Origin of the sequence: Bacillus sp. G402 (genome assembly GCF_051172515.1) — a bacterium.
In the GTDB taxonomy this organism is placed as follows: domain Bacteria; phylum Bacillota; class Bacilli; order Bacillales; family Bacillaceae; genus Bacillus; species Bacillus altitudinis.
On record NZ_JBPIZC010000002.1, the window covers coordinates 861,960 to 919,630 of the forward strand.

The 57,671-nt window shown below is 39.5% G+C and carries 51 protein-coding genes and 1 riboswitch (2 of these 52 cut by a window edge); of the genes, 22 read left to right on the forward strand and 29 right to left on the reverse strand.

Annotated features, from left to right (window positions below):
- From ACSBQP_RS13005 to ACSBQP_RS13025, 5 genes are all read right to left on the reverse strand, one after another.
- Positions 1-45, reverse strand: partial view of a MurR/RpiR family transcriptional regulator gene (locus tag ACSBQP_RS13005; protein WP_224564671.1) — the beginning only. It extends 789 nt beyond the left edge of the window; the window shows 45 of its 834 coding nt (coding positions 1-45); the start codon lies at positions 43-45; the stop codon falls past the left edge of the window.
- A 116-nt stretch (positions 46-161) separates the two neighbouring features.
- Complete coding sequence (locus ACSBQP_RS13010) at positions 162-1,097, reverse strand: nucleoside hydrolase (RefSeq protein WP_435028471.1); 936 nt, start codon at positions 1,095-1,097, stop codon at positions 162-164.
- 99 nt (positions 1,098-1,196) lie between these two features.
- Positions 1,197-1,682, reverse strand: a complete 486-nt coding sequence (locus ACSBQP_RS13015) for a DUF1433 domain-containing protein (RefSeq protein ID WP_331833264.1) — start codon at positions 1,680-1,682, stop codon at positions 1,197-1,199.
- Between the two features lie 78 nt (positions 1,683-1,760).
- Positions 1,761-2,243, reverse strand: a complete 483-nt coding sequence (locus ACSBQP_RS13020) for a DUF1433 domain-containing protein (protein WP_435028472.1) — start codon at positions 2,241-2,243, stop codon at positions 1,761-1,763.
- 86 nt (positions 2,244-2,329) lie between these two features.
- Positions 2,330-2,830: a DUF1433 domain-containing protein gene (locus ACSBQP_RS13025; protein WP_058213427.1), complete on the reverse strand. Its 501-nt coding sequence runs from the start codon at positions 2,828-2,830 to the stop codon at positions 2,330-2,332.
- A gap of 115 nt (positions 2,831-2,945) precedes the next feature.
- Here ACSBQP_RS13025 and ACSBQP_RS13030 point away from each other — a divergent pair, with 115 nt between their 5' ends.
- From ACSBQP_RS13030 to ACSBQP_RS13040, 3 genes are all read left to right on the forward strand, one after another.
- On the forward strand, positions 2,946-4,430 hold the full coding sequence (locus ACSBQP_RS13030) for a lipase family protein (protein WP_331833261.1): 1,485 nt from the start codon (positions 2,946-2,948) through the stop codon (positions 4,428-4,430).
- A 12-nt stretch (positions 4,431-4,442) separates the two neighbouring features.
- Positions 4,443-4,853 (forward strand): hypothetical protein, encoded by a 411-nt coding sequence (locus ACSBQP_RS13035; RefSeq protein WP_024720438.1) that lies wholly within the window; start codon positions 4,443-4,445, stop codon positions 4,851-4,853.
- Positions 4,854-4,935: 82 nt separating this feature from the next.
- Complete coding sequence (locus ACSBQP_RS13040; protein ID WP_435028473.1) at positions 4,936-6,612, forward strand: hypothetical protein; 1,677 nt, start codon at positions 4,936-4,938, stop codon at positions 6,610-6,612.
- 37 nt (positions 6,613-6,649) lie between these two features.
- Here the strand turns inward: ACSBQP_RS13040 and ACSBQP_RS13045 are convergent, their stop codons facing one another.
- Positions 6,650-7,681, reverse strand: a complete 1,032-nt coding sequence (locus tag ACSBQP_RS13045; RefSeq protein ID WP_148779877.1) for an acyltransferase family protein — start codon at positions 7,679-7,681, stop codon at positions 6,650-6,652.
- Positions 7,682-7,749: 68 nt separating this feature from the next.
- Positions 7,750-8,643, reverse strand: coding sequence for a LysR family transcriptional regulator (locus tag ACSBQP_RS13050; protein ID WP_148779878.1), 894 nt, complete (start codon positions 8,641-8,643; stop codon positions 7,750-7,752).
- A gap of 172 nt (positions 8,644-8,815) precedes the next feature.
- Here ACSBQP_RS13050 and ACSBQP_RS13055 point away from each other — a divergent pair, with 172 nt between their 5' ends.
- From ACSBQP_RS13055 to ACSBQP_RS13085, 7 genes are all read left to right on the forward strand, one after another.
- A complete protein-coding gene (locus ACSBQP_RS13055; RefSeq protein WP_060781579.1) occupies positions 8,816-9,811 on the forward strand; it encodes a LacI family DNA-binding transcriptional regulator in 996 nt (331 codons plus the stop codon).
- 172 nt (positions 9,812-9,983) lie between these two features.
- A complete protein-coding gene (locus ACSBQP_RS13060) occupies positions 9,984-11,249 on the forward strand; it encodes an extracellular solute-binding protein (protein ID WP_435028475.1) in 1,266 nt (421 codons plus the stop codon).
- A 145-nt stretch (positions 11,250-11,394) separates the two neighbouring features.
- A complete protein-coding gene (locus ACSBQP_RS13065) occupies positions 11,395-12,633 on the forward strand; it encodes a carbohydrate ABC transporter permease (protein ID WP_007497272.1) in 1,239 nt (412 codons plus the stop codon).
- Position 12,634: 1 nt separating this feature from the next.
- Positions 12,635-13,477 carry a sugar ABC transporter permease gene (locus ACSBQP_RS13070; RefSeq protein ID WP_007497274.1) on the forward strand — a complete coding sequence of 281 codons (843 nt, stop codon included), beginning with the start codon at positions 12,635-12,637 and terminating at the stop codon, positions 13,475-13,477.
- Positions 13,478-13,488: 11 nt separating this feature from the next.
- On the forward strand, positions 13,489-14,697 hold the full coding sequence (locus ACSBQP_RS13075; RefSeq protein WP_025208263.1) for a glycoside hydrolase family 53 protein: 1,209 nt from the start codon (positions 13,489-13,491) through the stop codon (positions 14,695-14,697).
- Positions 14,698-14,720: 23 nt separating this feature from the next.
- Positions 14,721-16,787, forward strand: coding sequence for a beta-galactosidase (locus ACSBQP_RS13080; RefSeq protein ID WP_435028476.1), 2,067 nt, complete (start codon positions 14,721-14,723; stop codon positions 16,785-16,787).
- Positions 16,788-17,081: 294 nt separating this feature from the next.
- A complete protein-coding gene (locus tag ACSBQP_RS13085; protein WP_035390026.1) occupies positions 17,082-18,410 on the forward strand; it encodes a CitMHS family transporter in 1,329 nt (442 codons plus the stop codon).
- A 43-nt stretch (positions 18,411-18,453) separates the two neighbouring features.
- Here ACSBQP_RS13085 and ACSBQP_RS13090 read toward each other — a convergent pair whose 3' ends face one another.
- The 8 genes from ACSBQP_RS13090 to ACSBQP_RS13125 all read right to left on the reverse strand — a co-directional run bounded on the left by ACSBQP_RS13090 (position 18,454) and on the right by ACSBQP_RS13125 (position 28,566).
- Complete coding sequence (locus tag ACSBQP_RS13090) at positions 18,454-18,882, reverse strand: DUF4064 domain-containing protein (protein ID WP_007497283.1); 429 nt, start codon at positions 18,880-18,882, stop codon at positions 18,454-18,456.
- Positions 18,883-18,908: 26 nt separating this feature from the next.
- Positions 18,909-19,859 (reverse strand): ABC transporter permease subunit, encoded by a 951-nt coding sequence (locus tag ACSBQP_RS13095; RefSeq protein WP_035390029.1) that lies wholly within the window; start codon positions 19,857-19,859, stop codon positions 18,909-18,911.
- Positions 19,856-20,785: an ABC transporter ATP-binding protein gene (locus ACSBQP_RS13100; protein ID WP_081038934.1), complete on the reverse strand. Its 930-nt coding sequence runs from the start codon at positions 20,783-20,785 to the stop codon at positions 19,856-19,858. The genes ACSBQP_RS13095 and ACSBQP_RS13100 overlap by 4 nt, the downstream gene beginning before the upstream one ends.
- 328 nt (positions 20,786-21,113) lie before the next feature.
- Positions 21,114-21,452, reverse strand: a complete 339-nt coding sequence (locus ACSBQP_RS13105; RefSeq protein ID WP_017359922.1) for a zinc ribbon domain-containing protein YjdM — start codon at positions 21,450-21,452, stop codon at positions 21,114-21,116.
- A gap of 66 nt (positions 21,453-21,518) precedes the next feature.
- Entirely contained in the window at positions 21,519-24,629 is a 3,111-nt protein-coding gene (locus ACSBQP_RS13110) for a CDP-glycerol glycerophosphotransferase family protein (RefSeq protein ID WP_435028477.1), read from the reverse strand.
- A gap of 266 nt (positions 24,630-24,895) precedes the next feature.
- Positions 24,896-26,035 carry a glycerate kinase gene (locus ACSBQP_RS13115; protein ID WP_217816547.1) on the reverse strand — a complete coding sequence of 380 codons (1,140 nt, stop codon included), beginning with the start codon at positions 26,033-26,035 and terminating at the stop codon, positions 24,896-24,898.
- Positions 26,036-26,064: 29 nt separating this feature from the next.
- The gene (locus tag ACSBQP_RS13120; RefSeq protein ID WP_217816546.1) at positions 26,065-27,336 is read right to left on the reverse strand and encodes a GntP family permease; all 1,272 of its coding nucleotides are present in this window, start codon (positions 27,334-27,336) and stop codon (positions 26,065-26,067) included.
- A 117-nt stretch (positions 27,337-27,453) separates the two neighbouring features.
- A complete protein-coding gene (locus ACSBQP_RS13125; RefSeq protein WP_217816545.1) occupies positions 27,454-28,566 on the reverse strand; it encodes a CdaR family transcriptional regulator in 1,113 nt (370 codons plus the stop codon).
- Between the two features lie 160 nt (positions 28,567-28,726).
- Between ACSBQP_RS13125 and ACSBQP_RS13130 the strand changes: the two genes are divergently transcribed.
- From ACSBQP_RS13130 to ACSBQP_RS13150, 5 genes are all read left to right on the forward strand, one after another.
- The gene (locus tag ACSBQP_RS13130; protein WP_217816559.1) at positions 28,727-29,377 is read left to right on the forward strand and encodes a TetR/AcrR family transcriptional regulator; all 651 of its coding nucleotides are present in this window, start codon (positions 28,727-28,729) and stop codon (positions 29,375-29,377) included.
- Between the two features lie 69 nt (positions 29,378-29,446).
- Complete coding sequence (locus ACSBQP_RS13135) at positions 29,447-30,700, forward strand: MFS transporter (protein ID WP_217816544.1); 1,254 nt, start codon at positions 29,447-29,449, stop codon at positions 30,698-30,700.
- Positions 30,697-33,024 (forward strand): FtsX-like permease family protein, encoded by a 2,328-nt coding sequence (locus ACSBQP_RS13140; RefSeq protein WP_435028478.1) that lies wholly within the window; start codon positions 30,697-30,699, stop codon positions 33,022-33,024. The genes ACSBQP_RS13135 and ACSBQP_RS13140 overlap by 4 nt, the downstream gene beginning before the upstream one ends.
- Before the next feature lie 13 nt (positions 33,025-33,037).
- Entirely contained in the window at positions 33,038-33,799 is a 762-nt protein-coding gene (locus ACSBQP_RS13145; protein WP_025208278.1) for an ABC transporter ATP-binding protein, read from the forward strand.
- A gap of 658 nt (positions 33,800-34,457) precedes the next feature.
- A complete protein-coding gene (locus tag ACSBQP_RS13150) occupies positions 34,458-35,636 on the forward strand; it encodes a tetratricopeptide repeat protein (protein ID WP_056703965.1) in 1,179 nt (392 codons plus the stop codon).
- 92 nt (positions 35,637-35,728) lie between these two features.
- Here the strand turns inward: ACSBQP_RS13150 and ACSBQP_RS13155 are convergent, their stop codons facing one another.
- The 5 genes from ACSBQP_RS13155 to ACSBQP_RS13175 form a co-directional block, all read right to left on the reverse strand.
- On the reverse strand, positions 35,729-36,577 hold the full coding sequence (locus ACSBQP_RS13155; RefSeq protein WP_048001212.1) for a PRD domain-containing protein: 849 nt from the start codon (positions 36,575-36,577) through the stop codon (positions 35,729-35,731).
- 31 nt (positions 36,578-36,608) lie between these two features.
- Positions 36,609-38,075, reverse strand: coding sequence for a glycoside hydrolase family 1 protein (locus ACSBQP_RS13160; RefSeq protein WP_025208280.1), 1,467 nt, complete (start codon positions 38,073-38,075; stop codon positions 36,609-36,611).
- 4 nt (positions 38,076-38,079) lie between these two features.
- Complete coding sequence (locus ACSBQP_RS13165; RefSeq protein WP_435028479.1) at positions 38,080-39,939, reverse strand: beta-glucoside-specific PTS transporter subunit IIABC; 1,860 nt, start codon at positions 39,937-39,939, stop codon at positions 38,080-38,082.
- A 344-nt stretch (positions 39,940-40,283) separates the two neighbouring features.
- Complete coding sequence (locus ACSBQP_RS13170; RefSeq protein WP_046344836.1) at positions 40,284-41,162, reverse strand: hypothetical protein; 879 nt, start codon at positions 41,160-41,162, stop codon at positions 40,284-40,286.
- A 111-nt stretch (positions 41,163-41,273) separates the two neighbouring features.
- Positions 41,274-42,167 (reverse strand): hypothetical protein, encoded by an 894-nt coding sequence (locus ACSBQP_RS13175; protein WP_435028480.1) that lies wholly within the window; start codon positions 42,165-42,167, stop codon positions 41,274-41,276.
- 182 nt (positions 42,168-42,349) lie between these two features.
- Between ACSBQP_RS13175 and ACSBQP_RS13180 the strand changes: the two genes are divergently transcribed.
- Both ACSBQP_RS13180 and ACSBQP_RS13185 read left to right on the forward strand, forming a co-directional pair.
- Complete coding sequence (locus ACSBQP_RS13180; RefSeq protein WP_035703942.1) at positions 42,350-42,901, forward strand: PadR family transcriptional regulator; 552 nt, start codon at positions 42,350-42,352, stop codon at positions 42,899-42,901.
- Positions 42,902-42,905: 4 nt separating this feature from the next.
- Positions 42,906-43,394 carry a DUF4188 domain-containing protein gene (locus tag ACSBQP_RS13185; protein ID WP_241511651.1) on the forward strand — a complete coding sequence of 163 codons (489 nt, stop codon included), beginning with the start codon at positions 42,906-42,908 and terminating at the stop codon, positions 43,392-43,394.
- Between the two features lie 10 nt (positions 43,395-43,404).
- On the opposite strand, the gene ACSBQP_RS13190 is transcribed toward ACSBQP_RS13185, so the two are convergent.
- Positions 43,405-44,028, reverse strand: coding sequence for an NUDIX hydrolase (locus ACSBQP_RS13190; RefSeq protein WP_048001214.1), 624 nt, complete (start codon positions 44,026-44,028; stop codon positions 43,405-43,407).
- Positions 44,029-44,198: 170 nt separating this feature from the next.
- On the opposite strand from ACSBQP_RS13190, the gene ACSBQP_RS13195 reads away from it, so the two are divergent.
- Together ACSBQP_RS13195 and ACSBQP_RS13200 are read left to right on the forward strand one after the other, a co-directional pair.
- On the forward strand, positions 44,199-44,405 hold the full coding sequence (locus tag ACSBQP_RS13195) for a helix-turn-helix transcriptional regulator (RefSeq protein ID WP_008347396.1): 207 nt from the start codon (positions 44,199-44,201) through the stop codon (positions 44,403-44,405).
- Positions 44,402-45,082 (forward strand): DUF3169 family protein, encoded by a 681-nt coding sequence (locus tag ACSBQP_RS13200; protein ID WP_148779889.1) that lies wholly within the window; start codon positions 44,402-44,404, stop codon positions 45,080-45,082. The genes ACSBQP_RS13195 and ACSBQP_RS13200 overlap by 4 nt, the downstream gene beginning before the upstream one ends.
- A 47-nt stretch (positions 45,083-45,129) precedes the next feature.
- Here the strand turns inward: ACSBQP_RS13200 and ACSBQP_RS13205 are convergent, their stop codons facing one another.
- Positions 45,130-46,476: an amino acid permease gene (locus ACSBQP_RS13205; protein WP_435028481.1), complete on the reverse strand. Its 1,347-nt coding sequence runs from the start codon at positions 46,474-46,476 to the stop codon at positions 45,130-45,132.
- A gap of 162 nt (positions 46,477-46,638) precedes the next feature.
- Positions 46,639-46,718, reverse strand: a riboswitch (glycine riboswitch).
- Positions 46,719-46,994: 276 nt separating this feature from the next.
- On the opposite strand from ACSBQP_RS13205, the gene ACSBQP_RS13210 reads away from it, so the two are divergent.
- The 3 genes from ACSBQP_RS13210 (at position 46,995) to ACSBQP_RS13220 (ending at position 50,761) form a co-directional block, all read left to right on the forward strand.
- Positions 46,995-48,011 carry a LacI family DNA-binding transcriptional regulator gene (locus ACSBQP_RS13210; protein ID WP_435028482.1) on the forward strand — a complete coding sequence of 339 codons (1,017 nt, stop codon included), beginning with the start codon at positions 46,995-46,997 and terminating at the stop codon, positions 48,009-48,011.
- A gap of 647 nt (positions 48,012-48,658) precedes the next feature.
- Positions 48,659-49,840, forward strand: a complete 1,182-nt coding sequence (locus tag ACSBQP_RS13215; protein ID WP_017359938.1) for an MFS transporter — start codon at positions 48,659-48,661, stop codon at positions 49,838-49,840.
- A gap of 18 nt (positions 49,841-49,858) precedes the next feature.
- The gene (locus tag ACSBQP_RS13220) at positions 49,859-50,761 is read left to right on the forward strand and encodes a shikimate 5-dehydrogenase (RefSeq protein ID WP_008344408.1); all 903 of its coding nucleotides are present in this window, start codon (positions 49,859-49,861) and stop codon (positions 50,759-50,761) included.
- 47 nt (positions 50,762-50,808) lie between these two features.
- Here the strand turns inward: ACSBQP_RS13220 and ACSBQP_RS13225 are convergent, their stop codons facing one another.
- From ACSBQP_RS13225 to ACSBQP_RS13255, 7 genes are all read right to left on the reverse strand, one after another.
- Entirely contained in the window at positions 50,809-52,002 is a 1,194-nt protein-coding gene (locus ACSBQP_RS13225) for an MFS transporter (RefSeq protein ID WP_249476663.1), read from the reverse strand.
- A gap of 315 nt (positions 52,003-52,317) precedes the next feature.
- Positions 52,318-52,428 (reverse strand): YxiF family protein, encoded by a 111-nt coding sequence (locus ACSBQP_RS13230; RefSeq protein ID WP_435028483.1) that lies wholly within the window; start codon positions 52,426-52,428, stop codon positions 52,318-52,320.
- A 370-nt stretch (positions 52,429-52,798) separates the two neighbouring features.
- The gene (locus tag ACSBQP_RS13235; protein ID WP_435028484.1) at positions 52,799-53,464 is read right to left on the reverse strand and encodes a hypothetical protein; all 666 of its coding nucleotides are present in this window, start codon (positions 53,462-53,464) and stop codon (positions 52,799-52,801) included.
- Positions 53,465-53,485: 21 nt separating this feature from the next.
- Positions 53,486-54,025: a DUF2247 family protein gene (locus ACSBQP_RS13240; protein WP_045033621.1), complete on the reverse strand. Its 540-nt coding sequence runs from the start codon at positions 54,023-54,025 to the stop codon at positions 53,486-53,488.
- Between the two features lie 330 nt (positions 54,026-54,355).
- Positions 54,356-54,685, reverse strand: a complete 330-nt coding sequence (locus ACSBQP_RS13245; RefSeq protein ID WP_072368311.1) for a hypothetical protein — start codon at positions 54,683-54,685, stop codon at positions 54,356-54,358.
- 10 nt (positions 54,686-54,695) lie between these two features.
- The gene (locus ACSBQP_RS13250; protein ID WP_435028485.1) at positions 54,696-56,375 is read right to left on the reverse strand and encodes a T7SS effector LXG polymorphic toxin; all 1,680 of its coding nucleotides are present in this window, start codon (positions 56,373-56,375) and stop codon (positions 54,696-54,698) included.
- 240 nt (positions 56,376-56,615) lie between these two features.
- Positions 56,616-57,671, reverse strand: the 3' portion of a protein-coding gene (locus ACSBQP_RS13255) for a TerD family protein (protein WP_081114786.1). It continues 180 nt past the right edge of the window; the window shows 1,056 of its 1,236 coding nt (coding positions 181-1,236); its start codon lies beyond the right edge, outside the window; it ends in the stop codon at positions 56,616-56,618.

Consider the following 57,671-nt stretch of genomic DNA (forward strand, 5'->3'; position numbering starts at 1 on the left):
CAGTTTTGGCGGCAATCCTCTGCTTGCTGCCCTTATCTTATCCATACTACTTAAACTGACAGAAGCCAATTGACTTCACTCCTTCCTCATTCATGTGAGCGCATACATTTCCTCATGTTCCCATCTTATAAAAAAGAAGCCTGTTTGCACAGACTTCTTTTTTAAGAATTCAAGACTTTGATCATTAAATCAAAAAACCCTTCAGCATCTACATCCATACACACTCGAAGATTGCGATCTTTTCCCCATTGGTGCTGAAAATCACATATCATTTGACCATCGCAGAACTCACTCTTCGTCTCCACTTCTACATGAAAAGCCTGTGTATTCACAAGTTGTTTATCAATTGCAAGACTTACAGCAAGCGGATCATGCATGGCACATGCCCACACCCCATTCCGCTCAAAATAGCGCTGGCGGTAAATGCTTGTGCTCTCTCTGATATAACTGGCTAACGTTTCATTTTGAATGGCATTAATTCTCTCATCCGTTAACAAGACCTGTCTTGTGACATCCAGCCCTACTTGAGTCAATGAAGGGAAACCAGCCTCCAGCACCAATTTCGCCGCTTCTGGATCTGCATATGTATTAAATTCCGCAACCGGTGTGACATTTCCCTGTCCCTTCACGACACCCCCCATAAAAATGACTTCTTTCACATGATGGATCAGCTCAGGGCATTTTTTTACCGCAAGGGCTAAATTCGTTAACGGCCCTGTCAACACGAGCGTAACCTGCTTCGAATACTTCAGCACTTGGTCAATGATAAAATCAGGCGCAAAACCTTCATCTGCGGTCTTCTTAGGCCGGGCGTCCTTTAAAGCGCCGCCAATTCCATCCTCCCCATGCACCCGATGTTCATAATGAGGAGCTCTCAAAAGAGGCGTTACTGCACCTTTGATGACAGGGATCTCCTCTGCCTCAACCAGCTCAAGCACTTTACACGTATTCAACGTAGCCGCTTCAACAGACACATTCCCGCACACCGTTGTGATCCCCAACATATCAAACCGCTTACTTTTCACTGCAAGCAAAATACCAATCGCATCATCAATTCCAGTGTCTACATCCAAGATCAATTTCTTTTTATTTGCCATGTTTGAAAACTCTCCCTTGTTTGTAAGTGTTGTTAGGGGAATGATAGCATATTACTTTGGTCATCGTTTTTTAAAGAACATACGGCTAACGGATATTTTTCACTCTTTTTCTCCAATGTCTCTCAGATACTGTTCAAGTTCCTCCTTAGTAAAACTTTTAAGGTAATTTTCTTTCACTTCCGGCTCATCTTTATATTCTTCCCAATCTATAAAGCGGTCTGATAAATCAGGGTCATAACTCATTGAACCTATTTTTTTAGCTCTATATTGTAAAGAAGCTGAGAAACCGTACTTTTCCGGTTCATCATTTATATATCCTCTAATTACAATGTAGCCCATCGGATCAATAGTTACTCTTTTCTTAAACGTTATGGTCTTAATAAAGTGATGGATGTCTTCTTTGCGTAAACATTCTTCTATTTTAGGCTTCATTTTTTCTGCAAGCTCTTCTGCTTTTTCTTGATCGCTCTTTTCTTTTACCACATCATTTGGTTTACTTTGCTTATTGTGCTGAGTGATTAACGAAGTCACTGAGACAATGATGATAACGACCAAAACAGATACAAGTTTTAAAGTATTTTTCATACAACGCAACACTCCTTACAATCAATACTTCTCAATTAATGATAATAAAAAAATAAAACAGGTGAGTAGACACCTGCTTCACTCTTTTTCTCCAATGTCCTTTAGATATTGCTCTCGTTCTTTTTCAGAGAGTCGTTTAAGATAGTTTTCCTTTAATTCTGGTTCATCTTTAAATTTATCCCAATTTTTAAAACGATATGACAACTCAGGATCATAACTCATTGAACCTATTTTTTTAGCTCTATATTGTAAAGAAGCTGAAAATCCGTACTTCTCCGGTTCATTATTTATATAGCCATCGATTATAATATCCCCCATAGGATTGATGGTCACTTCTTTTTCAAACGTTATGGTTTTGATAAAGTGATGAATATCTCTTTTGTGTAAGTGCTCTTCAACCTTAGGTTTCATCTTCTTTGCAAAATCTTCTGCTTTTTCCTGATCACTTTTCTCTTCCACTACTTCATCTGACAGACTCTTATTAATGTACTCTACAATAAAAACAGTTACTGAAATGATGACGGCCACAATTATAATAGAAAACTTCATTGTATTTCTCATAAAAAGCAAAACTCCTTAATGGATTTTTAATCCATCGACTAATGAAATTGACAAAATAAAAAACAGGTAGGTGATTACCTGCTTTATTATTTTTCTCCAATATCTTTAAGATACTGTTCACGTTCTTTTTCGGAGAGTCTTTTAAGATAGTTTTCCTTTAGTTCAGGTTCATCTTTGAATTTATCCCAGTCTTTAAATCGATAAGATAATTCAGGAGAAAAAGTCATGGTACCTACTTCCTTAGATCGATATTCTAATGATGCAGAGAAGTCATACTTTTCTGGGTTACCATTAATATATCCTCTAATTATTATATAACCCATTGGATTAACATTTACTCCCTTATCGAACGTAATGGTTTTAATAAAGTTGTGAATATCTATTTTATGTAAACGTTCCTCTACTTTCGGTTTCATTTCTTCTGCGAATTCTTTTGCTTGTTTTAAATCGTTCTTCTCTTTCACGATTGTTTCACCTTCTGATTCATTCAATTTTTTTTCTTTATCTTTTTGAAAAACAAGTGATAATACTAGAATAAAAACGATAGTAATCAAAACAATCAGTACAACCTTAAATGTATTTTTCACAAAAATTATCCCACCTTTTAAATATTCAATCGATAGGTTTTTATACCTTTTTTTATAGATATTTATCATACAATATCTTATAATATACATGATAATTATTACAGGAGTGTAAATGTTGACCAAAAATTATGCAATTAATCAACTTAGCGATAAAGAATATAATGAAATATCATCAGCATCTTATGATATCTTCAACTATGAAAATTCTAAAGATATACACTTGAAAAATGGTAAAATAATGTATGTTGTTGACCACCAAGAAACAAAAAAAGGTCTTAACTCACTAACCCTTGTATCAGAAGAAGATTTTGAGCGCTCCGATGGAGGAAAAGACCTCACCAAAATCAAAAACGCCGTCATCGCCTACCGCGGGTCAGAACCGATTGGCGCAGGCCAATATAAAGATACCATTAAAAAACATGGAAAAAAAGAGTCAGATGATCTTCTTTCTACCATTTTGACAATGCTGCCTCCTTTTAGCCAGTCAGAGACGTCAAAGAAAGTGACGACGAAGATGACGACAGGGACAACGACCTATACAAATGAGATTGTACAAGATTGGTTGATTTCAGATACGAAGTATTTGATTAAAAATATCCCTTTTGAACACGGCGCAGAGAATCAAATGGTGCAAGCGGACCGGTATGCGAAAGAGATCCATAAGAAAATGCCGAATGCGAAGATGTATGTGACAGGGCATTCACTTGGCGGGTCAAATGCTTCTTATGTTCTTGTCAAAAATGATTTTATTAAAGGCGGGGTCACCTTTGAGAATCCGAATATTTACCCAAATCTATCGGATGGTCTGCAAGCCAAAGCATTAAAAGGTGATTACCGCAATAGATTAACAGAATATATCAATCTCAATGACGGGCTATCTCTCTTAAATCGTCATACGACAGAAATCGGTCGTGTGAAAGTGATGTATGATGCCGCTTTACCTGAAGGCGTCGATTACACTGAGGACTCCTCAAAAGCCGTCCAATTTATGAAAAATCTCCTCAATCGGGCAATGAGTGTGAATCCTTCACTTGATGCGAATTTATTTCTTGAAGCCCTCGCCGGCAGCCATGGCTTAGACCGGTATTCCTTTTCGTCAGATGGCTCCGTTCAAACCATTGATGATATGTTGAGAAAAAACCCTTCTCTCACTGCCGCCATGTTACATCAATTGAGCCAATCAAATGTTCACCCGCAAAGTGTGGTAGCGATTTTAATCAAGTCGCATGTTCTTATGAACACAGGTCGTGCATTCTCCACATATGCCGAGCACCATATGCAGCAAATCATTCGTAAAATTGAGAAACTCGATGACAAAGTGGATCAATCGGTGGAACGCGTTCGTTCAAGATACAAACAAATTGTCGGTTTTGGTTCGTATGACCAGCTGACGGCTTCAGATGTGGATGCTGTCATTCGCCACTTAAAAACAGAGGGTCTTGAAAATGAGTTCTATTCGGTCAAAAAGTATGATGCAGCGATTGATCATGCGATGGATATGAAAAGGTGGATGGACTCAATATCAGATGATATGAGCCAGCTAGGAAAACAATACCACGATGCAGATACAACCCTTGCCAAGAATATGGGGATTTCTTAAGGAGTACGACAAATGGAATTTTCAAAGAAACAACCAACAGACGCAGATCGTTTTTTGCAGAGAGTCACAGATACGCATACATCTAGCTCCATCTTCTCTCAAGCAAACTTTAACACGGAAGACATGACACCAGCAGAGCTAGCTGCTTTGAAGGCAAAGATCAAAGAAGAACAGAAAACAGCGCTGATTAGAGCCATCCGGCATCAACTTCAAAATGAATTTGCAGAGGATCGCCAAGAAGCCAAAAAAATAGTAGATCTGATTGATGACCTTCTGATTAACGTGTACAAACATCAAAGGAACATCCAAACCCATATGTCAGGTGAAGCCATTGACGCCTTAATCGAAAAAATCGAAAAAAGACTCACATTTTTTGAGCTGAAAGAAGATGTTCAATCCGCCATCGACTCGATCGGCATTTAAATGAACCTTCTATCCGGTGAATCTTTTCCCTGTCTCACTCGTATATACTAAAAGAGTGATTGATTTGAAAGGAGATCTGTTTGTGGGATATATGTTGTTATTTTCGGTTGTGATCGGTCTTGTCTTGACCCTTTTGCTCACACCACTCAGGTTGATCGTTAGAAAGAAAGGGACCGAACAACAGGTGCCCCTTATGTGGATTGCAGGACTTGCCCTGCTGTTCATCATCGGGATTTTCGGCTTCTACTACATCACCAATTTAGACCGCAACCCATCATCACTGTGGCTCATTGGACTTGTTGTGACAGCAGCAGGTACCTTTTTATCAGTGGGATTGGAGCGGAAGATCAAGGGCGTTTTATTTCTCATATTATTGTTGCTCGGTGTTTATATGGCAACCGCTTTTCTATTCAATGCAAATGAGAAATTCGACGTGTCTAAGATGGATCAAAAAGTCGAAATCAAAGCGTTTGATGAGACAGAAACACCTGCGAGTGTACCACCGCAATTTGCTCGCAATAAGATGAAGAAATCGTTCGGACAGGTGCCAAACACGAGCTACTACGAGCTGGGCAGCTTGCAAATTCAGAAGGTCAATGGTGAGTATGTGTATATCGCACCCGTCGAGTTCTCCGATTTCTTTAAATGGATTCGTTCTGGTAGCACACCAGGTTACTTTACATTAAGTGCGACCGACTCATCTGCCAATCCAAAGTTTGTGAAAACCGAGATGGTCTATACGCCTTCTTCCTATTTCAATAAGGAAATTGAGCGGCATATCCGTCTTCAGTATCCAGATTTGATTTTCTATGGAGATACGCAGCTCGAGATCAATGATGATGGCAAGCCTTATTACATCCAAACATTTGGAGATTTCATCTCTGCACGAAACGGGTTTAAAGCTTCAGGTGTGGTTGTTGTGGATGCCAAAACGGGTGAAACGAAGAAATATTCCTTAGACAAAGTACCAGCCTTTATTGATGGCGCTGTTTCGCCAGAGGCCGTCAGTCTGCAAAATAGTTACTTCGGCAACTATGTTCATGGTTTCTGGAACAGTATGTTTGGAAAATCAGATGTGAAACTGCCTTCAGACGAGGGAACGGAAGCCAATGTAAGTCCAGTGTTTGATTCAAAAGGGGATATGTATTACTTCACAGATTTCACCAGTCCAAAAGAGGGCGTTGATTCCATGCTCGGGTATGCACTGACAAATGCCCGAACAGGAAAAGCTACGTATTATACGGGTAATCTTGAAGAATCCTACATGGATTCACAGGGAGCTTTGCAAATTATTGAGAAACGATTTATCGAGAAGAAATGGAAGGGCCGCATGCCGATTCTTTATAATTTCTACGGGGAAGCCAGCTGGCTTACACCTGTTCTCGATTCAAACGGGTTCCTGCAAAACTACTTTATTGTTTCGGCAGCCAATCCTGAGATCGCCGCATACGCTTCTACACCAAATGAAGCACTAAGAGCCTATAAAACAGCTCTTCAAAAAGGCGGTGGTACCGTCAATAGTTCATCAAAGCAAGAAAAGAAAGAGTCAACAGGTAAAGTGAAAAGGGTGTATAAGGAAAAGACCGGTGATTATACAACCGTCACCTTCTTACTAGACGATGGGAAAAACTACACCATGTCATCTGAAAAAGAGCCTCTTATTATTTATTTAAAAGAAGGCGATCAAGTCACCATGAAGTACACAGATACAGGTGAGATTTTCCTACCAGTTGACCTGCTTAAGATCAAAGAACTATAAACAGAATCGCTTATTAAAATAATCCGGTGCTAACACTCTAGCCCGGATTTTTATTATCTGCTTTTAATAAACTTTTAAATTTCAATCGCATTATGAAGTGAAAAGGCCAACCTAAAGGTTTGAAAGATAAAAATATTACCATCGGTATAGAAAAAAGAATATATAACTTTAGCCAATGTTGTTGAGAGATGGACACTAACCACTCGGTGAAATGAAAATGATGTAATATATATATGAAAGGCATATGTAGAATATATATTTGTAAGGTTCTCTGCCCAATTATAGTGAAAATTGTTTTCGACTTAGAGACAATAAACAAGCACGCTGTTGATAATATAACGGCTAAAAGATAAAAAACCATACGGTAAAAACCACCGTATATAGGTTGTTTTAAAACTTCATAAGAATTGCGTCCGGTTAAGAAACCCCTAAATTGATATATATATTCAATATTAAAAAACACAAATAAAAAAGAGATTATTAAAACCATCAGAGATAAAATTCTCAGCTTTTGCGAAGAAAGAAAAGTTACGAATTTATTCTGGTCTATGTAATAACCCAGTAGGAAAAACGGGAAAAATACAATAACTCTTGATAAAACTAAATAATCACCAACAAATGAGTCATATCCAATTAAAATTCCTGATAACACTGATAATAATACTAAAAATAAAGGTTTAATTTGTTTTAACACATAGGTTAAAATAATCCAAATAGACATAGCAAGTAAATACCATGGGGCATCAATCTCGTTGAATGTATTAAATCTTGTTTCTTCAACGGAAAATACATATTTAAAAAGAGCATACATGATCACTTCAAATAATAAATATAGCAAAAAATACGATATTACTTTTTCAACTTTAAATCTGCCACCATTAATAGTCGTTTTAATGAAATAACCTGATAAAAATATAAATAGCGGCATATGAAATATATAAATAAAAAAATATATAAATTTCATATTTGTAGAAGTATACACATAAAAATCTGCCAGATGACCTATTACTACTAAAGTAATAAGTAGTGCCTTTACATTATCTAGTTTATAATCTCTATTACGTATCAATTAACTAATCTCCTATATACTATAATTTCAATGATCCTTGCTTACTTTCAACATCTCCATCTAAAATGTTAGTTCACTCGCGTGTTCTCCTCCTTCAACAACTCAACAAGCAATTCCTTATTCTTATTCCCACCTGTCATCGGGGATTCGACATAGGAAAATGTCCGTTTAAAGTCCATTCCCCTCACAGAAATGACAGCCAATTCTCCGCCAATGCTGCCCCGCTGGAGCACATATTTAGATAAAACAGACAGCCCCATTCCATGAATGACAGCTTCTTTAATCGCTTGATTACTGCTAAATGTCACAAAGGTCCGCGCTTTCAGTCCATTTGATTTCAGGACGTGCTGTAAGTATTCTCCTGTCCCAGATCCCTCTTCTCTTGTGATCCATGTTTCATTTTGCAATTGATCAATGGTGACATCCTTTTTCTTTGCAAACGGATGGTCTAATGGGGCAACGATATACAGTTCATCCTCTAGGAACGTTTCTACAGAGAGTTCTTTGTCATTGGTTTGTCCTTCGATCAGTCCGATGTCGACATGGAACAACCGAACATGTCTAGCGATCGCCTCTGTATTATCAATGACTACCTCAATATCAACATGCGGATAGAGCTGATGAAATTGTGCCAAAATTTGCGGCAGCACATACTCCCCAATGGTAAAACTCGCTCCAATCGTGAGCTTCCCTCGTGCCAGATGATGATGCTCATAAATATCCTGCTTCGCCTGTTCATATAAACGAATGATTTGTTTTGATCGATGGTACAGCATATCCCCTGTTGGCGTCACCGTTAATTGCTTTGGCGAACGATTGAGCAGAACCGTCTGAAATTCCTGCTCCAAGTTCTTAATGTGAAGACTGACACTCGGTTGAGAAATCCGTAGCTTCTGAGCTGCTTTAGTAAAGTTTTTCTCTTCCACAACTGTCACAAATGTCTTCAGTGCATCATAATACATCTGTCCCTCTCCTATCAGAAATCTTAATCCTACATCTTCAATACATATATCTTACTAATTCCTTTCGAGATCGTAAAGAACAGTCTAAACGCAATCAATTTAATAAAAATATTTACTAATTTTTTTAAAGACTCTATACTGAAAGGAGATATTTTCTATAGGAGGTGCTGACTTGGCAGCTAAAATAAAGGACATTGCGGAAAAAGCCGGATTATCCATCGCTACCGTGTCTCGCGTATTGAACCAAGATCCCAACCTATCTGTTACAGATCAAACACGTGAGAGAGTATACGCGGCAGCAGAAGCTTTGTCCTATCAAAAAAAGACATTCAAACATTCACTAAAAAAAATTGCCTTTCTCTATTGGATGACCGAAAAAGAAGAGCTTGAAGATATTTATTTTAAATCCATTCGTCTAGGCATCGAGGAACTCACCAATACCCGAAGCTTAAATGTTACCGCTTACAACCCATCTGATGGTCTTCATTCTATTGATCCTTCTACAGAAGGCATCATCGCCATCGGTCGATTTAAAAAAACTGAGCTGGATCAATTATATGCGATCACAAAACATATCGTCTTTATTGATACATCACCAGATGAAGACCGCTTTGATTCTGTAAAACCAAACCTGAAACGAATTGTAGAAAAGATTATTGATTCTTTTATCGAAAAACAGCACACATCCATCGGATTTATTGGCGGGACAGATCTTGATCTCAATACAAATAGACGTATTCCAGATATTCGTGAAACGACCTTCCGCCAGTACATGACAGCACACAACAAACTGGATGAACAATTGGTCTATATCGGTCACCACTTCTCTGTAGATGAAGGCTATTCATTGATGATGAAGGCGATCGACGAGCTCGGTGATCACCTGCCAACCGCTTTTTGTGTCGCAAGTGATCCTCTTGCGATAGGCTGTTTACAAGCATTAAATGAACGCGGTTTTTCTTTACCAAATCGAGTGAGTGTCTTTAGTATCAACGATATTCACGTCTCTCAATATGTGTCACCACCGCTCACAACTTATCACATCCATACCTCTTTACTTTGCGAAACAGCTGTCGATTTACTTTTAGAAAGACTTGTTGATGGCAGAACATTACCAAAAACCGTGCTGATTGCCTCAGAACCTGTCTTTCGGAAAAGCACGATATAAACAGCTGGAAGGCCTGCCGTATATGGTGGGCTTCTTTTCTCTTTATTTCAGTAAAAAATTTTACTTAATAAATTTAATAAAATGTGTTTACTTTTTTTACTCAAGTTGATATTCTCACATTAAGAAAGCGTTTTCTTATCATCTGTGAAAAAAGAACGAGAGGGGATTACGAATGAAAAAGGGAAAATGGGCGACATTATCGGCAGTCGTTGGTACTGCTGTGCTTCTGCTGTCAGCATGCGGACCAGGAGATGACAATTCAAGCGGTACACAGCCGGCATCTACAGGTACAAAGACCTTGCTAGTGTGGGAGGATGTCAAAAAGTCTGATGGGATTCAAGACGCTGTCAAAGAATTTGAAAAACAAAACGACGTGAAAGTCAAAGTAGTCGAAAAAGCATATGCCGACCAAATTGAAGCGCTTCGTCTTGATGGCGCAGCCGGCACTGGTCCAGATGTCATCACCATGCCTCACGACCAAATTGGATCAGCTGTCACAGAGGGATTGTTACAAGAAATCAAACCAGATCAAAAAGTAATCAATTCCTTCACAGACGAATCGATTCAATCACAAACGATAGATGGTAAGCTGTATGGCCTGCCAAAATCCGTTGAAACCACTGTGCTTTTCTATAACAAAGACCTTGTGAAAAAGGCACCAACGACACTCGATGGCTGGTATGACCTTTCGAAAAAGCTGACAAAGGACGGGAAATACGGTTTTGTTGCGAAGTGGGATGAAATTTATTACGCACAAAGTGTATTAGGCGGTTCAGGCGGCTATATTTTCAAACAGAAAAACGATGGGTCTTATGACGTCAATGATATTGGTCTTAATAACGATGGTGCCATTGAAGGCGGAAAATACATTCAGACATTCTTTAGCGAAGGACTTTTCCCGAAAGGCATCATTGGTGAGCAAGGAATCAATGTCCTCAATTCCTTATTCACTGAGAAAAAGGCAGCGGCTGTGATTTCTGGTCCATGGTCATTTGGTCCTTATAAAGAAGCGGGTATCGACTATGGCGTGACGGAACTGCCAACACTCCCTAACGGAAAACATATGAGCTCGTTCTTAGGTGTAAAGAGCTACAACGTCTCCTCTTATTCTAAAAATAAAGAACTTGCCGAGAAATTTGTTGAGTTTATCACGAACGAAAAAAATTCGAAAAAGCGCTTTGAAGTCACAGAGGAAATTCCACCAGTGAAAAAGCTGATGAAAGACCCAGTCATTACTGAAAACGCTAATGCGGATGCTGTTTCAAAGCAAACGAAATATGCCACGCTGACACCGAACAATCCAGAGATGGCAGAGGTGTGGAAACCGATTGACAGCGCATTAGGGCTGATTGCGACTGGCCGTACCGATGTGAAAAAGGCATTTGATGATGCGGTTAAACAAATCGACTCGCAAATTAAAGCGAATCACTCCAAATAAACATCAAGCGCAGGTAGCTGTTCATCTATCATGCTGCCTGCACTTGATCTAATTTCATATGAAGTAGGTGTTAAACGTGACGGGTAACCTTGAACTAGACCGCACACACATAGTGGAATCAAAGACACACCGGAGACGGGCGCTAATGTTCTCTCTTATACCCGGGATGGGGCAAATATACAACAAACAGTATGGCAAAGGGGCACTCTTTTTCCTGTTTGGCGTTTCTTTTCTAGTAGTGTTTTATGATTTATTCAATATTGGCTTCTGGGGGCTGTTCACACTTGGTACGATGCTGCCTCGTGACAACTCTGTTTTCCTTTTAGCAAAAGGAATTATTGCACTTTTAACAGCTGGATTTGGCATCGGTTTTTATGTACTCATGATACGAGATGCATTTATGAACGGAAAGAAACGTGATCAAGGGGTTCCGCTTCATTCCATCCGTGCTCAATACCATCAGCTCATCGACCAAGGCTTTCCTTACTTAATGAGCACTCCTGCTTTCTTTTTACTTCTATTCTCTGTTGTCTTTCCTATTATGTTCAGCTTTGCGCTGGCCTTTACAAACTATGATTTATACCACTCGCCTCCTGCCAATCTCATTGATTGGGTAGGCATCAAAAACTTTCAAAATATCTTTTCAATCGATATTTGGAGAGACACATTCATTGATGTACTAGGCTGGACGGTCGTATGGACGTTGGCTGCATCGACCCTTCAATGTGCTGTCGGCATTTTCCTAGCGGTTCTGCTCAATCAAAAAGATTTAAAAGGAAAACGGTTTTTCAGAACGATTTTGATTCTGCCGTGGGCTGTTCCAGGATTTGTGACCATTTTGGTGTTTGCAGGATTGTTTAACGACACGTTTGGTGCGATCAACAATACCCTTTTTGCATCGATTGGAATTGATCCAAAACCATGGTTGACTGATCCATTTTGGAGCAAAATCGCTCTTATTGCGATGCAGACTTGGCTTGGTTTTCCTTTTGTGTTCATTATGACAACCGGCGTTTTACAGGCCATTCCTGAAGATTTATACGAGGCTGCAACCATTGATGGGGCAAATTTCTTTCAGAAATTCCGTTCCATTACATTACCGCTTGTCCTCTATTCAATTGCACCTATATTAATCACGCAATATACGTTTAACTTTAACAACTTTAATATCATCTATTTATTTAATGGCGGGGGGCCACCTGTTGCTGGATCTACAGCGGGGGGCACAGACATCTTGGTGTCTTGGATTTACAAACTGACGATGCAGTCTTCTCAATATGCACTCGCTGCCGCTGTTACAATCTTACTGTCAATCTTCGTCATTGCCATTGCACTTTGGCAGTTTAAGAGAACGAATTCATTTAAAGAGGAGGACATGATGTGATATGGGATCAAAACAAAATAAGCTCATTCGCCTGAGTATCACTTATTTCATCCTTTTCATTGCCTCCGTTTGTATTCTATATCCACTCCTTTGGACGATCGGCGCTTCCTTTAATCCTGGGAACAGCCTGATGAGCACAAGCATGTTTCCGAAGAACCCAACGTTCAGCCACTTTACAGAACTCTTCTTCGGTCAGGGAGCACTTTATGCAAAATGGTATTGGAACTCAATGAAAATCAGTATTGCGACTATGCTCTTAACGTTGATCCTTGTCAGCTTTACAGGTTATGCCTTTTCCAGGTTCCGATTCAAAGGACGCAAGAATGGACTGATGCTCTTTTTGCTGCTGCAAATGATTCCTCAATTTTCAGCGCTGATTGCCATTTTTGTATTGGCACAAATGCTTGGACTCATTAACAGCCACCTCGCATTGATTTTGATTTATGCAGGCGGACAAATTCCGATGAATACGTATTTAATGAAAGGTTATCTTGATGCGATTCCAAAGGATCTCGATGAATCAGCCAGAATGGATGGCGCAGGGCATTTCAGGATTTTCATCCAAATTATTATGCCGCTTGCCAAGCCGATTTTAGCCGTTGTTGCCATCAACTCATTTACAGGACCGCTCGGTGATTTCATCATCTCCAGTGTCATTGTCCGTTCACCCGAAATGTATACGCTCCCAATTGGTCTATACAATCTTGTATCAGACAAAATGGGTGCCAGCTACACGACCTTTGCAGCCGGGGCTTTACTCATTGCGATTCCAGTTGCTTTATTGTTTCTTGTTTTACAAAAACAATTTGTATCCGGCCTCACACAAGGCGGGACAAAAGGATAAGGGGAGATTTGATGAAGAAATGGTTACTCGTCACTGTTGTCGTTTTCTTTCTGATGGGGTTAGGTATTCTGCCTGAAGCAAAGGCTGATACGATTTCGGTGAAACCGATCAATGGATTGCAAGGTGATTTCATCAAAGGAGCCGATATCTCCATGCTCGCAGAAGTGGAGCGAAGCGGCGGCAAATACTACAACCAAAACTGGCAGCAGGTTGATCCGCTCAAGCTATTAAAAGAGAAAGGTGTCAACTATGTGCGCATCAGACTCTGGAACCATCCATACGACAACCAAGGCCGTGCCTATAACGGGGGGACAAACGATTTAAATACCGCCATTGCTCTATCGAAACGTGCAAAAGCACAAAACATGAAAGTGCTGCTTGATTTTCACTACAGTGATTTCTGGACCGATCCCGGTAAACAGTTCAAACCGAAAGCTTGGACCAATCTCTCCCAAAGCGATTTAGAAAAAGCGGTTGGCACTTACACAAACGATGTGCTCAAAGCGATGAAAGCACAAAACGCCCTGCCAAATATGGTACAGGTCGGGAATGAATTGAATTCAGGTATGCTTTGGCCCAACGGAAAGAGCTGGGGTGAAGGCGGCGGTGAATTTGACCGGCTCGCTGCTTTGCTAAAAGCGGGAACAAATGCTGTCCGCTCTGTCGATTCAAACATCAAAGTCATGCTTCATCTTGCACATGGAGGGGACAATGGTGCATCTCGCTGGTGGTTTGATGAAATCACCAAACGAGGCGTTTCGTTCGATACAATCGGTTTATCCTACTACCCGTATTGGGACGGCGGATTTAGCGGTCTTACTAACAATATGAATGATATTAGCGCCCGCTATAACAAAGATGTCATCGTGGTAGAAACCGCCTACGGCTTTACAACAGCAAATGGTGACAACCTCGATAACTCATTTAACCAAGATTCAGTCAATACGGCCGGTTATCCAGCATCACCACAAGGGCAGGCATCTTTTATACGAGATCTATCAGAAAAAATTTCACAAGTAAAAAACAATCGCGGGAAAGGGTTCTTTTATTGGGAGCCGCTTTGGATTCCAGCAAAAGGTGCTCCGTGGTCTAGTCAATACGGGCTCGCTTATATTCAAACAACCGGGACAGTCGGGAATGCTTGGGAAAATCAGGCCATGTTCGATTTCAACGGAAAAGCCCTGCCTTCTCTTGATGTATTTAAACAAATGACACCGTAATTAAACAGATAGGACGTGACAAAATGGGAAAGCGTTACCCACTCGTCCACCCAAATGTGAAAGGCTTTTTGCATGGTGGCGACTATAATCCTGATCAATGGCTCCATATGCCGGAGATCATTGACGAAGATTTTCGATTAATGAAGCTTGCACACTGTCAAACATTCTCTATCAATATTTTCGCTTGGAGCAAGCTCGAGCCAAAAGAAGGGGAATATGATTTTGCCTGGCTGGATGATATCATGGACCGCTTGGCAGCGCAGGGAGCTCACGCCATTCTCGCCACGCCAAGCGGAGCAAGACCTGCTTGGCTCTCGCAAACATATCCAGAAGTCTTACGCGTTGAAGCAAACCGCCAGCGCAACTTACACGGACTTCGCCATAATCATTGCTTCACCTCACCGGTTTATCGAGAAAAAACGAATACACTCAATCGTTTGCTCGCTGAACGCTACAAGGATCATCCAGCGCTGATCATGTGGCACATTTCAAATGAATACGGCGGTGAATGTCATTGTGATCTTTGCCAAGAAGCATTTAGAGACTATTTGAAAGACAAATACAACCATGACCTTGAAGCTTTGAATCAAGCATGGTGGACGGGATTTTGGAGCCACACCTTTACCGATTGGTCGCAAATCGAGTCACCAGCACCTCACGGGGAGCATATGATTCACGGCATGAACCTAGATTGGAAGCGTTTTGTCACAGCGCAAACGATCAATTTTTATCAAAATGAGATTGAACCGCTGAGAGAATTAACACCTCATGTGCCAGTAACCACCAATTTTATGGGCGACTATCCGCATATGCGTCCATTCCTTGGACTGGATTATCATCAATTTGCAAAAGAAGTCGACGTGATCTCATGGGATAGCTATCCAGCATGGCATAGCGGCAGAGAAACCACTGCAGAATTAGCGTCAAACGTCGCCTTCGTTCACGATTTGTATCGTTCATTAAAGGGCGGTCAGCCGTTTCTTGTGATGGAAAGCACACCAAGCCTCGTGAACTGGCATGAAGTGAATAAGGTGAAGCATAAAGGAATGGCACACCTCTCTGCCATGCAGGCGATTGCCCACGGGTCCGACTCCGTCCTTTATTTCCAGTGGAGACAAGGTCGAGGCGCCTCTGAAAAATTCCACGGCGCTGTTGTGGATCATTCAGGACATGAACACACGCGTGTGTTTCAAGAAGTCGCTGATTTAGGAAAACAGCTGGAGCAGCTTCAGCCGATTGCGGGTACATCCGTTCAACCAGAAGTCGCCATCATATATGATTGGGAAAACCATTGGGCAATTGATGATGCGCAAGGCTTAAATAATACCAACAAACGCTATGTAGAGGCTTGCCAAACTCATTATCGAAGCTTCTGGAAAAAGGGCATCCCTGTTGATATTGTCGGGATGGAAAAGGATTTCTCATCCTATCGAGTGCTTGTTGGACCAATGCTCTACATGATCAAACCAGGCGTGGCAGAAAAGATCGAAGCATTTGTCAAAGAGGGCGGCATTTTTGTGGCAACATACTGGAGCGGCATGGTCGATGAAAACGACCTCTGTTTCCTTGGTGGTTTCCCCGGTCCTCTCCGCCATGTACTTGGTGTTTGGGCAGAGGAAATCAACACATTGATGCCAGATGAACACGTTTTAATGACCACAGGAAATGGACGCACTTATCATGTCGGGCAATATTGCGAGTCCATTCATCCTGAAACAGCCTCTGTGTTAGGGCATTTTGAGAATGGCTGCTATGAAGGACAGCCCGCCCTTACTGTCCGTCCATTTGGCAAAGGGAAAGCATACTATATGGCTTCTGAAAATGAGCAGGCGTTTTATGATGATTTTTACGAAGACCTTATCACAGGAATAGGCATACAACCGATCCTATCCTCTTCGATTCCAGAGGGCGTCAGTGTCCAGAAACGAACAGATGGATCGCAGGACTTTGTGTTTATGATGAATTTTACAGAACAGCAACAGAACATTTCACTAGATTCAACGGAAAGCTATGAAAATATGCTGACTGGACAGCATACATCTCAACAGTTACAACTGAATCCTTACGAATACGTTATTTTGAAAAAATAGCGTGAAAGAAGCGTCCATCCAAAGGGCGCTTTTTACTTTTAAGTGAATCTAAATACCTATAAAATCTCTTCCGGTAGTAGATTACCAATAGAATCATTATTTTTTATCTAAATTTTTTGACATATTGAACACCGCGCCACGATTGGATTCACCATCCTTTTTTACCATTGTATAGGTATGAAAGCGGTTGCCTAATACTCATATTTTTGATACTCTTTTTTTCAATGCAGATGTGGGACTGCATTGGTATAAAAACAAACAAATGTAAACGGTTTATTGTAGGGGGAGGGGCTTATGTTAACGTTTGTTGGATTGTTGATTATTTTAACGATTGTTGTTTTGCTGATTTGGGGGAAAGCGAGTCCAATTGTCGCCATGGTCATGGTGCCTTTAATAGGGGCGCTCATCGCGGGATTTGGTATCAATGACATTCAAACTTTCTTTGAACAAGGGATTATCAAAGTATTGCCAGTGGCGACCATGTTTATCTTCGCCATTTTATTTTTTGGCATTTTACAAGATACAGGGTTCTTTGAACCTGTAATTAAAGCATTAATCAAGCTGACAAAAGGAAATGTTGTCACAGTTGCGATGGGAACTGCCTTGATTGGGGTCATCGCACACTTAGACGGAGCAGGCGCTACCACCTTTTTATTAACTGTACCTGCACTGCTTCCGCTTTATAAAAAATTACATATGAGTCCTTATTTATTGCTTTTGTTAATCGGGACAAGTGCTGGATTAACCAATATGATTCCATGGGCTGGCCCCACAGGACGGGCAGCAAGTGTTCTAAATATGGACCCATCTGAACTGTGGGTACCGCTTATTCCCATTCAGCTGATCGGGGTCGTGCTCGTATTAGGAATGGCATTCATTTTAGGAAAAAGAGAAGAAAAACGAATTCGGGTGAAAATCGCCGCAAATGAAGTAGCCGCTGTCCAATTAGAAGGCGCCGATTGGGATCGTGCCATTCAATCGATCAGCGAAACAGGCGATGCGTCTTTAAAGCGTTATCACTTAATGTGGGTCAACCTCATTCTATTTTTAGCTGTTGTTGTCCTTCTTGTGCTGAACGTGATTCCTGCTAGCTATATGTTTATGATTGGTCTTTCACTAGCACTTCTGATTAACTTTCCAAATGTGAATTTACAAATGGAGCGAATAAAGGCACATGCCCCAAGTGCACTAATGATGGCAGCTGTAATTTTCTCCGCAGGTTCTTTTTTAGGAATTCTTGAAGGAACGGGCATGCTGAAGGCGATTGCAGTGGACAGTATTCACATTTTGCCAGCTTTCTTACTGCCATTTTTACATATCATTGTAGGGATATTTGGGGTTCCGCTTGATATGCTGACAAGTACGGATGCTTATTATTATGCACTTCTGCCGATTGTCGAATCGATTACATCAGAGGTTGGTGTGTCAGGGACATCTGCGGCATACGCCATGATGATTGGAAATATCATCGGCACCTTTGTCAGCCCCCTTGCACCTGCTGTATGGCTCGCCATCGGTCTTGCAGGGGTCGATATGGGGAAACATATCCGCTACTCCTTCTTTTGGATGTGGGGGTTCAGTATCGTTTTACTCATCATCGCCAAACTGATTGGCATCATATAAAAAGAAAGACATGCGCAAACCAGCGCATGTCTTTTTCTTTGAATTATGAAGGATATTCACTTGTGTGAATGTCTGTTTTCGGTTTTCTAATTAGTGACATCAATCCAACGATTAGCAACAAGATCATCGGAACGAAAGCAAGACCAACAGTTCCAATTAAAAGAGTCACAGCCGAAACCAAGAAAAGAATACCAGAAAGCACGGCACGGCGGTCTGTTTTCAAAACAATCACACCAACAAGGGCTAAGACAGCCGCAATTGCGGAAACAACCATAAACTGAACGCCAAAGGCATGAACCGATGCCTCAAGTGTTTCAACTGGCAAGGCGCTGCCTTCCTCTTGTAAAATTTCATTCATTTCTTCATAAAATGCTGGGTCCACAGAGAGCATCAATGCCCCAAAACCAACACCAATTACGTTGAGGACAATACTGATAATCCCCATAATTTTTTCACCTTTACGCTTAATCATTGATAGAAACCTCCTAAAAAGTTAAATTAACCTGTTTTTACTTCTCGCTTTTGGAAGACGATTAAAGCAACCGCCAAGAAGATAGCCCAATAAATGACTAGGACCGTTAGTGAGAAACCTAGGGACATGTCTTCGATAAAAGTAGGTGTTTCTGCGAAATACTGTGCAGGATCGTTGGCAAACAATAAATATTTCGCCCAATCAAAGAAGAACATCAAAATGCTTGTGATGGATGCTCCCACAACATAGGCTAATACACTAATCGCTATGGAAATGGCCTCACTTCTAAACACCGTTGAGATGGCAAAAGAAAGTGTCCCTAATACAACAAACATAGCACAATGCGCCAAATAATAAGAGACCATATTTGCAAACTGAGACCGTTCAATGACTTCACCATTTTGATAAGCCAAATACACATAATCATTGTTTAGTCCAAAGAATATCGCACCTAAGATAAAGGATAAGATAAATAGGACAGCGATCAAGAAAAGTGAATATAGTTGAACGGTAAAGTATTTAGACAAAAGAACCTTCAACCTGGATGGTGGACGAATCAATAATAATTTAATTGTACCATGCTTATATTCAGCCGAGACAATTGTGGCTGCAATAATAATCACAAATACACCGACCAGCTGAAGCAAATTAGCATTTGTTTCCACATAAGTCCATGCATTTTTACCGAATTGATCGGCTGGAGGTAAATCATGTTTGATTCGATACTCATTGATCGCTATTTCGGTTTCAAGGGATCTCTTATAAAAGCTTATATTATCCTCTTTCAATTCTTGCTTCTTTGCTTTATTGATTTCTTGCAACTCAGTTTTCCAATCACCGGATGCTTGATCTCCGTCATTTGTCTTAACAGCAAAAATCAACGTCGCAATCATACCTAAAACAAGAAGCCCCACCATAATCCAAGTACCCACACGATAACTGATTTTCATCCACTCGTTTTGAATGAGGCGAATCATACGTCTGCCTCCTTTTTACCTGTTAAGCTTAAGAACTTATCTTCTAAGGTTTGTTTTTCTATTTTGATTTCGTACAAATGAATAGAAGCCTCGCTCAAATGACGAATCAATTGTGGCATTTTCTCTTCTAGGATGGAGAAGAATAAGTACTGCTCCTCTTCTCTAACTGTGATGCCTTCCTCAAATGCTTTAATGAGCTTTTGAGTTTCTTCTAGCTCACTTGATGCTACTTTCATACGATAGTTGACCAAATCATCCTGCTTCGTTTCTGCACGCTGATCCTCAATCGCAATCAGCTTTCCTTTTTGGATAATGGCGAAACGATCACACATCAATTCCATTTCTGACATGAGGTGACTTGAAACAATGACAGCAAGCCCTTCTTCCTTTGCCAGCCTTCTCAAGTAATCTCGTATCATACGAATTCCCTCTGGATCTAGTCCATTGGTCGGCTCATCTAAGATTAGCAGTTTCGGTTTATGTATCAATGCCTGAGCAATCCCCAAACGCTGCTTCATTCCTAATGAAAACGTACGGACACGCTTATGTTTCACATGCTGCAAACTAACTAGTTCTAGCAGTTCATCAATTCGACCTTCATCCACTTTTCCATTCATTCTGGCAAAATGAACAAGGTTTTGTCTCGCCGTTAAATGATTATACATTTCTGGATTTTCAATAATTGCACCGACATCTTGGATGGCATGCTGATATGAGGTTTGAATACTATGACCATTAATCAGAATGTCACCAGATGTAATGGGAGAAAGACCGACCATCATGCGAATGGTTGTCGTTTTTCCTGCGCCATTCGGCCCTAAGAAGCCAAAGACTTCGCCCGCTTGGACAGAGAAACTCAAGTCTTGAACAATCTTTTTCCCGCGAATATGCCTAGATACATTTTGCAGTTCTAAAACGTTCGTCACGTTACCTCTCCTTCTTTGTCTAAGTATCATCTATCATCTATTTCCTGATAAACACCATGATCCGTCAAAAATAGAAGAACACTTCCATATGGTACAGCAATGCCCAAAAGTTGTGAAGGGGATTAGGCAAAATTTAGAGAGTCATCTGCCTTTTTTAAGGTAGGGTTAAGAAAAGCGTGAATTTTTATAAGAAAAGAGGCTTGATTTTTTAAAAAAAGAATCATTTTCAACAGGTACATATGTATGAAATGATGTTTAAGATTATACCTTTCACCTATAAATATCGAAATAAAAAAGAGGCTGATGATCGACAGCCTCTTTTCATATATTATACTTTCTTCACAAACTCCGATTTTAACTTCATCGCGCCAAAGCTAGGAATTTTACAATCAATGTTATGATCGCCTTCGACTAAACGAATCCCTTTGACCTTCGTCCCTATTTTTAAAACCGAAGAAGAACCTTTGACTTTTAAATCTTTAATCACAGTGACCGTGTCACCATCACTTAATAGATTTCCATTCGCATCTTTGACAACAAGCTGCTCCTCTGCCGCTTGTTCTTGTTCTAGCGACCATTCATGCGCACATTCTGGACAAATAAGCATGCTGCCATCCTCGTATGTATAGGTTGAACTGCACGATGGACAATTCGGTAGATTAGACATTTGTGTTTCCTCCAAAGAATAAAGTGGTCGGAAAGACATCTCACAGATATCCTTCCGATTTATTAATTAGACTTTAAATACATTAGATATATTTTTGAGTATTTTTTTATTTCTTGCCATTCTATTTCTTATTCTCTTTTGTATTTTTTCAAGATATTTCTTTTCTAACCTATGCAGAAATTTAATACTTTTTGAAGACCTTGCGACCGACATTTTCATATTTTTTGTCTCCAAATCAATCGGTTTCCCGATTAATTTGGGCATGACCTTTTTTAACGTAATCTCAGGCGCATATTCAACTTCTGGTTCATATAATCTCACTGAATCCTTCAGAGGAGCAAATACATTCAAGATGTATGGATCTGTAGGGTGTACTCGGAAAAAATCAACCGCATAATCATATAAACTTCTCTCAATATTGTCCTCATCTGTAAGCGGTAGAGCATAGAAATGGTTAATAAATTCTACAGTATAATCTTTAACGGCATCATGAAGTTTCTTTTCGTAACTTCTTGATTTGATTACCGGCTTAATTATACCATCTTTTTCAAAATAGCTCGTGATGCTTTGATATGGTATATTGGCAAATAATGACTCAACAAATATTAGTGATGTCATTTTAGAAGTGTAATTATAACGCACTGAAGTCCCTGTTGTTGGATAAATACTTCTTGCATAGTAGAATATTGTCTCTATTTCGCTTCCATATGCGTCATTTAGTAACCGATCTAAGCAATCTTGGGTGTAACCTCTTCCCCAATATTCTACAAATGCAAAACGCTCATTAAAATCAATTTCTTGCTTTAAATATTTGGTAATGATCTCTCTATCTTCTTTTGCTTTACTTAATAAATAGGCTTCGTATTTTAGAGAGTTTTTGGCTGTTGTTTTAATCGCTTCTTTTGTGTTCTTATCAATCTTATCAATAGATTTTAAATGACTTAGTTCTGGGAAAATCTCATCGAATTTAGATTCATTCATTGATAGTGCATCTAGTACACTTGCGAAATCTGTCATCCCTTCAAAATTTCCAAACACAGAATAGAATTCTTCATCCACTTTATCGATAAAAGATGGAATCCTCCATGCCTTTCTTGAACCATAAATATATTTTGTCTTTATATCATATTTATTCGCCTCAATAATTGAATCCGCTATAAGCTTAAGATAATAACCATCTCTAGAAATAAAATAAAGCGTATCAATTCCTTTTCTCATTGCATGTTTAATTGCCCAATGAATATAGGGAACAAAATACAGACTTACATAGGAATAAGCATAATAACTAGTTTCATCTTTATTTGTCTCTCTAAATCTTGCAAATAAATTTGAAGTTAAATAAGAATCATAGGTTCTTGTTCTATTGACTAGCTGCTTTTCGTATGCATTAAATTTTGTCATTTTATGATGTATAGCTTCAATATTTAAAGACTTTGCTGCTTTAAAATCAGCCACTTGATTATCCCCATAATGTACCCACTTACTGTAATTATAGTTCATTTCCTCAAACACTCTTAAATAGAGTTTTCTTGTTGTTTTTTGATCTCCATAATCACTTGATAAAAATAAAGGTAATTCAGCAAGACGTTCATCTGCATTTTTTAGCATCTCGAGGATAACCGCTTTAGGTAAATACATATCACTAATAAGAACAACATCATTCCCTTGATTAATTAGATCTACAACGTATTGTACTCTATCTTTCATAGGTTCAATATTTTCTATTTCTGCCTTAAATTCTTCTGCTCTTAAAAATTCCACTTGTTGATCAGTTAAATGATATAGCTCCTGTAACCTCGACATAATATCATCGAAGAAGATTTCTAATCTATCATCTTCCCGAATAATTAAAGATTTCTTATAATAATCCCTTACATAAGATTCAGCTTGAGATCTAACACGTGGATAGTTTTCAACTAAATATGAAGGGAACTTAAGGCCACTGTATTTAGCAGCCTCTCCAACATAGAAAAATATCCCTACAGGCTCCAGAGTTTTTCTTTGAATGAGCGTATCAAAAAGATCAAAACTATATAAAGTAGGAAAGTCCCTCTTTTCAGGACTAAACTTCAGAGTTTTTTCAATAATTTCCTCAAAGGAATGATCATTTGTGTATTTCCAAAACAAATCATAAATTTCTTCTCTTCTATCTTCTTCATTATTATCTTCGTAAGAGCTCAGGTAATCCAATAACTCTTCAAAATTATTACTAATTTTCCCAAAAGTCATCTCTTTATAATCAAAAACGAAATCTCGCAGATTATTATACTCATCATAATCAAAGATATATCGTGTGAAATGTTTGACACCAGCTGCAAGCAAGTCATAAAATATTGAAGAATAATCCATTATAGCGATATCAATTTTATTGAAGATCTCATAGATATCATTATCTTCATTCCAGAATAGTAAATGTGGACAATCTTTGTACTTTTCTTTCAGAAGATTATATTGATAATCATTATTTACCAAATAGTGCATTTTAAAAATCATTAGTATATTTTGTTCTTTTAATGTTTCTACTAATTTTTCCATATCAGGAACTGCTCTTCCGAAAAATGCAGTAGTAGATCCATCCCTAAATGTAGGAGCATATAATGCAATTTTTGTATCTTCAGGTAGCCCTTTTTCTTTTAAAACATCATGATTATACGAAGAGAATGGCTCTTTATAAGTTACAGCAGGATATCCTGCTCTAATTATTTTGTCATCATCTATGCCTACTTGTTCTTTAAAATGATTCTCCATTAAAGGGGAAGTGACTAGAAAGAGTTGGTTGTTCTTAAAGACAGAATTGTATTTAATGTACTTTTTATATATTCTCTCTTTTAATTGGACTGAATTAACTTTTCTCTCTATAGATTTACATCCAACGCCATGCCATAGATTAAGTATGACAACTTCGTCTTTAAATAATACAGGTATATGTTCTTTTACTTGATGTACAACAAAAACCCCTGCCTGCTGTTTAATTTTATCTGCTTTTTTAGAAGAGTACAATTCTGCATTGTACCCTAAACCTCTAATTCTATTAATTACTTCTTCATCGTCACACATCCAATATGCAGTAATATCTGGACGATACTTATTCACATAAATGAATAACCATTTAGGATTTCCTACAAATGAATTAGTAGCATTAAAAATCCACAATTTTTTGTCCCTGATGTTCTTCAAATTTAAAAACTCCTTTTTATTATTTTCACTTATATCAACTTACTACAAAGTAATCTCAGAAAAATTATAAATTCATAAATATATATCAACAATGAGGGACTAATTTCCTCCAACTGACATCCTAAACATTATAATTCAAAATCTCAAAATTGAATAGTTGTTATAAATTGTTTTTGGGCCTATATCATGGTGATTTCAATCCGTTTTCAAAGGTTATTTCAGAACTTTCATAATAAAAAACTTGTAGATCTACATCTACAAGTTTTTTAAATAATCCGGCTTAATTGTATCGCAGCCGCAATATTCCGTGCTGTTCTCTCTACATGCACACTAGCATCATGCATGGCTTCAGCCAGAGTCGTGACGCCAGGGACAATACTAAAAAGTGCATCAATGCCATGATCATGTACGACTGCACTGTCTTTTGAGAGGGACCCAGCGATGCCAATGACAGGGAGTCCATATTGTTTCGCAGCTTTGGCTACACCGATCGGCGTTTTGCCGTAAATGGTCTGCTGATCAATCCGGCCTTCCCCTGTAATGACTAGGTTAGCGTCCTTTAGTACGTCAGCAAAATGTACGGCTTTCAGTACAATATCGATTCCCTTTTGCAGATCAGCCTGTAAAAAGCCTAATAAACTCGCGCCCAGTCCTCCTGCCGCTCCTGCACCTGCCGCCTCACCAAAGGAGACATGAAGATGCTGCTTAGCCACTTGTGCAAAATGAGATAAATTCTTGTCCAACAGTTGAACCATTTCTGTATCTGCTCCCTTTTGAGGACCGAACACAGCAGACGCTCCTCTTTCACCCGTTAAAGGATTATCCACATCACACGCCACTTCCAGACGGACGGATCGCAATCTTGGATCCAGTCGAGATAGATCAATAGAAGCTAATTGATTCAGTGATCCACCGCCCGGCGTGAGGTCTTGGCCTGCTTTATCGAGAAAAGAAGCACCTAAACCTTGCATCATGCCAACGCCACCATCATTTGTTGCGCTTCCGCCTAGCCCAATGATTAAATGCTTCGCTCCTTTATCCAGCGCTGCAAGCATTAATTCTCCTGTCCCTCTAGACGTCGTGAATAAGGGGTTCCGTTTTTCTGGCGGGACAAGATGTAATCCTGATGCTGCTGCCATCTCTATGACAGCTGTCTGCCCATCTCCCAACATACCAAAAAAGGCATCCACAGGTTTGCCAAGCGGGCCTGTGACCACTTGCTGGACAATGGTTCCGCCTGTCGCATCCACTAACGATTGAACTGTGCCTTCTCCTCCATCTGCCATTGGGATTTTCATATATTCTGCATGTGGCAAAATAGAGCGAAATCCTCGTTCGATGGCACATGCTGTCTCATAAGCAGATAAACTTTCTTTAAATGAATCTGGTGCGATCACAATTTTCATCCAAAAACCCCTCGTTTCTCATTAAGTCCTCAGCCGAACAGCTGGAAAATACCAAAGATAATGGTCGATACCACAGTTAATGTCAAACCAATTAACGATTCAAAGGGCATTAATTTCAACCGTTCTTTTATATCCATTTGAACACTTCCCGCCGTTGCATGGAAAAAGCTTCCGTGCGGCATATGGTCTAGCACAGTTGCGCCAGCGTGAATCATAGCTGCGCCTGAAAGGGCAGATACACCAAGACCAATAAGAGTTCCGCTAAATACACCACTTGCAACTGCCGTCCCTGCAGTTGTCGAAGCTGTGGCTGCCGACATAAAAATTCCAGACGTTGGTGCAAGCAAGTAAGGAGGTAATCCCGAAGCGTCAAGCGCCTGAATAAATACCTCTTTCATGGAAGAATTCGATACAATTCCAGCTAATGTGCCTGTCCCTAGTAACATGATCGCTACACCTGACATTTTATGCAGCCCTGACATCGCATAATCATTGAGAAACTTCCCTTTTTTCATGAAAAGAGCGCCAACAATTCCTCCTATTGGTAAGGCAATCATTGGATCAATATTTATTTGAAACAACGGTCTTAAGGCTAACAAGAGAATGGTCACAAGCGGGCCTATAAGCGCTTGTAGAAAACCAGGTACTTGAACCTCGCCTTGGTCAGCTCCCTCTTCCAAAACAGGTGTCCCTTTATTCGCAAGCTTTTTGGCTAATACATACGTGACGGCTATCCCGAAAATAGCCGGTATAACACCTGCCGCCATCAGGGAAGTAAGCGGTACACCAAAGGCATCAGAGGCTGCAATGGCATTCGGATTCGGTGACATGATATTCCCCGCCTTCCCTCCTCCAATCATCGCAAGTAAAATCCCCGTTTTAGAAAGTTTTGCACGCTTGGCAATGGCAAGTGCGATTGGTGATACTGTAATGACTGCTACATCTACAAAAACACCCACCGTTGTTAAAATCATTGTTGCAAGTGCGAGTGCTAAAAGTGCCCTCGCCTCTCCAAGTTTTTTCACGATGGCCTCCGCAATAGATAACGCTGCACCCGACTCAATTAAAACCCCTGCCAGTACACCTGCCGCCATGATTCGAAGAACAGCTGGAATCATGTCCTTTGCGCCTTCCATCATGATGTTCACGGTCTGCACAACATCTACACCGCCAACCAAACCGCCAATAAATGCGCCTGCCAACATGCCATAAGCAGGTGATACTTTTTTTAAAATGAGAACAATAGCGATCACAAGCGCAGTCAATGCGCCCAATGTACTTACTGTCACATCTCCACCCATTCTCCATCCCTCCTGATTGTCTTTTATTAATTGTAAGCGTTTACTCATTGGGATCGAGTTGTGAATCTAAATGAACTTCTTTTATTTATTACTTCATCCAGTTGTGCAAATGCACAATTAAGACAGTTGATGGTCCAATTGTGCTATGTACAGCTCCATCAACTGTTTCACATGACGAGGGTCTTTTCCGGTCAATGCCTGGATTTTATCTAACCGATATCGCAGTGTATTACGGTGAATAAATAGACGATCAACGATTCTTTGTAAATCCCCGCCCTCTTCAATGTAAACCTTTAACGTTTGAACGAGCTCCATTTCTTGTATCAGCGGATGATAAAAATCACTCCACCGTTTGCCCTCTTTGGCGGCTCTCGCTTTTATAAACAAGCTTTCAAGCTGATAAGATTCAAAGACATATATGCTTTCCTCTGGATGGAGCACCTTTCCTAACCGCAGGGCCTCTCTCGCATGCTGAAAGGACAACGGTAATTGACTCATGTCCTCAGCGACAGTTCCTACACCCACTAGCACTTGTCCATCAACTGCACCTGCCATTGTTTGTTGCAGCTGTTCGATCACATGCTTGAATTGATGGTCACATATCGGCTGTCTTAACAGGATTAATTCATGACGGAAGGTCATGCCTAGTAAATCATCCGCATTCTTATCGTATTGAATGGCATGCATCATTTTGTGTACAGTATCCTCGGACGATGGAATCGGCTGAAAAACAATAGCCATTCGCCGCTTGTCTAGATCCATTCCAAGCCAGTCAGCACGGTGCTTCAACTGATGATCACCCATGTCAGACTCGGAGATGAGCTGATTCACAATTTCACTCTCTATTCGCTGCCGCCACTGGAAGCGTTCAAGTAGAAAAGACTGCTCTAATACGAGTTCAGCTGCCATTTTCACCAGCTCGGCATGATGACGAATGTCCCCTGGCTCACCCGTAATCCCAATGACACCAACGACTTGTTCGTGAAAGCAAATAGGCAGATTGATTCCAGGTCTCACGCCTTTTAAGCGGCGGGACGTCTCCTGATCAATCTCCACACTATCTCCGCTTGACAGCACTAGACGTGCTCCATCATGTTTTTGTCCAATCCTTTTTCGTTCACCAGACCCAATAATGACACCATCTGCATTCATGACATTGATGTTTTGATGTAAAATATGCATCGTACGTTCAACCATCTCTTGCGCCAATTCACTGGTTAAAAATTGCATTCTGCATCTCTCCTGAAGGGGTTTTCATTCAATGTATCATAGTGTCATTGCACAATAAATGCAAAGCCGAAAAAAACAGCCATTGACAAGGATACGCCAAAAAGTGTTTAATCAAATCAAGGGACCGACCGACAGTCTAGTCAAAAGAAAGGATGGCTTTATGAGAACCGTTAAACATCCTGAGGAACGCAAAAATGACATCTTAAATGCAGCAGAGAAGCTTTTTTCAACCAAAGGCTATCAGCAAACCACAATTATTGACATCCTCAAAGCCGTTGGCATTGCAAAAGGCACATTCTATTATTACTTTACTTCCAAAGAAGAAGTGATGGATGCAATCATTGACCGGATCATAAAAGCAGATATCATCGAGGCAAAGCGTATTGCCGCTGATCCAGATATCTCAGTGGTTGATAAATTATTTCGCATCATCATGGCACAATCTCCTAAACAGGGCAGCCATAAAGAAGGCATGATCGAACAATTTCATCAGCCTGCTAATGCAGAGATGCATCAAAAAAGCTTGATCAAAGCCATTACAGAGCTATCACCCGTTTTAGCAGAAGTCATTCAGCAAGGGGTAGAAGAAGGGTTATTTCAAACGGATTATCCGCAAGAGACGGTCGAATTTCTCCTCGCTTCTGCACAGGTTATCTTTGATGAGGGACTTTTCCAATGGACCACAGCGGAAAGCATACAACGGGCGCTAGCATTTATCGCAATCCTTGAAGCCTCTTTACATGCAGAAAAGGGAAGTTTCTCCTTCCTTCTCCAACGTTTAACCGGAGAACCGGAAGACAATAATCAGTGATTGGTCACTTCAATACCAATCCTGCATACATTATAGACTGACGGTCGGTCTAAAAGGAGAGTGATTTTCATGTCGTTATCAGCCAAAAATGGCTCCACCCATTTTATCTATCTCGTTCTCGGGCAAATTATTTCCGTTTTCGGGTCTTCCTTGATTCGTTTTGTTCTATCTTTACACGTCTTGGATATGACACATCGTGTTGATTTATATGCTTTGCTTTTCGCTTTATCCAATATTCCGCTCCTCCTTTCGCCATTAGCAGGAGCAATTGCTGACCGGTTTAACAGAAGAAATTTGATGATTTTATTTGATGTTCTTACTGGCATTATGATTCTGGCTTTTTATTTCTGGTTATTTTCTGGTCATGATTCACTTTATATGATTGGAGCCGTCATGATTCTCCTTGGTGTCATGAGTACATTTTATGCTCCTGCTGTGATGTCCAGTATTCCTCAACTAGTGAAAGAAGAAAAATTAGAACAAGCGAATGGCATCGTGAATGGCGTGCAGGCCCTTTCAGGTGTTGTCGCTCCTATCATTGGCGGCGTTTTATACGGACTCATTGGGAGCCAGGTCATCATAGGTGCTAGCAGCATTGTATTTTTTCTATCAGCATGCATGCTTTTACGGTTAAATATCTCTTTCTCACCTAGCCCACTAGCAGAACCGATGACCAAAGTACTCTTGAAAGATATGAAACAAGGCTTTTCCTATATCGGAAGCCAGTCATTTTTAAAAAGAGCCATGCTGCTTGCAGCGCTGCTAAATTTCATCCTCACACCATTTTTTATCGTTGGAGGTCCCATTATTTTAAGGGTCACAATGAAAAGCAGTGACATCATGTATGGAATAGGGATGGGCATCATTGAGTTTGCCGTCATCGCAGGCGCCCTGCTAGTTGGGCTTGTAGCGAAACATTGGCGCATTCCTACTTTGTATCGCTGGCTGCTCGTCATCGCAGTCATTTTGCTGCCTGTTGCTTTTTCAACATCCAAGATGGCTCTTCAATTTGGTACATTTCCAGCCTATTTTCTCTTTTTAGCAGGGTGTCTCCCAATTGCCATGCTGCTCACCATGATTTCGATCGTTGTCATCTCACATGTGCAAAAGAAAACACCCAATGCTCAATTAGGAAAAGTCATGGCCAATCTAACAATGGTCTCTCAATGTGCTGCACCGCTCGGGCAAATGATGTACGGGTTCTTGTTCAACACTTTTTCCGCCAGCATGTATGTGACCGTGTTAATCGTCAGTGCCTTGATGTTTGCACTTGCCTTCCTTACAAAAAATATGCTTCGACATGAAGGAGAATCAGCCTCATGAGATTGACGTTTATCAAGAAAGACCTAACCCGCCACCGTCTCATTTCAATCGGCTTAACCCTTTGCATCATGATGACATCATTTTTAGCAACAAGCGCTGCGCAAATGACAGTCCAGTTGAATGGTTCCATTTCTGATTTACTCCAATCAGCCAAAGCACCAGACTTTGTCCAAATGCACGATGGGAGCTTAGATGAAAAAGCGGTCGATACATTTTCAAGTAAACAGTCGATGGTGAAGGCACATCAAATTGTTCCAATGATTCCGATCGAACACGTCAGCATCAAGTTCGGGCAGGAGCCTGCTCAAGCGGGGGTGATGGATCATTTATTTGTAAAGCAAAATCGCTATTTTGATTTCCTTTTAAACGAACGAAATGAAAAGCTCACTGTAAATAAAGGAGAAGTAGCAGTCCCTATTTATTTTCAACAAAAATACCATTTAAAGATTGGCGAAAGGTTACTCATTTCAAAAGGCTCTCATCAATTCTCTTTTCAAATCAAAACGTTCTTACGAGATGCCCAAATGAATCCAAGTCTTGTCAGTTCAAAGAGATTTCTTCTGCATGATGCGGACTGGGCGGCACTGAATCAAGTGTTTCAAAAAAAGGAGTACTTAATTGAATTTTTATTGCATGATGCTAGTCAAGCAGATGCTTTTCAAACACTCTATCAATCATCTGAGCTTCCACAACAGGGGCCTGCTGTCACATTACCCCTGCTTCGCATGCTGAATGCTCTAACAGATGGTATGGTGATCGCCATTCTCCTTCTTGTCTGCTTTCTGCTCATTAGCATTTCTCTCCTCTCTCTTCGTCTCGCTATGACCGCCGCTATAGAAGAGGATGAACGTGAAATTGGAATCTTAAAAGTACTTGGAATCCCTTTATCAAAAATCAAACAATTATACGCTGGGAAATATGCTGTGCTTGCCTGTATAGGGTGTATAGCAGGATATTTAATGACGCTCATGTTTGGTGATTTGTTTACAGCCAATATTCAGCAATATATGGGGAATCGCCTCTCTTTTATTCATCAGGTGATCCCGCTTTTGGTGTCAATTTTGACGGCAATGATCGTCATCTCATTCAGTTATACTGTCCTAAGGAGATTTGGTCAAATATCAGCCGCTCAAGCCATTCAAGGCGGCATAAGCTCACCAAGCCATAAAAAACAAATTCCTATGCACCTCCAGAAAAACAGATTCCTCCCAGTTAATTTTTGGTTTGGTTTGAAAGATCTGTTCTCGCGAATAAAGATGTATTCAACAATTACCTGTATTATTGCGCTTTGTACATTTTTAATGTTAATGCCGATTCAGTTATGGTACACATTACAATCACCCGATTTCATCACATATCTTGGCTCAGGAAAAAGTGACCTTCGAATTGATATTCGGCAGGGAAATCATTTAGAGAAAAGTACAAATAAAATAGAGTCTATGATTAGCGTAGACCAAGACATTCAAACATCTGCCGTCTATGAAACAACTTCTCTACAAGCCAAAACAATGGAGAATACACTAGAAACGCTCTATTTAGAAACAGGTGATCTATCAGCATTCCCTCTCACCTATTTACAAGGACGGGAACCGTTGAAGGAGAAAGAGATTGCTTTATCGGTGTTAAGTGCTGACTCACTTCAGAAAAAGATAGGCGAAAAAGTCACTCTCGCCACAAATGGACAGCAAGTTCAAAAAATAGTTACCGGCATTTATCAAGACGTCACCAACGGAGGGAAAACAGCTAAATCATTATCTCAGCCTTTTCCTCATTCATCCCTTTGGAAAACCATTCAAATACAATTAAAACAAGGAATAGATATGGCAGGGAAAAAAGCAACACTTGAAACAAATATGTCTCCTGCAAAAGTGACGGATATGAAAGAATATGTGCATCAAACAATAGGAAGCACCGCATCTCTAGTAAAAGTGATTGCATTATTTTCAACCATCGCAGCTTTTGGAACAGCCAGCCTCATGTTAATGATGTTTCTGCACATGTTAAGGGCGAAAGATTTAAATCGTACTCACTTGTTAAGGACGATTGGTTTTTCTCAAAAAGATTTAACCTATCAATACTTAACAAGTTTTATCGTCGTTCTCTCTATTGGTGCCTTCATTGGAGCAATCGCTGTTCATACTATTGGTCCGGCATTGATGAGTGCAGGCGGCGCATCATTAGGAGCATCAAGCCTTCAGTGGTTAGCCCCGAAATGGGTTTGGATCGTGTATCCTCTCCTGCTGTTTATAGTGAATTTAACTGTCATCTCGTGGTTATTGAAGTCCTTTTTTTCTAGTAAAATCAGTCGTCATACTCTTTCATAAGGAGATGTTTCACATGGAACAATTAATTGAAGCGAAGCAATTGTCTTTACAAATTGATTCATTAAAAGGACAAAAACAGACCATTCTTAGAAATATTCACTTAACCATTAAACGTGGAGAATTTGTCACCATTATGGGACCTTCAGGGTGCGGAAAAACCTCTTTGCTTTATCAACTTAGCGGTATAGAGACATCCTCCAGAGGAGAAATCAAATATAAAGGTCAACTGCTATCAGAAATGACAGACAAACAGTTAACAGCTTTGCGCTTATCAGAGATGGGATTCGTCTTTCAACACAGCCACTTACTAAAAAACCTCACTCTATTTGATAACATCATTGCTGCAGCTTACTTAGCGAAGAAAATGCCGAGAAAAGAAATCAATGAACGAGCGAAATATTTAATGGAGAAACTTGATATTGATCATTTAGCTGATAGATATTTATCAGAAGTATCAGGAGGACAGCTCCAAAGAGCCTCTATCTGTCGAGCTCTTATGAATGAACCAAACATTCTTTTTGCCGATGAGCCCACAGGTGCTCTTAATTCAAGCACCACAAAGGAAGTCATGGATATTTTTTCACAAATCAATTCTGAAGGAACAACTTTGCTTCTCGTCACCCATGATCCAAAAGTGGCCCTTTGCTCTGAAAGAATTTTATTTATGAATGACGGTGAAATTTCAGCCCATTTAAATTTAGGAAAATACGATCGCTTTACCGCTGAGAAACGAGAGGCCTTGTTAAACAAGTGGTTACAAAACTTAGGGTTTTAATTGGTGTCAAACAGGCAGAAAGCTGCCTGTTTTATTTTTTCTTACACTCAAAGGAGTAATCCATAGTCAAACTATTTGTTTCTAGTATGATTTTGCCGTCTTCTTGTTGACAAGATTTTGTCAGCAACTCAATTTCTTTGCTATAAAAGTATCTCTTTGAGATATAAAGAGTGACTAAAACAAGTAAAAGCGTCGTCATCACAATTGTCATTTGCCAGTTTAACATTTGAAATCTTTTTTTCATTTCAACATCCTTTCTGAAAGGTCAACACTTGCCTCGAATATTCACCTTTCTCAGTAACTACCAGTTTCTTTTCCAAAATCATCTAGCAACATCATAACTGATTTTCCCTTCTAGATCGACCTTTCATTGTTCTTCTCTCATAGCTAAAAAAGCTTTATTTCATATATTCGGATGGTATTTTCGACCATAAACTTAAAACTAATAGTATCTATCACGTTTTTAGACTTCCAAAAAAAGATTTTACTCATTTGAATAAACAATCAATCATCAATACAATAACGTACATCTCATGACATAAGGTCCTTTTTATTACCTCCTGTCAATCACCTCCCAGAAACGATTATATTTTACCAAAAATTGTGATATCGTTTTTTATTGAAACAGGCGAAAGGATGTTAAAGAGGTGAAATTTCCATGAAAATCATTTCAGCTGAACAGGTGGGGAACCGTTTAAATGATTGGCGAATTGCCATTCGTAAGCATGATGTGCACAATGCAAAGACCATCTACACAGAATTAAAGGAATTACTTCAAGAGATGGAAGAGAATCAGGAGGTCTTGACCTACTATTCATTGCTAGAAGGCAAATTTAAGCTCATGTTATATGAACGAAGAGGTAAAAAACTGAATGAACCGACAGTGCTAGAATACCCTTCTAAAACAAACGACTTAATTGAATACTATTTTTACCTATATAAAGCCCTTTACGCTTCATATAACAGAGACTATGCATCAGCCATCGGACTGTTTAAAATTGCTGAGAAAAAACTGCAAAACATTCCTGATGAAATAGAAGTAGCAGAATTCCATACGAAGGTCGCAAACCTATATATGATGCTTCGCCAAAGCCTGATTTCACTTCATTATATTCAGAATGCCATCGATATTTTCAAAGGTCATGATGGCTATGAAAGAAGACTGGCAGCAGCTTTTGTGATCGCAGCCACCAACTTCATGGATATTGGCGATTTCAAAAGAGCTGAGAATTACTACACAAAAGCATTACACATCTCAAATCAATTAAACGATCATTTTCTAGCATCACAGCTTTATCACAATATCAGTATTCTATATGCCGAAGCTGGAGAATCAAAAAAATGTATTGATGCCCTAGAAAAGGCTCTTAGTGATGATGACTACCTTTCATCTTGTTATTTCGAACACTCCATGTTTATGTTACTAAAAGAGCTGCTCTCCATTGATGAAAAGTCGCAAGCTCTCTATTATTTTGAATTAGTCAAACAAAAACAAGAAATAGACAGAAACCCCATCTATACAGCAAAAATGAATTTTCTCTATCACCTATATTTCACTGAAGACATATCCAAAAAAGCTCAAACCTGTTTCGATGACATCAGTATTCTGAAAGAATTAAAGGATGTTGAAGGTGCCCGTGAATTAAGTGCACTAGCTGCCAAACACTTTGAAGAGCTGGGTTCAATTCACCAAGCATATCTCTTTTTGAAGGATGCCTATCAATTGGAACACACTACACTTAATTGGAGGAATTATGATGAAAAAAGTGAGTTTACTCATTTTCGCTTTAGCCATCGTTGTTTTCGGACAAACGGTGTCTTACAATTCGTTAAATGATACAAATCTTAACCCAACAGAACGACCTATTGGAACATAAACCGTACAATACAAATAACCACTTGCCTCATTACAAGGCAAGTGGTCCACATTTATTTTAGTTCTTGATAAGAAATGAGGCGGTGAATATGTACCGCCAGATACGTAAGTTCGTCATTTGGAATAACAATACTGTGCACCTGTTTAATATAATCTTTGATTTTGAAAGCCACATCCATCGCTTGAGGATACAAGTGTGCAATTTGTTCAAACAACTCATTTTCTTGATCTGATAATAATTTATTTGCGTAAAATCTTTCAACAAAGAATTTCACATGTGTAATAAATCGGCTGTAATGAATATTCTCTTGATCCATTTTCATATTCAACGTATAGCGGACGAGATTCACAATACTTCCGATCATCTTGGCATACTTCATGCCATCTTTGGAATCGGACTCTTCACCTAACGCATTAATTAAATGGAAGGCGATATTGGCCGCTTCTTCCTTTGGTAATTGTATGCCCAATGTATTGTTGACTAACTCAAGCGCATAATTACCTACTTCAAATTCTTCGGTATAGTAGTTTTTGATTTCCCAGTATACTCGATTTGTAATATTAATATTCTTCTTGTGCCGTTCTACTGCAAAATTCAAGTGGTCCATCAAGGTAAAATAGACACCAGAATTCAGCCTCGAGTTTAAGCGTTTTTCAGCATATTGAACAATATGCTGAGTTAAATCGATAAACTCTTGTGGCATTGAATCTAATAGTTGGAGAAACTCCTTCGCTCTCATGTTATCGACAGACATAAACACTTGATCTGCCTTCTTTTCTTCAATCATTTGACCTGGTTTTTGTCCATAACCAATCCCCCGGCCGAATAGAACCATCTCCTGTTGGTTCTGATCTTCAGCCAGAACCACACTCGAGTTTAAAACTTTTTTGATTTTAAACATCGTCATCACCTGTTTTCATGATTGTGGTTTTTCAATCAAGCGATTCACCATTTGTTTCAATGACCTTTTTGTACCAATAAAATGAGTCTTTACGAGAACGTTTTAATGTACCGTTTCCATCGTCATCTTGATCTACATGAATAAACCCGTATCGTTTTGACATCTGTGATGTACCTGCACTTATAATATCAATTGAGCCCCAGCTCGTATATCCGAAGAGGTCAACGCCTTCTTCCACCGCTTCTCTCATTTGGCGGAAATGCTCTTTGAAATAGTTAATACGATAATCATCGTGAATTGATCCATCACTTTCAACAACATCTTTTGCACCCATGCCGTTTTCTACAATGATCAGTGGTTTTTGATAACGATCATATAATTCTATTAAAGAAATTTTCAGACCAACCGGATCAATTTGCCATCCCCAATCAGTAGATGGAAGGTAAGGATTTTTGACCCCACGGATGGTATTTCCATCCGTTTTTTCTAATCCTTCATCAGCTGATTCAGTTAAAGACATATAGTAGCTGAACGAGATAAAATCTACTGTATTTTCTTTTAAAATAGAAAGATCATCTGATTCCATTTGGATATGAATGTTTTTTCTCTCAAGCATGCGCTTGATAAGCGGAGGGTATTCACCAAATACCTGAACATCTGCATAGAAATAGTTTTCTAAGTTTTGTTTCAATGCCCGCTCCACATCATTCGGATGACAAGTGTGCGGATACGTTGTTAATTTTGTCAGCATACACCCTACTTGACTGCCTGGTATGATGCGATGACAATCTGCTGTTACGAGTGCAGAGGCAATGAATTGATGATGGAGTGCTTGATAAACCGTCTCTTCCTCTTTCCCTTCTGGGCAGCGATCAGGAATAATTCCTGCTGTAATAAAAGAGTGGCGGTGAATACTATCTATTTCATTAAAGGTCAGCCAATATTTCACATCATGTTTATAGCGTTCAAAACATACATTGGCGAACTTAACAAAGAGATCAACGACTTTTCTTTCAACCCAGCCATTATATTTCACGCTCAGTGCTAACGGCATTTCATAATGTGACAGCGTCACAATCGGTTCTATGTTGTGTTTTTTCATTTCTGCAAATAAACGATCGTAAAATTGGAGTCCTTTTTCATTTGGTTCTTTCTCTTCTCCAGTTGGGAAGATACGGCTCCATGCAATAGAAATGCGAAGAGTTTTAAAACCCATTTCAGCAAATAGAGCCAAATCCTCTTTATAGTGATGATAGAAATCAACACCTCTGCGTTTTGGATACTTTTTATCATCTGGGTCTTTCATCGCTCGATCTATATTTTCAGAAGTAACAGCTAGATGCCCTTCATAATCTTCTACACTCAAATTAGACCGGTACATCGCAATATCAGCAACAGATGGGCCCTTTCCATCTACATTCCAAGCGCCTTCTGCTTGGTTGGCGGCAATGGCGCCGCCCCATAAAAATCCTTTTGGAAAACCTTTTATTGTCGTCATATGTTTAGCCTCCTAATTGGGTGATAACCATCAATGTATCTTGGCGATTGACCTCTTTTAATGGCTGTACCTTAATATCATATTGATCTGTATTCGTGATGACAGCAAGCGTAACTGGATCGTATCCTGCTTCCATGATTTTTTCTACATCAAATTCAATGAGTAAATCCCCTGCTTGTACACGATCTCCTGCCTGCACTTTTGGATAAAAATACTGTCCTTCCAACTGTACAGTATCAATGCCAATGTGGAATAATACTTCCACCCCTTTGTCCGTTTTCATACCAAGTGCATGGTTTGTTTCGAACAGCAAGGTGACCTCACCTTCTACTGGTGCATATAGCGCTCCTTCTGAAGGAACAATGGCAATTCCGTCTCCCATGACCTTTGAAGAGAAAATATCATCTTTTACTTCAGCTAGAGAGATCATTTGACCAATCACAGGGCTTTTGAAAGTTTCCCCTGCTCCAATTTGTTCAGCAAATGCTTCTTGATCATTTGACTTTTCTTCTACTTTTTTATCCTTACCTAATACAAAAGCAGCGATAAAAGCAACAACGAAGGAAATGACAGCTCCAATGACAGCAAACATTAGATTTCGTGGAAGCTCATCTGATATAAACATCGACATACTGGCTAATCCAGGGCCAACAAGTACAAATGCTTGTATACCAACTAATCCAATGAATATCCCACCAACAAATGAACCAATCATGACACTTCCAAGTACGCGTTTATTTTGAAGTGTCACACCATACAAAGCAGGCTCTGTGATGCCAAAAAATGCTGAAATTCCTGCCGAAATGGCTGTTGATCTGAGTACCTTGTCTTTCGTGCGTAGTGCCACTGCAAAACATGCTCCACTTTCCGCAATATTATGCGCAAGTGATGCTGGTAAATAAAGTGCTTCTTTCCCGAGGTTCCCCATCGTTGTCACTGCATAAGGGACCATTGCTTTGTGCATGCCTGATGCAACCATAAACGGGAGTACCGCTGCTAAAATTGCGACAGCTACCCAACCTACTGTATTAAACATCGCAAGAATAACGGATGAAAACCCTTGTCCTGCTGTAAAACCAAGTGGTCCTAATAACAGTAACGTAACGGGTACAGTAATGACTAATGACATCATTGGGACAAAGAAAATCCGAATTGGTTTTGGTGAAAATCGTGTGAAGAATTTTTCCATTTGAGCGTAAAGCAATACAGAAAGGATTGCTGGAAACACTTGATACGCATAAGCTATATTTTTTACGTCGAATGACATTAATTGCGCACCTTCAGTAAGCATGGCTGTCATGTTCGGAAGAAGGAGTGCACCGACTGCTGATAATGCGACCAGTGGGTTTACCTTTAGTTTATTTGCCGTTGTGACAGCGACTAGTAATGGCAGGAAGTATAGTGGTGCGTCACCCACCATGTTCAGTATTTGATAGGTTTGGCCTTTTGCATCCACCCAGCCTAATAAAGAGAAAAGGAGAAGAAATGATTTTAAAATCCCTCCGCCTGCGATAGCCGGAACAAGCGGCTGGAAGACACCCACAATGAAATCTAATAGAACTGTGCCTACTTTTCTTTTTTCTTTTGGCTGATTGGATGGCACGCCTTGCCCAGACGAGCTGCCTCCCATTAAATTTGTTACCTTTTGATACACTTCAATCACGTCATTCCCAATGACTACTTGGCATTGTCCTGACATTCTAACTGCTATGACACCTGGTGTTTTTTCTAATGCCTGTACATCTGCTTTTTTCTGATCAATTAGTGTGAAGCGAAGTCTTGTTGAGCAGTGCTCAAGGTGCGCAATGTTTTCTTTACCACCTACATGCTGTAAAACGTCTTTGGCGACTTGTGTGTAATCCATTTTTTCTCCTCCTTTTCTCATACATGAGACCTATATTTTGGCAATAAAAAAAGGATCTAAAACGACAAATTAAAGAAATTCATCGTTTTTAGATCCTGCCTGCATGACCAGTCACATGTCTAATTTATTTATATTGGATTTGTTTTTAGTATATATTGATTATATGAAAGCGTCAACATTTATTTTTCTAAAAATTATTAAGGTCTATATACCTAAATTAATTTTCTTTAATTTAGTTAAAGCAACCTTTCTCACTTTTTTTATACACCAATATTTTTTATCATCAATAAGAACTCTTTATTAATAAAAAACCAGATAAGTTCACTCATCTGGTTTCTTATCATCTATTTTTTTCTTTCTTCCGCCTGCTTTTTGAATGCTTTCGCTTGTTTTTGGTATTCCTGTTTCGTAACTGCTTTTAACTCTACAGTACCGCCTGTCATTTTAAATGGAAGTTTGATTGATTTTACATCTCGATCAGTGGAACCTATAATGATTCCATCTTCAATTGAAGGCTCATAGCCCATAAAAAAAGTTCTTCCATCCGTTTCACCCGAGACTTCTAATCTCATTTCTTTATAAGACTTACAATCTTCTTCAGGAACAGTTGTGATTAGAAGGGAGCCGGTCCATCCAATCTCAATATGCATGGTTTTCACCTGTAAAAATAATTGTTTGTCCTTTGCCGTATAGAGAAAGCCATATACCTTTGCCACTTTCTCCTTGAAGTTTCTCATACTATCATAAAACCTATCTTCAGCGGTATCGAATAGATAATCATATCGTTTTTGAATCTCTTTATGATATTTATCTAGGTTTTTTTGATTGATTGCCTTATATATCATACTTTTCTTTTCGCCTTGTTTTTTTACTGAAAGGTCTTTTCCTGAAAAGTGAACTTCGTATACGATCGTTTCTTTACCTTGTGTGACTTTGAATTCATACCCATTTTCTTTTGAACTGCCAGATACGACAAATTGTTTTTTATAGATTTGCGGATCCCACCTTACTTCTTCTATATACTTTTCATTCAAATGCCCCGTTACTTTGCCTTTATTCTCCGATATCTCAAACCAGCTCATTTTATCCTTCGTTTTATACGCAAATGCATAGGCATGATTCAATGAATTCTTTTGTGCGATTGCTTGATATGTTGTCCAGCCTCCTCCACCTAAGACGAGTACTGCCAGGATAGACACGACCCACATTTTCAATTTACTCATAGGTACCTCCACTAATATATGATTTAAAAAATCTTCATTATCCCTATTTATTCAACTAAATTCTGATCGTCCTGAAATGCCATTCACAACAATCATCTGTTCCAACACGATCTACTTTTGCCATTCTTTCGCCTTCTTTTTGAATGCTTCTGTTTGTTCTTGATATTCCTCTTTCGTGACCGCTTTAAATTCTATTGTCCCGCCTGCCATTTTAAAAGGAAATTTAATGTATGTTGCATCTCGGTCAGTTTCACCTAAAATAAAACCCTTTTCAATTGCAGGATAAGTACTCAAATCAAACATCATCCCATCTGAAACTCCACCGGCTGTATGCTTCGTTTCTTTATAAGGTTCACCACCATCTCCTGGGGCCTTTCTCATTAGAAAAGAACCTGCCCATTCAGACTGCATATACATTCGTTTTACTTTTAGAAATAGTTGGTACGAACCATCCTCTGCCGTATACAGATAACCATAAGCGCCTGTTACTTTCTTAATGAAGTTTCGTACATAATCATGAAATCTATTTTCCGTGTCATCCATCAGTTTCTCATATCGAGTATGAATGTCCTGTTGAACAGCACGTAGGTTTATTTGATCAACTGCTTTGTATGTGATGCTGTGCTTTTCACCTTGTTTTTTCACAGAAAGATCTTTTTCGGCAAGGTGAACTTCATATGTGACCGTTTCTTTCCCTTGCTTCACATAAAATTCGTAACCGTTTTCAATTGATTTTCCGGTTAATTGATATTTGTTGATAAATAGATTGGGATCATAATGCCTTTGCGGATTTTCCTCTAAAATGGTTTCGTTCAGCTGGCCTGTTACTTTTCCGTTTCTCTCCGTTACCTTGAACCAGTTCACACGATCATGAGTCTTATATGCAAAGGCGTAGGGATGATTCAAACCACTCTTTTGTGCGATTGCTTGATAGGCTATCCAGCCGCCTCCACCAATCAGTAGTACCGTCAGAATAGTCATGATCCAGATTTTCGATTTACTCATATGTCCCCCCCAAACTATGATCGTTCATTCTATATGAAGGATTCATCTCATTGATTAACAAATCAGTGATCTCTTCACCTCCTTTCTAGCATTTATTTTTTTCTCATACCTCTTGTATCTGCAGTTATACATCGTTTATTATATATCTAAATGATATATCTTTTAGATAGGTGTGTTGATCAATGAAAAAATACAATGATACGACGTATGCGATTTTGGGGATTTTAACGACAGATTGTAAGTCTGGGTATGAAGTGAAGCAATTAATTGATAGGAGCTTGCATCACTTTTGGAAAATTAGTTATGGACAAATTTATCCAGCTTTAAAGTTAATAGTCGAGGAAGGGCTTGCGAAGGTTTCACCCACTTCTACAACTGGCCGCTCAGACAAGCGGGAATATCATCTAACTGAAAAAGGGCTGGACACGTTGAGGCAATGGCTGGCGCAGCCGCTCGATCAAGTACCATCAGAACGAAATGAGGTGTTATTAAAGTTATTTTTTGGTCAATATCTTTCGTTTGAGAAAAAATTGGTGCTTTTACAGGATTATGAGAGGCAGCTCCGTATCCGTTATGAGACATATGTTGCGATTGAACAAAACATTCAAGAGCTGTATCCAGATGAAGCTGATGCGAAGTATTGGCTGTATACGTTAAATTACGGAAAGAAAGTGGCGCAGGCTGGAATTGATTGGTGCGTGGAGACCTGTGAATCAATGAGGAAAGAAGGGTGAACAAATGAAAAAAAATATACGTGCAGGCAGGTATACAACAGACAATTCTGAGCCGATTGTTGTGTTCATTATCGGAATGAGAATCAATAAACGCTGGGCTGTCCATCAATGGCTGCCAGTATTTAAGGCGATGCCGGGGATGATCAAAGAACTTTATACACATCAAGAAGAACTTGGTTTTCTCGGGACAGAAAATTACTTCGGTTTACGCACCACCACCATGATCCAATATTGGAAATCAACAGAGGACCTCCTTGCCTATGCCAAGATGGAGAAGCATTTGGCTGCTTGGAAAGGATTTAACCAAAGAGCACGACATAATGACGCGGTCGGAATTTATCATGAAACGTATCAAATTCAAGCCGGCTCATATGAATCTATCTACGTGAACATGCCTTCATATGGATTGAGCAAAGCTAAAGCACCCATCCTAATTGGAAAAGGGAAAGGAAAAGAAACCGCAAAAGAACGCCTTTCCACAACAAATTCCTAGAGCTGGTTCTCTAGGAATTTCTTTTTGCAACCATCACAAAATGTTTTAATATGCGGGCAGTTAATCCCCAAATGGTGTAACGATTGTAATCATAAAACCACTCTTCAATCGAACGACTCCCCCAGCTGTATTTTTCACCATTCATGATTTTTTCATAAGGAAAGTCCTCTCCTGGTGTTGGCTGCACCGATACATGGTGTAAGTACGGTTCGTATTGGCTGAGCCATGATAGAGGCACAGTAAAGGTCTCCTCTACTTCTTCTTGATTAAAGGAATGTTTGACCTGCTGTTCATCAATAATCCCGACAAATGGATATACCACAAAGGATGGTGAGGCAATATAAGGACTGAGCTGTCCTAACACCTTGACGGATTCGGGCGGAATTCCTAGTTCTTCATATGTTTCCCGCAGTGCAGCTTCTTGTGCGGTTTCGCCACCGTCGAGTTTGCCTCCTGGGAAGCTAATATCGCCAGGCTGTTTTCTCATCGTCAGTGATCGCACTTCAAATAAAACATGCCATTCCCCGTCTACTTGCACCAAAGGGACAAGGACTGCCGCTTTGAACGCTGTCTCTTCTCCGATAAATAGCGGCTGTGATTGATGTAAGTCACTTTTTAATTGATCAATGAACATGGGCATCACCTATTTTCTGTTTCTCTTTTCTTTAGCGTATCATTGATTCTCTTTTGAATAAAGGCGATCTTTCTGACAATTATTTTTATCATTTTGACAACTATACTTGTCAAAATGAATATAATACTTTACAATCAAGATAACATTTTGATCAGAGTTGAGGTGACAGAATGAAAAATCGGCTAAAAGAGCTGCGGGCGCGTGATGGTTTAAACCAAACGGAGCTTGCGAAACGGGCAAAGGTTTCCCGCCAGACGATCAGCTTAATGGAACGAGATGAATTAATGCCGTCCCTCTTACTTGCTATGAGGCTTTCACGTATTTTTCAAGAACCCATTGAACATATTTTTCTATTCGAGGAGGATGAACTCACATGAAAACTGTATACAAAATGCTCTTAGGTGCTCTCCTTGGTTTTCTCGGTGCTTACTGTTTGCTGGCAGCCGAATTTGAGCTGACACTTCTGCAAGCTGCATTTGAAGCGACTCTTGTCATCACTGGCTTGACAGTTCTATTCATCATTTATTGTTTTTCAGGCATTTCACGCATGAAGAAAAGAGTCTCTCTTTCAGTATCTGGTGATGAGGAAGATGAACTAGAGGTAAAACAGTACCGAACCTTTACTGATGTAACGTTAGCTAATACGGTGAGTACCATTTTATCGATCATTGCAATTGGTATTTCCATCGTAACCGAGCAGCCACTCTGGCTGATTCTCGTAAATGCTGCCTTATTTTTGATCACCGTCATTCTTTCTTATGCATCGATCTCTGTCCTAAAGCTCGTCTATCCTAATCGTCAACTACCTAGTCCAACCGATAAAGATTATGGCAAAAAACTGCTCGCCATTTCTGATGAAGGCGAAAAGCATGTGATGCTCGATGGACTTTTTCACACTTTCCAAATGATGAATATTTTATTGACCGGTGCCATGTTTATTTTGATTGTCTATTCTCTTGGCGCCAATCACTCTCAACTCTTCTCCATCATCGTCGTTGGACTTGTACTGATCATTCTTAATGCATACTATATGTTAAAGATTCGAAATCGTTAAATAAGCAAAAGCACAGCCATTTAAAAAGGCTGTGCTTTTTTCGTTCATTATGCTGAACGGCGTTTCTTTCGTGCATAAATCAAAAATAGAAACCCAAACCATACGGGTGTCAATAACAGGGCTGGACGTGTAGCATCAGCGAAAAGCATGATGACAAGAATGGAAGCAAAGAGCACAAGAACCGCTATATTCACAAAAGGTGTAAATGGCGCTTTAAAGGTAGACGCCTTATGCAGTTCAGGACGTGTCTTCTTATATTTCAGATGGCATATTAAAATAATACTCCATACCCAAATGAAACAAATGGCACTGATCGTTGTCACAATACCAAAGGCTTGTTCAGGAATCAGCTTGCTTAAAAGAGCCCCTACTGACACCACAATCGTCGACACAAACAGGGCATTACTTGGTACAGCGTGTTTATTTAGACGACCAAAGGATGCCGGTCCTTGTTTTTGATGACTGAGATTATACAAAATTCGGCTCGTTGAGAACATACCGCTATTACAAGCAGACGCCGCAGATGTCAGGACGACAAAGTTGATGAGTCCCGCCGCTACTGGTATCCCAATGAGCCCAAAGGTTTTCACAAAAGGACTTTCTGATGCACTGAGTTCTGTCCATGGGTTGATGCATAGTAATACAAAAATCGCACCTACATAGAAAAATAGAATTCTTAATGGAATTTTATTAATCGCAGACGGGATATTTTTTTGCGGATTCGCTGTTTCTGCTGCTGACACACCGACAAGTTCCACGCCCACATACGCAAAAATCACCATCTGGAATGACAATAAGAAGCCTGTCACACCATTTGGAAATAATCCTCCGTGTGACCACAGATTTGTTACCGTCACGGGCCCTGAATCTGTTTGAAAACCAATGATTAACAGGACAATTCCAACGCCAATCAACAGTAATATCGTAATCACTTTAATAAGTGCAAACCAAAATTCCATTTCTCCAAAAAGCTTCACCGTTAATAAATTAAATCCTAGCAAGATCAATAAACAAATAATAGCAGGAATCCACTGCGGAATATCAAACCAGTACTGCACATACACCCCGACCGCAATAACATCCGCCATCGCTGTCATAATCCAGCAAAACCAATACGTCCATCCTGTCACAAAGGAAGCCCATGGTCCAAGATAATCCTCTGCTATATCCGTTAAAGACTGATAGCCCGCCTTAGATAAGAGCAATTCTCCAAGTGCCCTCATGACAAAAAAGATGGCCATTCCGACAATTAAGTACGCAAAAATGATCGATGGTCCTGCCAATTGAATAGCCTTTCCAGACCCTAAAAACAGCCCAGTTCCAATCGTTCCGCCAATGGCAATTAATTGAACATGACGGTTTGATAAATCTCGCTTTAACTCTTGTTGTGCCAATTTCAACACCCTCCTACGACACGATCCTATACTGAAATAATGAACTCGCAAAAAGTCCATAAAAAAAGAGATTGGATGCGCTCCAATCTCACGGTCATAAAAGAATAGCAAAATAGAGAAAAGCAATACACAGTATGATCCATGCATCACAAATACAATATTTCGTACTCTTCTGTCCTTTTGCCTGAGATTGTGAACCCTTCGGCGCCGCACATACATGCGGTCTCTCCAGAAGCTGCTCCTGCCATAGTGTGACCCACAGCAATCATAGCCTTCGATATTTACTTTAAATGTTGCTATTTCTGAATAATTTTATATTTTACGCCTCTAAAAGAAAGCTGTCAATGGTAATCTTTTAAGATGTTGTTTCCTCCATATCTGAAACTGATATGACATCACTTCATCAACACCCCTTGATTAAGGTATAATGAAACAAAGTATGTTCGGCTCGTTTGGTGGAGACATCCATCTTGATGATGAACCATAGTTAGGCAATCCAATGAAGTTGGTGAAGACAAATGAAAAAAATGAACAAACAGCGTGTGACATTACAAGAAGTCGCTCGGCATGCCGGTGTATCGACTTCAACGGCCTCACTCGTTGTTCGCAACAACCCTAGGATCTCTGAAGCCACCCGGAAAAAAGTGCTGCAATCCATGGAGGATTTGGGATACGTGTACGATCGCGTCGCTGCCAACATGCGATCGAAAAGTTCAAATATTGTAGGTGTGATCGTCACGGATATTTCAAACACCTTTATTTCTGAATTTTTAATCGGTGTGCAAACCACCCTTGAGTCACTTGGCTATACCGTTTTACTTGGGACAACCTTTGATAGTGTGGATAAGCAGGAGCGGCTCATCTCCACAATGGTAGAGCACCGAGTGGGTGGAATTATCTTAAATCCAGCATCGAAAAGTTCGACACGAACGGTGAAACAATTAAACAACATTCGCACACCAAAAGTATTGGCAAACCGTGAATTAGCAGATGTCCATTGTGATTATGTCGGCGTTGATTATGAACAAGGCACTTGGATGGCGGTCCGTCATCTTCTTCAAAAAGGGCATCGCCGCATCGCTTTCTTAGGCGGAGTCAAATCCTCCTCAACTTGGATTGAACGGATGAAAGGGTTCAAAAGAGCACATGATGATGAAGACCTAACAATGGATGAATCTCTTATTATCGATATGGTGCCTACCCGTGAAGGCGGGAAAGAAGCCCTTGCCCAAGTGATTGACCTTCTCGAACCACCTACTGCTATTTTTTGCTTCAGTGATTTAGTGGCGTTTGGGGTGATTCAAGAATTGGCAGCGCGTGACATCAAGCCTGGTGAAGACATTGATGTAGTTGGGTTCGATAACATCCCTGAAGCGGAGATGTATCACCCGCCGCTCACCACAGTCTCATCTTTTCCACGATCAATTGGAGTCAAAGCAGCCAACCTTTTGTATCATAAAATGAACGAGCAGGATGAAGAACTGCAGCGATTGATATTAAAGCCTCAACTTCATATTCGAGAAACCTCGACATGATCATGAAAAGGAGAATTGCAAAGCGATTCTCCTTTCAGATTGTTGACAAAGGGCTAAAATGAACTTGATTTTAGCCCTTTGTCTTCTTTTCAGCGTGATAGAAAACCTTTGCAGTCTAGGAAGGACGAGCACCGGAGCAGAGCGAATTTGACATTCGTGAGCACCGTAGCGCAGGACTGACAAAGAATTCGAGGGTTTGTCTACACGCTGAAAGGAGAATTGCATAGCGATTCTCCTTTTTTTATTGAGCAAGTCAACTATTTCTTTATTACATTTTTCTTTTTTTAAATCGCAAAGTCATAAACTTGACACATTTTATACACAGGAGTATATTTATCTCGTTGCTTCTTTTAGTATATCGTTATACCTTTATGAACATGTCGTTATTTATGATATCAACTACAGTTAAAGATGGATCTTTTGATTCTGATCAAATCGAGGAAGTCCATCAACTTATGATAACTGTTATTATTTTTAATTATTTAGTAGAACGATGTACTTATTTGAAGAACAGATGAATATTCATTATTTTTTCATCAATCACACAAGGGGTGTTGTGATGGACTTAATATTATTTACGTTTAAGGAAATAACAAAGGGTAACAAGAATTTGGCCCGAACAGGGTTTCAAATATAGGAGTGGGAACATGAAAAATCCATACATTAAATCATCACTTGGCATGTACTTAAACTATTTCATGCTAGGCATGATCAATATTATTGTGGCATCAAACATGGAAAGCTTATCTGAACGCTACCATGTAGATATTCCAAAAATCAGCTTGCTTGTATCAGCAATCGGGATCGGTAAATTAATTGCTCTCTTTTTCTCTGGCCGGCTTGCAGACAGCTGGGGGCGAAAACCTGTCATTATTACAGGTAACTTTCTTTACTTATTATTCTTAATTGGGATTCCAACAACGACCAATTATACATTGGCTTTCATTTTTGCCATTTCCGCAGGGATTGCAAACTCATTGCTTGATTCAGGAACATATCCTGCTTTGACAGAGTCATTTCCTAAAAAAGCAAGTTCAGCTTCTGTATTAGTGAAGGCGTCTGTATCAATTGGTGCGACTGTTCTTCCATTTATCTTGGCATTCCTTATTGCACATGACATCTTCTGGGGCTGGGCATTCTTTGGTCTAGGACTTCTTTATTTACTTGTAGGCATTTACTTGATCTTTATGCCGTTCCCAGATCATAAACAAACGGCTTCTCAAAACGATCTTCCCGTTCAAGAGCAAATGAAGGAAGAACCGAAAATGTTTGGTGAAGGTCTAGCTGTTGTACTTATGGGATTCACGTCTACTGCATTATTTGTTGTATGGCAAACTTGGCTTCCACAGCTCGGGTTGAAATTGATTGGGCTTGGCTCAGGACAAGCGACACAGCTTCTTTCTTATTTTAGTATTGGTGCACTCGTATCTGTTCTATTGCTTTCAATCGTATTAGATAAATTCATTTCACCAATTATGGTCGCTATTATTTACCCAATCGGGGCATTCCTTGCCATGCTTTCACTATTTCAAATCGAAACATACGGCATTGTCATTGTTAGTACCTTTTTCTTAGGATTATTTACAGCCGGCATTTTCCAGTTGGCGATGAGTATTATGATGAAATTATTCCCTACAAACAAAGCAACAGCTTCATCATATGTCAACATTGCGGCAAGCTCAGCGTTTATCCTTGTTCCGCTGATTACAAGCGGACTCGTTAGCACGTACGATATTAAAATGACTTTATTCTTCGATATGATCATTGCGGTCATCAGCGTATTGTTAGCAGTCTTTGTTTTACGACGCATGAAAAAATTGTTTAGATAATTAAAGGAGATGTCAATCATGACAAACATACATGAACGTAATATTGATGGAAAAACAAAATTAGTCGGTCTTCTTGCAACACCAATCGGGCACAGCCTGTCACCACGGATGCACAACCTTGGCTATACACTAACAGGAATCAACTATGCTTACCTTGCTTTTGAGGTAGGAAATGATGAACTAGAAGCAGCAGTAAACGGGATGAAAGCAATGGGTGCAGCTGGATTTAACGTATCCATGCCGAACAAAATGAAAGTGCTCGATTACTTAGATGAACTAGATGATTCTGCAAAATATACTCGCGCAAGCAACACAGTTGTGAACAAAGATGGCAAGCTGGTTGGCTACAACACAGATGGTCTTGGTTACGTAAGAAACTTAATTGAACATGGCGTTGAATTAGCTGGACAAAAGGTTACACTTGTTGGATCTGGCGGCGCTGCAACTCCGATTGCCATTCAGCTTGCACAATCAGGTATTCGTGAAATTAGTATTTTTGCTCGTAATGACCAATACTTTGTTCAAGCAGAAGAAAATGTAAATTACATCAACAACGAAATGAAATCATTCGGTGTCAAAGCGAATATCTTCCCACTTGAAGACAAAGACGCTTTCCGTCGTGAAGTAGCTGAAAGTGCGATCTTAGCAAACGGGACAAGCCTTGGCATGAAACCATTAGATGAGCTCAGCATTATTGACGATACCCTTGATGTATTACGCAAAGACTTAATCGTGACAGATGTCGTCTACAACCCGCAAAAAACAAAACTTCTTGCTCAAGCACAAGAAGCTGGTGCCAAAACGATTAACGGTCTTGGCATGATGCTATGGCAAGGTGCCCTTGCGTACAAACTGTTTACTGGCGAGGATATGCCAGTTGAACAAGTGAAACAAATTCTATTTGAAAATGACCGTTTCTAAACGAAACACAGAAAAAAGACGACCTCCGCTTTGGAAGTCGTCTTTTTTTATTCGTGTATCATAATCCGGCGATATCGATTGAGGATATACATCGCCCCGATGATCGCAACAACAGCGACACCCGCATCAAATATAAAGATTTGCAAAATCGTAGCGTGGGTTTCGATCAAACCAGTGACAACCGGAATCACAATGGCGGACACTCCGCCTGCAGTTGAGATAATTCCTGTCATCGTCCCTTTGTTTTTCCAGAAGAACTCAGCCATTACGGTTAACGTCAGCTGAAAGACACCAGCTGTTGAAAAGCCCAATACAAATGCATTGACGGTTCCGATGACTGGAGACTTCACGACCAATAGCACACAGATAGAGGCTAATGTAATGATCGGATAGAGTAGCAGCACGGTGACCGGACGAACAATGCGGCGCAAAAGAAATGCGAGCAATAAGACAGACAGCAAACCGCCCATGCTATAGTAACTAAGCAGCTTCACAGCACTGCCAGAAGCCATCCCCAAAATTTCCTCACCGTACGTAGGCAGCCAAATCTGTGGCAAGGCGTACAGACCATTTGATGTAAAACTGATCACAATCAGTGCGACCCCTTCTCTCCATAACGTAGGCTCTGATGAGAAACGTGGAAGTCCATCATGCTCCGTCACCTGAACTTGCTCCACCTTGCGATGATTCGGAAATGGCAATGTCCACAGCATGATCACATTCACTAAATAGATAAAAGCAGGTACAAAAAACGCAAATCCATAAAACAGATCATGCTCTGCTAAAAAGAAAATAGCGAGCGGCAGAATGGTCGCCCCAATCGAAATAAACGCCTTCACCATCACATTTGCAGATCCCGAGTTTTGAGGAAAAGCTTCCATTAAAGCCGGATACGTCCCTGCATCCATCGCCGAATTCGCCACCCCTGCCAAAATCGCAAACGCAAACGCGATTTGATAATTCGGAGACAATGGGATTCCGATGAGGAACACCGCCATCAGCACCCCCGAAACCAAAATGACCGGCTTTCGTCCAAAACGATCTGACAGTACGCCCGATAAACCATACGTGAGCACCCTGCCAATACCGAGTGCAGATATCATATAACTTATCCCCGCACTATTTGTATCTAATTGTTTGATCAAAAATGGCATATTAGAAGCCAAAATAATATTGACCATACCTAATAAAAAATAATTGATATAAAGACTAGAGGCCGTTCTCAAATACGGATTCCTCATGCTGACACACCCCTCAACACATTGCAATGAAGTGACAAATAATGGTTACGCTTACAAGATTCATGCGTGAGGAGAAACAGCTTTGCAACCTTCACGTACTTGAAACATCTCATCATTTCATGCAGCTCACAGCTTACATGCCCTTCATTTATCAAGCATCTCTTCAAATTTTCACTAGCTCTTATTTTATATGAATGTGAAAGGTAATGATAGTGAATTGCTTAAATTTGAGGGAATTGGTGATAGAAAAAAATCCCTCTAAACTCACATTCCCCAAAGATTAAGCTCATAAAAATATTCGGTACGCTCTATGCATTATCCAAAATGAAAATCCTCTGCTATTAATATGAAATCACCGTATCCACTTGGGAATTTGATGTGCTCAAGAAGTCTCGTTAAATGATGAAACACTTCATCTACATTCATCAAGAGCGATTCAATTTCATGATCTCAGAAAAACAGCACTCTCCCTTGTTTAGGAGGCGCTATCACCCTTAAGGCTATTTCGGTTAACGTTGTGTAGGCTTTTCTATATGCTCTAGTTAGTTGTCTCCATGTATTTGACTTTTATGTTCTCTCGATTGAAGGAAAGTAAATCCCTTCTGACAAAACAAATGATTTTCTTTGATCTCTAAAAAAGGGGGAAATGAAACAACCAGTCACCGAAAGAGTTTCGACAACTGGCTGTTTCATACGGTGTTTTGCTCCCAGTCTCACAAAACGGGAGGGCAAGTCCAGGCAAGTCCCAAATGTGGGGATTGTTTAAAATATTACGGATTATTCTCTTTTAGAGATACTATGAATGGCTTTGTATTCGCTCCTGTATTTTCTGGGTATGATCTTGATTTAAAATCATTGCCAATTCGGCCTCATTTAGAACAGATCCCCATCTAAAGATAATTTCACCATTCAAACCATACTTCAAAAAAAGCGCTTGATAATCTACTTCATGACTATTCTGATCCAATCCTGTGTAAAACAAATCTTTTATAGATTCCTCTGAGAGCATAGAATCTCTTCTACTGGCAATCATGAAACTAGATTGATACTGATCCATTATTCGCAATGCCTTATCTAAATCAGATTGAGGTACTTTGGCTATACTGACATAAAATTGATTTTCTTGTTCTTTTAAAAGTAATTCTGGCCCCTTTTCAAAACCTGAAGTATTTATTTTCGAATCAATTGATTTCCATACTTTTCGGAATCTCTCTATTCGCGAATGTACATCATTTACTTTCTTACTTAGAAAGATATAAAAATGGTAATTAGTTAATTGCCCGCTAAAAATTTCGACTAATTCATTTTGACAATAACTTTGAAAAGCCTCTATTCCACCATCATTTAAAAAGTGATATCCGTTTATACTATATACACTTAACTGTTTAAATTCATTTATTTTCTGATCTAACCACTTATAGTAGTTTGTCACACCTTGTTCGAATTCAAGTTTTATTTTCATTAGTCACCTTTTAATCAGTAATTAAAATTGCTCGAATTGGACAACTGCTTTTTCTTTTTGTAAAAACTCATCAAAAAGAGATACTAATCTATTTATATTCTCTTCTTTTGAATACAGTAACGGATTATAACCATCTGAAGGAGGCATATAATGAATAAATGGTTCCATATCCTCAGGGTAACCAAAATCAGCGTATACTTCACACAATTCATCCAATAACTCTTCAGGTGACTTCTTATTTTTTTCTTTTAAGTGAGACGTTATACCATATCTCCATTTCCTTTTTTCAATGTCCCATTGGCTAGATTCTTCTTCTACCAAATCATTGTATAATTCTACTAATATCATTTGGAGTTTTCTATAATCCTCATCTGGATCGCCAGCACCCCAAGCTAATTCTAGGATTAAAGAATTTTCACATTCAGTATGATTAGATAAGTATTCCACTGCATACTTGCTTATTTCTTTGTATGAGATCAAATCTAGCCTAATTCCTACATATATAGTTTTCCAATCAACTTTTATTTTGTGATGTTTTAAATGCTCTAATGAAAAATACATAATTTAATACATTCCTTTTGTGATTAGACAAACTAATAAATTAGATATTTTTAAAGATTTTTATTTCTGCCCTACACTTCGAAATAGTAAACATCAAATACCCTTTCTGCTAGTGAATGTTAAACCCCCTAACTTCCTGTGTTTCTGGTAAATGTCAAAGGTTTCATATACTTTATCTTATATACTGATCTACTTCTTCTACTGTTGAAATATCTTGTATAAAGAATAATTATTTATTCTGGTAGTATTATTGCTCCTTAAATTCATATGAATACCTCATATAAGTTAATCAACCTTCGTATTAAAGGTTTACTCAGCCAGGTTTAATTTTCACAAATTTAAAGTAGTCTTTACCTTGTCCAAAAGTAAATAAACTTGTGCCTTCTGTTCTGGAGTTTCAGCAACATACTCCATACAAATTTCTTCCAAGCAACTATAGAAATCTAGATTATCCATCACAATTTCATGATAAGATGCTGTGTCCATAAATATCATTACTCCATTATTAAATTCAACGTCCTCTGAATGCTCTGGAAGTTCGTATCCCATCATATGATCTTGCCAAGGTTCTCTATGGGACAAACACTCTAACACCTCAAATAAATCATTCTTCAAAAAAGAAAAAAAGTCTTGAACTATTGGCTGCATATTATTTAACATCAAGATCCTCCTAATTACTATATTTTTTCCATTCTAATACTGGATACAAACTTTCAATTTCCCCTGTTTTTGGATTTTTCCATCCTTCAAATTTTAAACCATTTGATGTACCTTGTATTACATGTTGACCGCCTCTAGTTACATACTCAGTACCATTTTCCATTGCCTCTTGTCCAAATTGGTAAATTTGTTCATCAGTAAATACATTATCATCATAAACAGTCTTCTTATGAGTAGAGGCTTTAAATTCTTTTGTATACATACCACGCTCTTGTTTTGCTATTTTATAGTACACATCATTTATTCCATGGACCGAAGGATGGCGTTCCTTTCTCTCCAATTTATAGGGAATTTCCTTTTCATTTAAATAATTGAAAAATTCCTTTTCATTATGACCACCACTTACACCTGTTTTACTAACACCTTCTGGTCGAATTAGATGATTTTTGCTATTGTCAGAATACTTATGTTTAAATCCACCTTTCCCTGAACTATCTTTCACACCCATCTTCCCATGAAACCCTTTCGCCCCAAATGGCAAAAGCATCCCCAAAGCCGCATTCATACTCGCTTCCTGCTGTTCTTTCGAGACTTTATTTCCAAACATATCTCGACCCGTAATCGCTTCGCTGAAGCCGTTTGTTGCGGTGAGGCCATATAAGCCTTTTTGAGACGTTTTCAGGGCGTCAAAAGACTTCTGTGATGTCTTGTAAATGTCGACTGCTCTGACTGCGGCGGACGTGGCTTGAGTCGTTTTATAGACAGCCTTTCCGCCTTTGAAAATACGTCCTGCCCATCCGACGATCGGGATGTAGCCTGCTGCTGCCATGCCGCCTGCTGCGACTCGCTGTCCTGCGGTGAGTTCTTCACCTGTGATCGGATCGACACCTGTTGCGGCACGTTTTGCATCGTTCACGCCTGTCAGTTCATTGACGATATTTCCTCCGTAATCAAGAGCTTTTTCATACCACGGACGGTTGGCTAGTGCTTCTTGTTCCTTTGCAATCTTGCGGGCTTCTACTTGATCTTTTTTGATTTTTAGATATTCAGAAGTTTGCTTCTCAATATCGCTTTTTGCCTTGTAGATTTCGCTATTTTGATACGATTTCTTGTCAAAATTCATAGGCGAAATGGATTTTCCGTCATTTGTCGCATTGATCATTTCTGCGTACAATGCCATTGTAGCCTTCTCCTCAGTCTCTGACAAAGCATATTCATCTTTTAGATTTTGATCAAGTTCTATTAAATCTTTAACCGTTTTCTTGCGTTCATCTTCCGCATCTGCAATCTTTTCGTCAAAGGTTTTACTATCAAATACCTCCAGAGAAATGAGGTCATCAATATCTTGAAAAATCGTTTTGAGTGCCTTTTTTTGATCCTTCACGATGCTTTTGGCATTCTTGATTCCCATATGTACAGCGTTGTCTAAAAAGTGTTCTTCTACAAAGGTGTCGCCGCCAAAGTTTGTATCATCAAGTGTCCCAGAAACACCTTCATGAAAGGCTTTTTGTTTATCAATGAAGCGAATAAACATGTCCACATTTCCGGCGAGTTCTTTGTAGAAGCTTTTAATGTTATCGGCACCTTTTCCAGTGAAGTCGTCACCGAGATTGGCAACACCTTGAAGTGCCTTTTTTAAATCTATCATTTGTTCGCGGAGTTCCTGATAGTGTTTTGCCCTTGTATCCATGGCACTGGTTAGTGCTTTTGCATCAAGTATCTTGCCCAGATTAAGCCACTCCCTCCATTATTGATCATAAAGTCTATTTTACCGTGACCTCCAAAACGGAAAAATAGGCTAAATGACATAAAAAATGGAATGAACTCTCTATTCAATTTACCCTCTCATTTGGATAAACGAGTTTATCAATTGTAGGGATATAGAAAAGGCCAGACAGTTCATTATACTCTGTCTAGCCACATGTTCACGTTACTTATAGTCATTGATTGGTCCTTTATCCATCAAAACATCGATCTCATTTGAATATTTCATTTTTAACTTCGGTCTACGCTCAGAGTTTGGTTTACTGTAAAGCTCTAGTGGACGGATGATCACGCCATCATTTGTGTTTTGAAGAATACCTGGAACACAAGAATAAATTCGATCATTGTCATTTGCATGTTTCGCGTGAATCGTGACAGACGTTCCTTGATGATTATCGATACTCATAGACACTCTATATCTATAGAAAGAACCTGTTCCATTTGATTGAGCAGAGTAAACAACGGGTACCACCGCAAGGATATCATCATTTAACCTTAGTTTAATGACTTCTGTTTTCATTGATTCACGATCTCTACCGACATCTCCCATATGCTCAACAGCCCCGTTACCGTAACTTTTGAGCGCGGGAACACCTTTTGCGCCAAACATGGCCACATCTATTTGTTTTCCTGACTTCGTATAGACCAACGCGTAAATATCATAATCGGTTCCAGACTCCCAAGATACTGTAGCCGTAATCTCTGGTGTTTTTTCAATGATGATCGGTTTATGACCTTTGTCTAAACTAATTTTACCTTGAACTTTCTCTAAGCTAATAGGTGCAGCGACTTTCTGTTTAGCGGCTGTGTTCATTGGAGCAGGCTCATTAATTTGTTTTTCAGAAACCATTTGAGGAGGTGTAGAAACATCCTGTTCATCAGGTTCAACCTCCACCCCATAAAGCTTGCATAGCCCTTCCAATCCAGAATCGAAGCCACGCCAGATGGATCGTGCTTTCGTTTCACTATTTCTTATGTATAGCTCTACTACGACAATACCCTTTTCATTTGAAAAGCTTACTGGTGTTAGGTATAGGACCTCATCACCTGTTCGAATTTCTGCTTGCAGATTCTTCACATGAGAAAAGCCGATTCCTCGATCCTCTGTTAGTGTAATAGCCATCTTTGTGATTCCGACAGGCACTTTGCTCATATCAAAATTCAATTGATGTCTTTTCAACTGATCTGATATCTCTGCTGGTAAAAGTGTCGCGACACCCGT

Coding starts and splice junctions, on each gene's coding strand:
- ACSBQP_RS13010 (WP_435028471.1), bottom strand. CDS start 1,097: ATGGCAAATAAAAAGAAATTGATCTTGGATGTAGACACTGGAATTGAT.
- ACSBQP_RS13015 (WP_331833264.1), bottom strand. CDS start 1,682: ATGAAAAATACTTTAAAACTTGTATCTGTTTTGGTCGTTATCATCATT.
- ACSBQP_RS13020 (WP_435028472.1), bottom strand. CDS start 2,243: ATGAGAAATACAATGAAGTTTTCTATTATAATTGTGGCCGTCATCATT.
- ACSBQP_RS13035 (WP_024720438.1), top strand. CDS start 4,443: ATGGAATTTTCAAAGAAACAACCAACAGACGCAGATCGTTTTTTGCAG.
- ACSBQP_RS13050 (WP_148779878.1), bottom strand. CDS start 8,643: ATGTATTATGATGCACTGAAGACATTTGTGACAGTTGTGGAAGAGAAA.
- ACSBQP_RS13060 (WP_435028475.1), top strand. CDS start 9,984: ATGAAAAAGGGAAAATGGGCGACATTATCGGCAGTCGTTGGTACTGCT.
- ACSBQP_RS13065 (WP_007497272.1), top strand. CDS start 11,395: ATGTTCTCTCTTATACCCGGGATGGGGCAAATATACAACAAACAGTAT.
- ACSBQP_RS13070 (WP_007497274.1), top strand. CDS start 12,635: ATGGGATCAAAACAAAATAAGCTCATTCGCCTGAGTATCACTTATTTC.
- ACSBQP_RS13075 (WP_025208263.1), top strand. CDS start 13,489: ATGAAGAAATGGTTACTCGTCACTGTTGTCGTTTTCTTTCTGATGGGG.
- ACSBQP_RS13080 (WP_435028476.1), top strand. CDS start 14,721: ATGGGAAAGCGTTACCCACTCGTCCACCCAAATGTGAAAGGCTTTTTG.
- ACSBQP_RS13085 (WP_035390026.1), top strand. CDS start 17,082: ATGTTAACGTTTGTTGGATTGTTGATTATTTTAACGATTGTTGTTTTG.
- ACSBQP_RS13090 (WP_007497283.1), bottom strand. CDS start 18,882: ATGATTAAGCGTAAAGGTGAAAAAATTATGGGGATTATCAGTATTGTC.
- ACSBQP_RS13095 (WP_035390029.1), bottom strand. CDS start 19,859: ATGATTCGCCTCATTCAAAACGAGTGGATGAAAATCAGTTATCGTGTG.
- ACSBQP_RS13105 (WP_017359922.1), bottom strand. CDS start 21,452: ATGTCTAATCTACCGAATTGTCCATCGTGCAGTTCAACCTATACATAC.
- ACSBQP_RS13115 (WP_217816547.1), bottom strand. CDS start 26,035: ATGAAAATTGTGATCGCACCAGATTCATTTAAAGAAAGTTTATCTGCT.
- ACSBQP_RS13120 (WP_217816546.1), bottom strand. CDS start 27,336: ATGGGTGGAGATGTGACAGTAAGTACATTGGGCGCATTGACTGCGCTT.
- ACSBQP_RS13125 (WP_217816545.1), bottom strand. CDS start 28,566: ATGCAATTTTTAACCAGTGAATTGGCGCAAGAGATGGTTGAACGTACG.
- ACSBQP_RS13130 (WP_217816559.1), top strand. CDS start 28,727: ATGAGAACCGTTAAACATCCTGAGGAACGCAAAAATGACATCTTAAAT.
- ACSBQP_RS13135 (WP_217816544.1), top strand. CDS start 29,447: ATGTCGTTATCAGCCAAAAATGGCTCCACCCATTTTATCTATCTCGTT.
- ACSBQP_RS13140 (WP_435028478.1), top strand. CDS start 30,697: ATGAGATTGACGTTTATCAAGAAAGACCTAACCCGCCACCGTCTCATT.
- ACSBQP_RS13145 (WP_025208278.1), top strand. CDS start 33,038: ATGGAACAATTAATTGAAGCGAAGCAATTGTCTTTACAAATTGATTCA.
- ACSBQP_RS13150 (WP_056703965.1), top strand. CDS start 34,458: ATGAAAATCATTTCAGCTGAACAGGTGGGGAACCGTTTAAATGATTGG.
- ACSBQP_RS13155 (WP_048001212.1), bottom strand. CDS start 36,577: ATGTTTAAAATCAAAAAAGTTTTAAACTCGAGTGTGGTTCTGGCTGAA.
- ACSBQP_RS13160 (WP_025208280.1), bottom strand. CDS start 38,075: ATGACGACAATAAAAGGTTTTCCAAAAGGATTTTTATGGGGCGGCGCC.
- ACSBQP_RS13165 (WP_435028479.1), bottom strand. CDS start 39,939: ATGGATTACACACAAGTCGCCAAAGACGTTTTACAGCATGTAGGTGGT.
- ACSBQP_RS13170 (WP_046344836.1), bottom strand. CDS start 41,162: ATGAGTAAATTGAAAATGTGGGTCGTGTCTATCCTGGCAGTACTCGTC.
- ACSBQP_RS13175 (WP_435028480.1), bottom strand. CDS start 42,167: ATGAGTAAATCGAAAATCTGGATCATGACTATTCTGACGGTACTACTG.
- ACSBQP_RS13180 (WP_035703942.1), top strand. CDS start 42,350: ATGAAAAAATACAATGATACGACGTATGCGATTTTGGGGATTTTAACG.
- ACSBQP_RS13185 (WP_241511651.1), top strand. CDS start 42,906: ATGAAAAAAAATATACGTGCAGGCAGGTATACAACAGACAATTCTGAG.
- ACSBQP_RS13190 (WP_048001214.1), bottom strand. CDS start 44,028: ATGTTCATTGATCAATTAAAAAGTGACTTACATCAATCACAGCCGCTA.
- ACSBQP_RS13195 (WP_008347396.1), top strand. CDS start 44,199: ATGAAAAATCGGCTAAAAGAGCTGCGGGCGCGTGATGGTTTAAACCAA.
- ACSBQP_RS13200 (WP_148779889.1), top strand. CDS start 44,402: ATGAAAACTGTATACAAAATGCTCTTAGGTGCTCTCCTTGGTTTTCTC.
- ACSBQP_RS13210 (WP_435028482.1), top strand. CDS start 46,995: ATGAAAAAAATGAACAAACAGCGTGTGACATTACAAGAAGTCGCTCGG.
- ACSBQP_RS13215 (WP_017359938.1), top strand. CDS start 48,659: ATGAAAAATCCATACATTAAATCATCACTTGGCATGTACTTAAACTAT.
- ACSBQP_RS13220 (WP_008344408.1), top strand. CDS start 49,859: ATGACAAACATACATGAACGTAATATTGATGGAAAAACAAAATTAGTC.
- ACSBQP_RS13225 (WP_249476663.1), bottom strand. CDS start 52,002: ATGAGGAATCCGTATTTGAGAACGGCCTCTAGTCTTTATATCAATTAT.
- ACSBQP_RS13230 (WP_435028483.1), bottom strand. CDS start 52,428: ATGAATGTAGATGAAGTGTTTCATCATTTAACGAGACTTCTTGAGCAC.
- ACSBQP_RS13235 (WP_435028484.1), bottom strand. CDS start 53,464: ATGAAAATAAAACTTGAATTCGAACAAGGTGTGACAAACTACTATAAG.
- ACSBQP_RS13240 (WP_045033621.1), bottom strand. CDS start 54,025: ATGTATTTTTCATTAGAGCATTTAAAACATCACAAAATAAAAGTTGAT.
- ACSBQP_RS13245 (WP_072368311.1), bottom strand. CDS start 54,685: ATGTTAAATAATATGCAGCCAATAGTTCAAGACTTTTTTTCTTTTTTG.
- ACSBQP_RS13250 (WP_435028485.1), bottom strand. CDS start 56,375: ATGGATACAAGGGCAAAACACTATCAGGAACTCCGCGAACAAATGATA.